Origin of the sequence: Shewanella mangrovisoli, from assembly GCF_019457635.1 — a bacterium.
Lineage (GTDB): Bacteria > Pseudomonadota > Gammaproteobacteria > Enterobacterales > Shewanellaceae > Shewanella > Shewanella mangrovisoli.
The window spans coordinates 3,053,326-3,110,996 of record NZ_CP080412.1 but is presented as its reverse complement, the minus strand read 5'-3'; the positions used below and the strand labels follow the sequence as shown (position 1 = coordinate 3,110,996).

49 protein-coding genes and 1 pseudogene (2 of these 50 only partly in view) are annotated in these 57,671 nt (G+C 49.1%); 26 read left to right on the top strand and 24 right to left on the bottom strand.

The genetic code is table 11. From position 1 onward, the window contains the following. On the bottom strand, positions 1 to 238 hold the beginning of the coding sequence (locus K0H60_RS13745) for a DMT family transporter (RefSeq protein WP_220056076.1). Its footprint begins 692 nt before the window's first position; only the first 238 of its 930 coding nucleotides appear in the window; the start codon lies at positions 236 to 238; the stop codon falls past the left edge of the window. 84 nt (positions 239 to 322) lie between these two features. Here K0H60_RS13745 and K0H60_RS13740 point away from each other — a divergent pair, with 84 nt between their 5' ends. Next, positions 323 to 1,219 (top strand): LysR family transcriptional regulator, encoded by an 897-nt coding sequence (locus K0H60_RS13740; protein ID WP_232015303.1) that lies wholly within the window; start codon positions 323 to 325, stop codon positions 1,217 to 1,219. A 52-nt stretch (positions 1,220 to 1,271) separates the two neighbouring features. Here the strand turns inward: K0H60_RS13740 and K0H60_RS13735 are convergent, their stop codons facing one another. Further along, positions 1,272 to 1,667, bottom strand: coding sequence for a VOC family protein (locus K0H60_RS13735; RefSeq protein ID WP_220056075.1), 396 nt, complete (start codon positions 1,665 to 1,667; stop codon positions 1,272 to 1,274). A 155-nt stretch (positions 1,668 to 1,822) separates the two neighbouring features. Here K0H60_RS13735 and K0H60_RS13730 point away from each other — a divergent pair, with 155 nt between their 5' ends. The 3 genes from K0H60_RS13730 (at position 1,823) to K0H60_RS13720 (ending at position 5,493) form a co-directional block, all read left to right on the top strand. Then, positions 1,823 to 2,428, top strand: a complete 606-nt coding sequence (locus K0H60_RS13730; RefSeq protein WP_220056074.1) for a DUF502 domain-containing protein — start codon at positions 1,823 to 1,825, stop codon at positions 2,426 to 2,428. Positions 2,429 to 3,066: 638 nt separating this feature from the next. Continuing rightward, the gene (locus K0H60_RS13725) at positions 3,067 to 5,043 is read left to right on the top strand and encodes a BCCT family transporter (RefSeq protein ID WP_220056073.1); all 1,977 of its coding nucleotides are present in this window, start codon (positions 3,067 to 3,069) and stop codon (positions 5,041 to 5,043) included. An 87-nt stretch (positions 5,044 to 5,130) separates the two neighbouring features. Continuing rightward, positions 5,131 to 5,493: a YajD family HNH nuclease gene (locus K0H60_RS13720; protein ID WP_011717601.1), complete on the top strand. Its 363-nt coding sequence runs from the start codon at positions 5,131 to 5,133 to the stop codon at positions 5,491 to 5,493. 25 nt (positions 5,494 to 5,518) lie between these two features. Here the strand turns inward: K0H60_RS13720 and K0H60_RS13715 are convergent, their stop codons facing one another. Next, positions 5,519 to 5,752: a DUF1289 domain-containing protein gene (locus tag K0H60_RS13715; RefSeq protein WP_011717600.1), complete on the bottom strand. Its 234-nt coding sequence runs from the start codon at positions 5,750 to 5,752 to the stop codon at positions 5,519 to 5,521. Positions 5,753 to 6,022: 270 nt separating this feature from the next. Between K0H60_RS13715 and K0H60_RS13710 the strand changes: the two genes are divergently transcribed. The 12 genes from K0H60_RS13710 (at position 6,023) to K0H60_RS13655 (ending at position 19,398) form a co-directional block, all read left to right on the top strand. Then, positions 6,023 to 7,366, top strand: a complete 1,344-nt coding sequence (locus K0H60_RS13710; protein ID WP_220056072.1) for a methyltransferase — start codon at positions 6,023 to 6,025, stop codon at positions 7,364 to 7,366. A 254-nt stretch (positions 7,367 to 7,620) separates the two neighbouring features. Then, positions 7,621 to 8,670, top strand: coding sequence for a 3-oxoacyl-ACP synthase III (locus tag K0H60_RS13705; protein WP_011717598.1), 1,050 nt, complete (start codon positions 7,621 to 7,623; stop codon positions 8,668 to 8,670). Between the two features lie 183 nt (positions 8,671 to 8,853). Further along, positions 8,854 to 9,816 carry an alpha/beta fold hydrolase gene (locus tag K0H60_RS13700; protein WP_220056071.1) on the top strand — a complete coding sequence of 321 codons (963 nt, stop codon included), beginning with the start codon at positions 8,854 to 8,856 and terminating at the stop codon, positions 9,814 to 9,816. Beyond that, complete coding sequence (oleC, locus tag K0H60_RS13695) at positions 9,816 to 11,657, top strand: olefin beta-lactone synthetase (protein ID WP_220056070.1); 1,842 nt, start codon at positions 9,816 to 9,818, stop codon at positions 11,655 to 11,657. The genes K0H60_RS13700 and oleC overlap by 1 nt, the downstream gene beginning before the upstream one ends. A gap of 142 nt (positions 11,658 to 11,799) precedes the next feature. Beyond that, entirely contained in the window at positions 11,800 to 12,927 is a 1,128-nt protein-coding gene (gene oleD / locus K0H60_RS13690; protein ID WP_220056069.1) for a 2-alkyl-3-oxoalkanoate reductase, read from the top strand. A 72-nt stretch (positions 12,928 to 12,999) separates the two neighbouring features. Beyond that, the gene (locus tag K0H60_RS13685; protein ID WP_109285294.1) at positions 13,000 to 13,239 is read left to right on the top strand and encodes a DUF3624 domain-containing protein; all 240 of its coding nucleotides are present in this window, start codon (positions 13,000 to 13,002) and stop codon (positions 13,237 to 13,239) included. 469 nt (positions 13,240 to 13,708) lie between these two features. Continuing rightward, the gene (locus K0H60_RS13680) at positions 13,709 to 14,686 is read left to right on the top strand and encodes a TerC family protein (RefSeq protein WP_011717593.1); all 978 of its coding nucleotides are present in this window, start codon (positions 13,709 to 13,711) and stop codon (positions 14,684 to 14,686) included. 446 nt (positions 14,687 to 15,132) lie between these two features. Beyond that, entirely contained in the window at positions 15,133 to 15,438 is a 306-nt protein-coding gene (locus tag K0H60_RS13675; RefSeq protein ID WP_055646780.1) for a hypothetical protein, read from the top strand. 272 nt (positions 15,439 to 15,710) lie between these two features. After that, complete coding sequence (locus K0H60_RS13670; protein WP_220056068.1) at positions 15,711 to 17,432, top strand: phospho-sugar mutase; 1,722 nt, start codon at positions 15,711 to 15,713, stop codon at positions 17,430 to 17,432. A 153-nt stretch (positions 17,433 to 17,585) separates the two neighbouring features. Further along, positions 17,586 to 17,969 (top strand): VOC family protein, encoded by a 384-nt coding sequence (locus K0H60_RS13665; RefSeq protein ID WP_109285291.1) that lies wholly within the window; start codon positions 17,586 to 17,588, stop codon positions 17,967 to 17,969. 171 nt (positions 17,970 to 18,140) lie between these two features. Next, complete coding sequence (locus K0H60_RS13660) at positions 18,141 to 18,590, top strand: GyrI-like domain-containing protein (protein WP_220056067.1); 450 nt, start codon at positions 18,141 to 18,143, stop codon at positions 18,588 to 18,590. A 109-nt stretch (positions 18,591 to 18,699) separates the two neighbouring features. After that, on the top strand, positions 18,700 to 19,398 hold the full coding sequence (locus K0H60_RS13655) for a helix-turn-helix transcriptional regulator (protein WP_011623290.1): 699 nt from the start codon (positions 18,700 to 18,702) through the stop codon (positions 19,396 to 19,398). A 46-nt stretch (positions 19,399 to 19,444) separates the two neighbouring features. Here the strand turns inward: K0H60_RS13655 and K0H60_RS13650 are convergent, their stop codons facing one another. After that, the gene (locus K0H60_RS13650) at positions 19,445 to 22,300 is read right to left on the bottom strand and encodes a TonB-dependent receptor (RefSeq protein WP_220056066.1); all 2,856 of its coding nucleotides are present in this window, start codon (positions 22,298 to 22,300) and stop codon (positions 19,445 to 19,447) included. 334 nt (positions 22,301 to 22,634) lie between these two features. Here K0H60_RS13650 and agaR point away from each other — a divergent pair, with 334 nt between their 5' ends. From agaR to K0H60_RS13615, 7 genes are all read left to right on the top strand, one after another. Then, positions 22,635 to 23,420 carry a transcriptional repressor AgaR gene (agaR, locus tag K0H60_RS13645; protein ID WP_011623288.1) on the top strand — a complete coding sequence of 262 codons (786 nt, stop codon included), beginning with the start codon at positions 22,635 to 22,637 and terminating at the stop codon, positions 23,418 to 23,420. A 12-nt stretch (positions 23,421 to 23,432) separates the two neighbouring features. Beyond that, the gene (locus tag K0H60_RS13640) at positions 23,433 to 24,803 is read left to right on the top strand and encodes a Gfo/Idh/MocA family protein (protein ID WP_011717585.1); all 1,371 of its coding nucleotides are present in this window, start codon (positions 23,433 to 23,435) and stop codon (positions 24,801 to 24,803) included. 5 nt (positions 24,804 to 24,808) lie between these two features. Further along, on the top strand, positions 24,809 to 26,095 hold the full coding sequence (locus K0H60_RS13635; protein ID WP_220056065.1) for a class II D-tagatose-bisphosphate aldolase, non-catalytic subunit: 1,287 nt from the start codon (positions 24,809 to 24,811) through the stop codon (positions 26,093 to 26,095). Between the two features lie 7 nt (positions 26,096 to 26,102). Next, entirely contained in the window at positions 26,103 to 27,263 is a 1,161-nt protein-coding gene (agaS, locus tag K0H60_RS13630) for a D-galactosamine-6-phosphate deaminase AgaS (RefSeq protein WP_220056064.1), read from the top strand. Between the two features lie 20 nt (positions 27,264 to 27,283). Beyond that, on the top strand, positions 27,284 to 28,210 hold the full coding sequence (agaK, locus tag K0H60_RS13625; RefSeq protein ID WP_220056063.1) for an N-acetylgalactosamine kinase AgaK: 927 nt from the start codon (positions 27,284 to 27,286) through the stop codon (positions 28,208 to 28,210). Further along, a complete protein-coding gene (gene agaAII, locus K0H60_RS13620; protein ID WP_220056062.1) occupies positions 28,200 to 29,384 on the top strand; it encodes an N-acetylgalactosamine-6-phosphate deacetylase AgaAII in 1,185 nt (394 codons plus the stop codon). The genes agaK and agaAII overlap by 11 nt, the downstream gene beginning before the upstream one ends. Positions 29,385 to 29,505: 121 nt before the next feature. Continuing rightward, on the top strand, positions 29,506 to 30,864 hold the full coding sequence (locus K0H60_RS13615) for a sugar MFS transporter (RefSeq protein ID WP_220056061.1): 1,359 nt from the start codon (positions 29,506 to 29,508) through the stop codon (positions 30,862 to 30,864). On the opposite strand, the gene K0H60_RS13610 is transcribed toward K0H60_RS13615, so the two are convergent. The 8 genes from K0H60_RS13610 to K0H60_RS13575 all read right to left on the bottom strand — a co-directional run bounded on the left by K0H60_RS13610 (position 30,854) and on the right by K0H60_RS13575 (position 36,536). Next, positions 30,854 to 31,156, bottom strand: a complete 303-nt coding sequence (locus K0H60_RS13610) for an AzlD domain-containing protein (RefSeq protein ID WP_011623281.1) — start codon at positions 31,154 to 31,156, stop codon at positions 30,854 to 30,856. The two genes, K0H60_RS13615 and K0H60_RS13610, sit on opposite strands and share 11 nt — an antisense overlap. Then, the gene (locus tag K0H60_RS13605; protein ID WP_258405827.1) at positions 31,153 to 31,848 is read right to left on the bottom strand and encodes an AzlC family ABC transporter permease; all 696 of its coding nucleotides are present in this window, start codon (positions 31,846 to 31,848) and stop codon (positions 31,153 to 31,155) included. The genes K0H60_RS13610 and K0H60_RS13605 overlap by 4 nt, the downstream gene beginning before the upstream one ends. 138 nt (positions 31,849 to 31,986) lie before the next feature. Beyond that, positions 31,987 to 32,823, bottom strand: a complete 837-nt coding sequence (locus K0H60_RS13600) for an AraC family transcriptional regulator (protein ID WP_220056059.1) — start codon at positions 32,821 to 32,823, stop codon at positions 31,987 to 31,989. Positions 32,824 to 32,992: 169 nt separating this feature from the next. After that, positions 32,993 to 33,667 (bottom strand): Vat family streptogramin A O-acetyltransferase, encoded by a 675-nt coding sequence (locus tag K0H60_RS13595; RefSeq protein WP_220056058.1) that lies wholly within the window; start codon positions 33,665 to 33,667, stop codon positions 32,993 to 32,995. A gap of 109 nt (positions 33,668 to 33,776) precedes the next feature. After that, complete coding sequence (locus tag K0H60_RS13590; protein ID WP_220056057.1) at positions 33,777 to 34,670, bottom strand: bifunctional transcriptional activator/DNA repair enzyme AdaA; 894 nt, start codon at positions 34,668 to 34,670, stop codon at positions 33,777 to 33,779. A gap of 13 nt (positions 34,671 to 34,683) precedes the next feature. Further along, complete coding sequence (locus tag K0H60_RS13585; protein ID WP_220056056.1) at positions 34,684 to 35,451, bottom strand: SDR family oxidoreductase; 768 nt, start codon at positions 35,449 to 35,451, stop codon at positions 34,684 to 34,686. A 142-nt stretch (positions 35,452 to 35,593) separates the two neighbouring features. Next, the gene (locus K0H60_RS13580; protein WP_220056055.1) at positions 35,594 to 35,968 is read right to left on the bottom strand and encodes a hypothetical protein; all 375 of its coding nucleotides are present in this window, start codon (positions 35,966 to 35,968) and stop codon (positions 35,594 to 35,596) included. 112 nt (positions 35,969 to 36,080) lie between these two features. Beyond that, positions 36,081 to 36,536 (bottom strand): nuclear transport factor 2 family protein, encoded by a 456-nt coding sequence (locus K0H60_RS13575; RefSeq protein WP_220056054.1) that lies wholly within the window; start codon positions 36,534 to 36,536, stop codon positions 36,081 to 36,083. Between the two features lie 693 nt (positions 36,537 to 37,229). Between K0H60_RS13575 and K0H60_RS13570 the strand changes: the two genes are divergently transcribed. Both K0H60_RS13570 and K0H60_RS13565 read left to right on the top strand, forming a co-directional pair. Further along, entirely contained in the window at positions 37,230 to 37,781 is a 552-nt protein-coding gene (locus tag K0H60_RS13570) for a hypothetical protein (RefSeq protein ID WP_220056053.1), read from the top strand. After that, on the top strand, positions 37,774 to 38,274 hold the full coding sequence (locus K0H60_RS13565; protein WP_220056052.1) for a hypothetical protein: 501 nt from the start codon (positions 37,774 to 37,776) through the stop codon (positions 38,272 to 38,274). Before K0H60_RS13570 ends, K0H60_RS13565 begins: the two co-directional genes overlap by 8 nt. A gap of 553 nt (positions 38,275 to 38,827) precedes the next feature. Here K0H60_RS13565 and panP read toward each other — a convergent pair. From panP to K0H60_RS13540, 5 genes are all read right to left on the bottom strand, one after another. Then, positions 38,828 to 40,477 carry a pyridoxal-dependent aspartate 1-decarboxylase PanP gene (gene panP, locus K0H60_RS13560; protein WP_220056051.1) on the bottom strand — a complete coding sequence of 550 codons (1,650 nt, stop codon included), beginning with the start codon at positions 40,475 to 40,477 and terminating at the stop codon, positions 38,828 to 38,830. Between the two features lie 242 nt (positions 40,478 to 40,719). After that, complete coding sequence (locus K0H60_RS13555; RefSeq protein WP_220056050.1) at positions 40,720 to 41,865, bottom strand: glycerate kinase; 1,146 nt, start codon at positions 41,863 to 41,865, stop codon at positions 40,720 to 40,722. A 58-nt stretch (positions 41,866 to 41,923) separates the two neighbouring features. Beyond that, positions 41,924 to 43,282 carry a GntP family permease gene (locus K0H60_RS13550; RefSeq protein ID WP_220056049.1) on the bottom strand — a complete coding sequence of 453 codons (1,359 nt, stop codon included), beginning with the start codon at positions 43,280 to 43,282 and terminating at the stop codon, positions 41,924 to 41,926. Positions 43,283 to 43,547: 265 nt separating this feature from the next. Beyond that, positions 43,548 to 44,546: a catalase family peroxidase gene (locus K0H60_RS13545; protein ID WP_220056048.1), complete on the bottom strand. Its 999-nt coding sequence runs from the start codon at positions 44,544 to 44,546 to the stop codon at positions 43,548 to 43,550. A 244-nt stretch (positions 44,547 to 44,790) separates the two neighbouring features. After that, positions 44,791 to 46,023, bottom strand: a complete 1,233-nt coding sequence (locus K0H60_RS13540; protein ID WP_220056047.1) for a sugar diacid recognition domain-containing protein — start codon at positions 46,021 to 46,023, stop codon at positions 44,791 to 44,793. Positions 46,024 to 46,255: 232 nt separating this feature from the next. On the opposite strand from K0H60_RS13540, the gene K0H60_RS13535 reads away from it, so the two are divergent. Further along, positions 46,256 to 47,758 (top strand): M4 family metallopeptidase, encoded by a 1,503-nt coding sequence (locus tag K0H60_RS13535; RefSeq protein WP_220056046.1) that lies wholly within the window; start codon positions 46,256 to 46,258, stop codon positions 47,756 to 47,758. Between the two features lie 127 nt (positions 47,759 to 47,885). On the opposite strand, the pseudogene K0H60_RS13530 reads toward K0H60_RS13535, so the two are convergent. From K0H60_RS13530 to K0H60_RS13500, 7 genes and pseudogenes are all read right to left on the bottom strand, one after another. Beyond that, positions 47,886 to 48,607 (bottom strand): annotated as a pseudogene (locus K0H60_RS13530) (uracil-DNA glycosylase family protein). After that, positions 48,607 to 49,221 (bottom strand): hypothetical protein, encoded by a 615-nt coding sequence (locus K0H60_RS13525; RefSeq protein WP_220056045.1) that lies wholly within the window; start codon positions 49,219 to 49,221, stop codon positions 48,607 to 48,609. Before K0H60_RS13525 ends, K0H60_RS13530 begins: the two are co-directional and overlap by 1 nt. 225 nt (positions 49,222 to 49,446) lie before the next feature. Further along, a complete protein-coding gene (locus K0H60_RS13520) occupies positions 49,447 to 51,534 on the bottom strand; it encodes an MtrB/PioB family decaheme-associated outer membrane protein (protein ID WP_220056044.1) in 2,088 nt (695 codons plus the stop codon). Positions 51,535 to 51,546: 12 nt separating this feature from the next. Next, a complete protein-coding gene (mtrA, locus tag K0H60_RS13515; protein WP_088210729.1) occupies positions 51,547 to 52,536 on the bottom strand; it encodes a decaheme c-type cytochrome MtrA in 990 nt (329 codons plus the stop codon). A 68-nt stretch (positions 52,537 to 52,604) separates the two neighbouring features. After that, the gene (locus tag K0H60_RS13510) at positions 52,605 to 54,557 is read right to left on the bottom strand and encodes an OmcA/MtrC family decaheme c-type cytochrome (protein WP_220056043.1); all 1,953 of its coding nucleotides are present in this window, start codon (positions 54,555 to 54,557) and stop codon (positions 52,605 to 52,607) included. A 332-nt stretch (positions 54,558 to 54,889) separates the two neighbouring features. After that, the gene (locus tag K0H60_RS13505) at positions 54,890 to 57,064 is read right to left on the bottom strand and encodes an OmcA/MtrC family decaheme c-type cytochrome (protein ID WP_220056042.1); all 2,175 of its coding nucleotides are present in this window, start codon (positions 57,062 to 57,064) and stop codon (positions 54,890 to 54,892) included. A gap of 245 nt (positions 57,065 to 57,309) precedes the next feature. Then, a protein-coding gene (locus K0H60_RS13500; RefSeq protein WP_220056041.1) for an OmcA/MtrC family decaheme c-type cytochrome crosses the window boundary here: on the bottom strand, positions 57,310 to 57,671 show its 3' portion. The gene runs 1,558 nt beyond the window's last position; 362 of the gene's 1,920 nt are visible here — the last part of the coding sequence; its start codon lies off the right edge, out of view; its stop codon occupies positions 57,310 to 57,312.

Sequence of the window (57,671 nt, the reverse complement as noted above, 5' to 3'; positions counted from 1 at the left end):
CTACCGCGCTGACGAGGATAATCCACAGCCATTGATTGATGCTTAAGTGCAATTTCGGCATACGGACGAGCTTGAGGTAGACAGCGAGACAGGCCGCGGCAATCACAAAGCGCCAGAACACTAAGGTCAAGGCATGCACTTCGCTTAACACTTGTTTACCAATGGGAAAGCAACTCCCCCAAAAGAAGGTACAGATAATCAGCAGGATCACTGCTTTCATCGTTGGATCAGATTTCATTGCCACTCCGGATGACTTGTCAAATTCTAAGTCTTAGTGTATTGATTTCAATAATTGGATAAACAAGCAAAAGTAAGACGGTAAATGCCAATAATGAAACCTAACTATTCGTTGGACGATCTGCGCTGTTTTTGCGCCGTGGCACGGTCTGGCAGCTTTAAGGAGGCCGCCCAATCCTTAGGTATGCCGCTCTCCACCTTGAGTCGCCGTATACGCCAGCTAGAGACTGATTTGCAATTAAGATTGCTTAATCGAGACGCCCACCGCGTCATCTTAACCAGCATTGGTGAGCAGTATTTTGAGCGCTCGGTAGCCCTGTTTGATGAACTCAATAATATTGACGAAGACTTGCATCGGGATAAGTACCAACCACAGGGGAAAATCCGCATTTCCGCGCCCATCAACTCTGGCACTCACTTCCTGCGGTCGATTTTTTATGATTTTCTGCTGCAATATCCCGATATTCAGTTGGATTTGAGCTTTTCAAACTCGCTTATCGATATTGAAGCGGAAGGCATGGATGTGGCGTTTAGAGTGGGCAATCCAGTGGTTGAAAATTGGATTGCCAGACCGTTAAAGCATATTCACTTTATTTTGTGCTCTCACCCTGACTACGACATTTCGAGTATTACTACGCCAGACAAGTTATGCGGTCATCCAACCATTATTTGTCGCCCTATGATACCTTGGCAATTGGTGCATAAAACGACTGGCGAAGAGTTTGATTATCACCCGAACAAGGGCGTCAGGCTGGAGGTGGATGAACTGATGCTACTGACCCACGCCATTAAAACTGGGATAGGTATCGGATACGTGCCGGATTATTTTGCGCTACCTATGATAGCGCAGGGGGAGGTGAATCATGTCCTACCTGACTGGAGTAGCAAAGCCCGAACCTTGTCCATGTTATATCGGGACCGCGACCATCTCCCCATGCGGGTACGGTTGTTTATCGAGTTTGTGAAATTGCACTTTAAATAGGGCTCGCGTTATTCCGCCAGCCAAGGAACACCGACATTTGAGCGCGTTGGGTTTATAGCGCGCAGGCCGGCAGATATTCGGATAATTCCAATAGATTCAAATCGGGATCGCGGATATAGACGGAGTTGATGCGGCCTGTGGCGCCGGTGCGCAGTACTGGGCCTTCAATAATCGCAACTTCAAGGCTGTTTAAGTGGTTAATCACTTCTTCGATATTGTGGCTGACCACAAAGCAGAGATCGGCGCTGCCGGGCGTAGCAAGGTTTGCTTTAGGCTCAAATTCAGCGCCCGCTTGGTGAAGATTGATTTTTTGATCGCCAAAACTTAAGGCGATTCGGCCCTGACCAAAGATGGACTTTTTCATCCCTAACACGCGTTGATAAAAGTCGATGCTGGCCTCGATATCTTTCACGGTTAACACTAAATGGTCTAGGCGGGTCACGCGCATATTCTTTCCCTCGATACCGTAGCGGTTTGGTGTTCTCTGCGCCTTACCTTACATCAAGTGCTGGTGCAAAAGTGACTCTGTGGTAGCATTTAACGCGCTTTTTAGCGTAAATAATTTATGCCTTTTTTTATCCCATTGGATTTGATGAGATTGTAATGAAGAAAACCTTAGCCCGTGGTTTGATGAACCTGCTGCCGATGGCTTTAAGCCTGTGGTTGTTTTGGTCATTGTTTGTATCGTTAGATGGTTTAGGGATTTTTATTTTAGAGTTGGTAGGGATTAACCAACATTTTGTCGGCGCGGGCTTTATCTTAGTCGTGGCCATAGTGTTTGCCGTGGGGCTGTTGTTTTCGGTGAGTCCTATTGTGTGGCTCTATGGCTGGATTGAACGTCAGTTGATGCGTTTTCCGCTGTTTAAATCTGTCTATGGCAGTATTCGTGATATCGCTTCTTTAATGAACCGTGAGGGAAAACCCAATACTCAGCAAACCGTGTTGGTTAAACAGGCCAATGGCGGGTTTGTGGTGGGCTTTATTATGACGGATACACCGCCGCAGCCCTTGCTCGATGCCTTACCCGAAGGGGATTGGGTGCCTGTGTTATTCCAACTCAGTTACCAAATGGCGGGGGTCACTAGCCTAGTTAAACGTGAAGATTTGATTTTAGTGGATTGGTCTTTTGAAGAGGCGATGCGCTTTAATTTAACGGCGGGGATCTCACAAACGCCGGGCGCGGCGACGGCAAAAACTAAAGCTGAATAAGTGGGTTTTGGTTTTTGCGTCAGTTTTTTGCGTCAAATAGAGGCATTTTTGTGATACAATTCGATGGCGACTTAATAGGTCGCCATTTTTTATGCTAATTCAGCGGCAGCTGTTTAGCATTATCTGTGTCTCTATTGAGTCAGTTTTCGACAGCATGTGGTCTCTGTTTGAAGGCAATCCAGTAGAGCTTAAGCAAGGCCGAGTCGATATTTGTTACTGGTTAACCGCTAATCGCGCTTTGCATTCCTCATCCTCGATATCATGAATATCGAACCGCTTATATGCATTATGTCGCCATTGAGGTTGAACCCAGCGATTCGCTCGCATGGTGTCGATGCTCGCTGTCGTTGAGAGTCTGATAGGTTCTTAAAGCGCATTGCACAGCAGCGGTGTAGTTGTTTATCGAGTCAATAGTTTACCGATTTTGCTATTAAGCAAAAGCGTCGAGCAAACGGGGAAGCGTTTTCAACATGAGTATGACATCACAAGGAATTGCCGACCGCGAGCCCTTGTCATGGATTATTTGTGCATATTTCATCCTGATCACATACTGCTGAGGCTAGAGTTATCTATTATTGAGCTATCTCTTCAATATCGAAGGGATTTTAATAGGGAACTGGCTAGAACAAGGGAGTTTTATGTCTATCAAGTCGAGTATTAATCCACCGGTTTTTTATTCGTCGGTCTTTTTTATCACCTTAATGGTGATGATCTGCGCCATTTGGCCTACCGAGGCCAATCACTTTTTCAAATCCATGCAGTCTTGGCTAGAAGCCAAAGCGGGCTGGTTATATATCCTTGGCGTGGCGATTTTTCTGATTTTTATCATCTTTGTCATGGTCAGTCGCTTTGGCGATATTAAGCTCGGTCCAGACCATGCCGTGCCCGACTATAGCTATAAGAGCTGGATTGCCATGCTGTTTTCGGCGGGGATGGGGATTGGATTGATGTTCTTCGGCGTTGCCGAACCTGTGATGCATTACTTAGCGCCGCCCGATGCAACGCCTGAGAGTTTGGCCGCCGCCAAAGAAGCGATGAAGATTACGTTCTTCCATTGGGGCATACATGCGTGGGCGATTTACGGGGTGGTTGCCCTGAGTTTGGCCTATTTTGCCTATCGGCATAAGCTGCCACTGTTACCCCGCAGCGCACTCTATCCCTTAATCGGTGAGCGCATTCATGGTCCGATTGGCCACTGCGTCGATACCTTTGCGGTATTGGGAACAATGTTTGGGGTCGCGACTTCCCTAGGTTTTGGGGTGTTGCAGGTTAACTCGGGGCTAAGCTATTTATTCGAGCAACTGCCTAATAACACCACGGTGCAAGTGTCGCTGATTATTGGCATTACCTTGCTCGCCACCCTGTCGGTATTTTCGGGGCTCGATAAAGGGGTGAAGCGCTTAAGTGAGCTTAACTTAGGCTTGGCCCTTATTCTGCTGCTGATTGTGTTAATCCTTGGCCCAACGGTGATGTTGCTGCAGGCCTTTGTGCAAAATACCGGCAGTTACCTGAGTGATATCGTTAATAAAACATTTAATTTGTATGCCTATCAGCATAAGGAAGATTGGCTAGGTGGTTGGACGCTACTCTACTGGGGTTGGTGGATCTCCTGGTCACCTTTTGTCGGCACCTTTATTGCGCGGGTGAGTCGCGGCCGTACCATACGTGAGTTCTTAGTCGGCATTTTATTTGTGCCTTCGGCGCTGACCTTTTTATGGATGACGGTATTTGGTAACTCGGCCATCGACGCGATTATGAACCAAGGCGCGACCTACCTGAGCGAAGAGGTGAATACTAATGTGCCCGTGGCTCTGTTTGTATTTTTTGAACATATGCCGTTCCCGCATCTGTTATCGGGCATTGGGATTTGTTTAGTGGTGACCTTTTTTGTGACCTCATCAGACTCGGGATCCTTAGTAATCGATAACCTGACCTCGGGGGGCGATAACAATGCGCCCGTTTGGCAACGGGTGTTTTGGGCATTGCTGCAGGGCGTTGTGGCCTCGGTACTGCTCATCGCGGGCGGTTTACAGGCACTCCAAACCGCCGCCATTGCCAGTGCGATGCCATTTTTATGCGTGATGCTGCTGATGTGTTTAGGGCTGTATAAGGCGCTGAAGGACGATTGGCTGAAAATCAACAGCGTGCAGCTCCATACCACCAGTGTGCAATATGCTAAGACCAATATCAGTTGGGAGGAGCGCATCGAAGTCTTAGTGTCGCATCCCACCGAAGATGAGGCGCGTATCTTTCTCAATAATGTTGCGACACCGGCGTTATCTAAGGTGTGTCAGCAATTTATGAGCAAGGGCTTAACGGCGGATCTTGAGTATCTCGACGGCAAAGTGCGATTGGTGATCAGCAACGAAGCCTATCAACCCTTCGTATACGGTGTGCGGATGCGCTGCTTTGAAATCGTCAATCCAGTCGGTGAAGAGTTAGAGCAGGGCAACAATTGGTATTATCGCGCCGAAGTGTACTTAGAGCAGGGCGGCCAGCACTATGATGTGATGGGCTATACCGAAGAGCAGCTATTGGCGGATGTGGTCACCCAATACGAGAAATACCTGCATTATTTGCACTTGTCCAATGCCGACCAAGGACATGTCGCCTAAACGCTTTGCGTGTCAGAAATATTGCCCCAAGGAATAACTCGGATTATCCTTGGTGCACTTTTTAGGGGTCATCAGTTAGGTGTGAGCATGTCAGCAAATCCAGGCCAGAGTAAGTTAGATCAAGTCTTAGCCCAAGAGCGCGAATACCGTGCCAAACGTGAGGGCGGTTACCGCGAGCAGGCGCTCAAATTGTATCCTTGGATCTGTGGCCGCTGTACCCGCGAATTTACCTCAAAAAACTTAAGCGAGTTGACGGTTCACCACAGAGATCACAACCACGATAACAACCCATCCGACGGCTCGAATTGGGAATTATTGTGCCTCTACTGCCACGATAATGAGCATTCACGCTTCGAAGAACTGATCCGCTACGGTAGCACTACCGAAACCAAGCAAGCGGCGGCGACCTATAATCCCTTTGCCGATTTAAAGGCGATGATGAAAAAGTAGTGATAAAAGTAAAAAGCCTGAACTTTCAGGCTTTTTTCGCAAGTCGAGCCTCGGCTTCCAGCCATTTAGCGCGGCTTAGCACTTGTTGATTTTCGTCGCCTTCGAAATGGGCTTTGCGGGCGGGAAGTTGCGCGATAATCGCGGCGTGTTCTGCATCGCTGGCATCGCGCCAAGCGACAATCTCATCGATATGGCGAAAACAGCCCATGCAATAATCTTCATCATTTAAGCCGCAGCGGGCGACGCAGGGGGAGAGCATAGTCATCCTCTAAAACCGTGTTTTTAATATGGTGTTCAATGGCTAAGGTGAGTTATCAGCTAAGTGCACATTAGGGTCATTGAGTGCCTTAAAGGCACAAATTGCGGCGAATAGTAGCAGCTTTAAGCGCCATTTGGGCAGTGGTATTAGATTGATATTAGCAAAGCCTTAATCGTTAAGGCTCAAGGCCATTGTGTGTTCAACTTGAGCAGTTCACAAAGTGAATCGATTCCTAGGGTGTGTTAGCAAAGGTGAGTGGTAAAAATCAGCGTGAATCAAATTAACGATCACAATAAAGGCCGGCTGGCAGCGCAATTTATCCAATTAGATAAATTACTTGAGCAGGGCCGTGCCCTGTGGCAAGTGCGCGCCTTTGAGGCGAAAACACTGCCTTGGCAGGCGCAATTTCCGACCTTAGCGACAACCCTTTGGGCGCTCGATGATGCTGTGCTCGATGCCTTGGATGCCGAGCAATCGGCGTTAGTCGATGCCTTATCTCCCGCACTTAAGCAGGATCTTGCCGCGTTAGGACTCGAGTGGGATCTGGCTTTACTCACATTGTCCATCGCTGAGCTCTCGCTTGGCTCCGATATTGCCTCAGATATAGGCCCTGATATTGGCTCTGACGATATTGAAACTGCTACTTCAACTCGTATTGATCTTACTGAGCTGGCTCACTTTAGCGCCCATATAAAAGGTCGTAAATGGGAGCAAATTACCGCTTTTGTGCAGCATTTGCCCGATGCGGGATTACCCGTGCTGGAGTGGTGTGCGGGCAAAGGCCATTTAGGCCGCTTAATAGCCAAAGCACGTGGTGTGGATGTGTTAAGCCTCGAATGGCAGGCGATGCTCTGTGAAGAGGGCCAAGCCTTTGCCGATAAATGGCAGTTATCACAGCGCTTTATCTGCGCCGATGCCTTCGCTATCGAAGATAAAGCCGACGAAAATACCGCTCATCAGACCAATCCTTTTTGCGCCCAGCAACAGGCGGTGGCGCTGCATGCCTGTGGCGATTTGCATGTGCGTTTACTGCAATTGGCCGCAGCGGCGGGCACACAGGCACTGGCGATTTCACCTTGCTGCTACCATTTAATTCAAGCTAATCAATATCAAGGCCTATCGACACTCGGTAAACACAGCGTCCTGCGTTTAAGTCGCCATGATTTGCAATTGCCTTTACAACAGAGCGTGATTGCAAATCCCAAACAACAGGCGCTGCGACATCAGGAAATTGCCTGGCGGCTGGGGTTTGATGCGCTGCAACGAAGTTGCCGTGGTATAGATGCTTATCTACCCTTGCCCGCAATAAAGCAAAGCCAGCTGAGCGGCGAGTTTGCCGAATTTTGCCACTGGGCGGCGACGCAAAAGGCGGTTACCTTAGCCGCAGATTGTGATTTTGACGCTTGGCTTGAGATAGGCAAACAGCGACAAAGGTTAACCCGGCGCATCGATTTGGCCGCGCATTTATTCCGCCGAGCGCTGGAGCTGTGGTTAATTCTCGATCGCTGCTGTTTTTTGCAGGAAAGTGGCTATCGGGTAAGCCTGAGGGAATTTTGTGCAACTAGCGTGACGCCTCGAAATGCGCTGATTTTGGCGCAAAAATTGAGCGATTGAAAAATAATCTGAATGATGAGGCCATACTTGCCTGTTTTTTATGAAGTATTTCTTTATTAGTTCATTTTGAATTAACGGATAGGCGGCATGATCAGCACAAGGGCTTATAAGCTCTGTGAGACAAGTCTAAGACGAAAGATGGTTTTTTATTGAATCATCGGGCTTTTCTTGTTCAAATGTCGCCTTAATGACAAATAACAACTAAAAACTGACCTAAAAGATCAGTGATCTTAGTGAGCGAATAAAACAGTTTCATGAAATATTCCCGCGTATTTATTAATAGCCTTGCCTATGAACTGGCACCTGTGGTGGTTTCCAGTAGCGAGCTAGAATCTCGCCTCGCGCCTCTATATCAAAAATTTCGCATTCCTATGGGGCAACTTGCGGCGTTGACGGGCATTACCGAACGCCGTTGGTGGCCTAAAGGGCATCAATTATCCGATGGAGCGATTAAAGCGGCGCACAAGGCAATTGCAGAAACGGGAATAGAAGTCGCCGAACTGGGCGCAGTGGTGTACACCGGCGTGTGCCGTGATCAGCACGAACCCGCCACCGCCTGCCGGATTGCGGCGGCCTTAGGTGTGTCGAAGGACACGGCGATTTACGATATCAGCAATGCCTGTCTTGGGGTGTTATCGGGTATTTTAGATATCGCCAACCGTATCGAGCTTGGGCAAATTAAGGCGGGGATGGTGGTGTCCTGCGAATCGGCGCGGGATATTGTCGATGTGACCATTGATAATATGCTGGCCGATCCGACCATGCAGAATTTTGCCCAGTCGCTGGCGACCTTAACCGGCGGCTCAGGCGCGGTGGCGGTGATCCTCACCGATGGCAGTTTACCGCTGACGAATGTGCGTAAGCATCAGCTGCTTGGCGCCTCCCATTTATCTGCGCCGCAGCACCACCAACTGTGTCAGTGGGGCTTGCAGGAAGTAGGGCACAATATTTACCGTGAGTTTATGCGTACCGATGCGGTGACCTTACTCAAAGAAGGGGTCGAGCTGGCTAAGCATACGTGGGAGCATTTCCTCGCTCAGCGAAATTGGTTGGTCGAGCAGGTCGATAAAGTGATCTGTCATCAGGTCGGCGCTTCAAACCGTAAGCAGGTCCTGAGTGCGTTAAATATTCCGCCTGAAAAAGAATTCCCAACATATCAACTGCTTGGCAATATGGGCACAGTCTCTTTACCCGTCACTGCGGCCATGGCACACGATCAAGGCTTTTTACGCCCAGGGGATCAGGTGAGCTTTTTAGGTATCGGCAGTGGTTTGAACTGCATGATGCTGGGTATTAAGTGGTAGTTTTCCAAGATTGTTATCTGCCTTAGCCGACGCTTGAGAGCAAGGTTTGCTAGGGCATTTTTATGCTTATTGGTTTAGCAATGGGCATGAGCTATAAGCATTAGCAATGAGCATAGGTGAAGGCGAATTTGCCAGCACAGGCTACCAATACAAAAACAATTAGAACAAAAGATAGGAAGCGTCATGTTAGACACTCTGTTGCCGTTTAAACGTCATTTTCTTAGCCGTAATGGCAACAAGCTGCATTACATCAATGAAGGCCAAGGTGAGCCTGTGGTCATGGTGCACGGTAATCCAAGTTGGAGTTTTTATTACCGTAATCTCGTGAGCGCCCTTAAGGATACGCACCAGTGTATCGTGCCCGACCATATTGGTTGTGGCCTGTCGGATAAGCCGGATGACAGCGGTTACGATTACACCCTTAAGAATCGCATTGATGATTTAGAGGCGCTGCTCGATAGCCTAAAGGTAAAAGAAAACATCACCTTAGTCGTCCACGACTGGGGCGGCATGATAGGCATGGGCTATGCGGCGCGTTACCCTGAGCGCATTAAACGTCTGGTGATTTTAAATACCGGCGCTTTCCATTTACCCGAGACTAAGCCTTTACCGCTGGCGCTGTGGATCTGCCGTAATACGCTGCTCGGCACCGTATTAGTGCGTGGTTTTAATGCCTTTTCATCGATTGCCTCCTACGTTGGGGTGAAGCGTCAGCCGATGTCCAAGTACATCCGTGAGGCCTATGTCGCGCCGTTTAACTCATGGGCAAATCGCATTTCGACCCTGCGTTTTGTGCAAGATATTCCGCTAAAACCGGGTGACAGAAACTATCAACTGGTGTCGGATATCGCCGCTAGTCTGCCAACGTTTGCCAAGGTGCCGACACTGATTTGTTGGGGATTACAGGACTTTGTGTTCGATAAGCACTTTTTAGCCAAATGGCGCGAACATATGCCCCATGCACAAGTGCATGAATTTGCCGATTGTGGTCACTATATCCTCGAAGATGCGAGCGATGAGGTGATTACCCATATCAAACACTTTATGGCTGAGGCGCAAACGCCTGAGCCAGAAGTGCAGCCCGTTGAAACGGTACAGATCACAGAGCCTGAGGCAGAGACTCAAGCGCCACAGGCCGCACATTAATGGCTAGGGTGGAGGATGCGCAGCTCGGCCATGGGACTCCTGCTGTTGAGCAAGCAAGCGATGCCAATATCTGTCGACATTTAAAGCAGGCCGCCCATCACATTCCCCATCATCTCGCGGTTGCGGTGCAACAGGGCAAGGGTAAATCCCTTGCCAATCTGACTTACCAAGAACTCGACTTTATCAGCCTCGATAAACAAAGCGATGCCATTGCCTTCGCGCTCAATGCCCACGGGCTGACGCGGGGGATGAAAGCGGTGTTGATGGTCACCCCGAGTCTGGATTTTTTTGCGTTAACTTTCGCCTTGTTCAAGGCGGGGATTATTCCCGTACTGGTTGACCCTGGCATGGGGATTAAAAATCTTAAGCAATGTTTTATTGAAGCTGCGCCCGATGCGTTTATCGGTATCCCTAAAGCCCATATCGCCAGACGCTTATTAGGCTGGGGCAAGGGCAGCGTGAAGCACCTTATCAATGTGGATGGCAATCCAAGCGGACTGGCAGGCACTTTATCGCGCGTACTCACGGGCGCGCCAAGTTTAGCGACGATACTCTTATCAACTGCTAAGTCGTTTACAGCTAAGTCATCTACAGCTAAGTCATCTGCGGCAAACTTGCCGGAACAGGGCGAGTACCCAATGGCACTGCTTAGGCATGACGAGATGGCGGCGATTCTGTTTACCAGTGGCAGCACGGGGACGCCAAAGGGCGTTGTCTATAGTCACGGCATGTTTGAGGCGCAAATTCAGGCGCTAAAGCAGGATTATGGCATTGCACATGGCGAGCGTGATTTGGCGACATTCCCGCTATTCTCCCTCTTTGGTCCGGCGCTCGGTATGGCATCGATTGTACCTGAGATGGATGCCAGCAAACCAATTACGGCCAATCCTGAATTTTTATTTGCCGCCATTGAGAAATATCAATGCAGCAATATCTTTGTTAATCCTGCCTTGCTTGAGCGTTTAGGCCGCGCCGGTGAGCAAACCGAGTCGAAAAAGCAGCACAAACTCAGCAGTGTGAAACGCGTGATTTCCGCAGGGGCGCCCGCGACCATTGCCTCGATTGCCCGTTTTAGCAAAATGCTCAGTGACGGCGTGCCTGTACTCAATTCCTACGGCGCCACCGAATCCTTACCTATCAGCATGATCGCCAGCGATGAGCTATTTACCACGACTCAAACCACGGACAATGGCGGTGGGATTTGTGTCGGCCGCGCCATCGATGGTGTCAGTATCGAGATTATCGGCATCACTGAAGCTGATATTCCTGAGTGGGATAATGGCCTGCGTCTTAACACGGGGGAAATTGGCGAAATAGTGGTAACAGGCCCTATGGTGAGTCAGTCCTATTATCGCCGCGAAACGGCAACGACGGCGGCCAAAATCTGGGACCGCGAGCAGCAAACCTTCAGGCATCGCATGGGCGACCTTGGCTATCTGGACGACAGCGGCCGGTTGTGGATGTGTGGCCGCAAAGCCCATAGAGTGGATGCCACCCAAGGTGGGCAGTGTATTAAACGTTACTATTCCATTCCGAGTGAGCGTATTTTTAATACCCATCCGAATGTGAAGCGTTCGGCGTTAGTGGGGATCAAGGTGAAGCGCCAAGGTGGCGCAAGTGAGATTGAACCTCTCATCTGCATTGAGCTTGACCAATCCTTGGTCTGCAATAAGAGCGCGCAGCTGTATCAAGAGTTGATGGCGATTGCCGAGCAGTATAGCCAAACTCAGGGGATTCGGCGTTTTCTCATTCATCCCGATTTTCCCGTGGATGTGCGCCACAATGCCAAAATATTTAGAGAAAAATTAGCCATTTGGGCGCAATCGCAAACCAAAGGCTGATTTCAATTTAGCTCATTTTTAACTTAAATAGGGTCGAACTTTCGACTGTTTGTTCGTGGCACGTTTTGCCGCGAGTGCTGCCTTGCTGCACTTAATCACTGAATTGAATACTAAGATGACACTCACTGTCACGGAATGCGATATGACTGACAATCCAGCTGTTCTCCAAGCCGATGCGACGCCAACTGTCCGCCCTGATAACCTCGCTCAAGCAGGCTTTGATCCGCGTGAGCAAGCCGCGCTTTATGCCTTGGCGGCTAAGGTCAGCCATGCCTTTGTGACCGGCGCGGGTGGATTTTTGGGTAAGGCCATTTGCCTACGTTTGGTCGCGGCTGGGATTAAGGTGACTGGGTTTGCCCGTGGCCATTACCCTGAGCTTGAAGCACTTGGCGTTGCTATGGTGCAAGGGGATTTAGCCAATCCTGAGCAAGTCAAACAGGCGATGCAGGGCTGCGATATCGTGTTCCATGTGGCCTCAAAAGCGGGTGTCTGGGGCGACAGAGACAGTTATTTTTGCCCCAATGTGAAGGGCGCCGCTAATGTGATTGCCGCTTGTAAAGCGTTTAAAATCAGTAAACTAGTTTATACCAGCACTCCTAGCGTGACCTTTGCGGGTGAGGATGAATCGGGTATCGATGAGTCGACGCCCTACGCCAGCCGCTTTTTAAATTATTATGCTCACTCCAAGGCGATTGCCGAGAAGATGATGCTCGATGCCAATCAAGCATCGATAACCGCGTCGGCATATGCGTTAAAGACGGTCGCCCTGCGGCCGCATTTGATTTGGGGGCCTAATGATCCGCATCTTGTACCTCGGGTGCTCGCCCGCGGTCGTTTAGGTAAGCTCAAGCTGGTGGGGCGTGAGGATAAACTGGTCGATACCATTTATATCGATAATGCCGCCTATGCCCATATTCTGGCTGCCGTGGAGCTTTGCCAAGTCTCGCCTAAGTGCCAAGGCAAAGCCTATTTTGTCAGTAACGACGAGCCTGTGACTATGGCCAAGATGCTGAACCTCATCCTAGCCTGTGATGGCCTCCCGCCTGTGACCGTGCGAGTGCCACAGACCCTGGCCTATGTGGTGGGCGCTGTGCTAGAAATGGTGTATCGACTGCTGAATAAGCAAGAAGAGCCGATAATGACGCGCTTTGTCGCCAAACAGCTTTCCTGTAGCCATTATTTCGATATCAGCGCGGCAAAACGGGACTTTGGCTATCACGCCTTAGTGTCGATAGAAGAGGGTATGAAGCGACTTAAAGCATCGCTCTAGTGCGTTATTTAGCACTGAGTTTACAGGGTGATATCCTATGCCGTTACGGTAACTTACTGGATTAAAAAGTTAATGGCCTGCGACGATTGTAATACTTCGATTTTTCGGCAAAAGATTGGCCGCTGCAAACGCTGCATGTGGCAGTTGACGCTGCTGTCGCTTATCGGTTGGCCTTTGTGGTGGTATCTCTACAGTGATGCTCCTCGAGAGGTCAACTCCATCGCCTTACTGTTTTTCTGCTTAGCCTTCAGTGGCCTGTTGTTACTGCATCTTGTGGTATTAGTCGCGCGCCGTCTGCTCGGTCGTGAGTAGTTTTTCACTTCCCATCGAATCTCCTTTTTATCCTTTGTGGTGAGTGGTCTCGCTTGCCATTTACGCTATTTCAAACGGCCATGCTTGCCCGCTAACTTTTTCATTTTCGCTTAATGCTCAAGTGTTACACAGTGCGCTGAAACAGCTCGCTTTTTATCGTCTTAGCGAAAAATACTGTCGATTGGTGCAGGCTAAGGCGTGATGAGTGATGAGCTCACGTGATTATTTTACTCCGTGATCCCGTGAGGGCTAGGGCTAGGCTTAAATCTGCAGAGTATGATAAATGCTCTGATGGTAAGAGTTGGTATGACGAGTTGTTTTGGCTGATGAGTATGGATTTAAACAAATTTTAATCTGACATTTTAAGGTTTTTACCCTGTTTCACTGTTTTTGGTATCGCCAAGTACTAAGATCGAATGTGGCGATGAAGCCGAGAAAACTCGGTATTTTTTAGGTTTTAGGGAGTGTTATGGAGTTTTTAACCACGCTATTTGTGGGTTACCCGATATGGGTTTGGTTAATGTTTTTTGGATTTGTGTTGGCATTGTTAGCCTTCGACTTAGGCGTGTTACACAAAGAGCAGCACGAAATAACCGTGGCAGAGAGCCTTAAATTATCGGCCTTTTATATCTGTATGGGTCTGTTGTTCGGCGCTTGGTTATGGTGGTACAAGGGCTCGACCGCGGGGATGGAATACCTCACGGGTTACCTTATCGAAAAGTCCTTATCTATGGATAACGTCTTCGTTATCGCGCTTATTTTCAGTAGCTTAGGCATTCCCCGTTTGTATCAACACCGAGTGTTATTCTGGGGGATCATGGGCGTTATCGTGCTACGTGCGATTATGATTGGTTTAGGCGCGGCGTTGGTAGCGCAATACCAAGGCGTGTTGGTGTTATTCGGCCTGTTCTTGATTTTCACGGGGATTAAGATGCTCTTTTCCGATGATGAGCATGGTGATATCCAAGATAATAAGTTTTACAAATGGTTACGCTCTAAAATGCGTTTTACGCCAAGCCTTCATCAAGAGAAGTTTTGGGTAAGGGGAGAGGAGCATCAACTCAGCAAAGGCTGGTGGGCAACGCCTCTGTTCTTGGCGTTGATCTTAGTCGAAACCGCGGATCTAGTGTTTGCGGTGGACAGTATCCCGGCGATTTTTGCGATTACCCAAGATCCCTTTATCGTCTATACCTCTAATATTTTTGCGATTTTAGGTCTGCGGGCATTGTATTTCGCCCTCGCGGCCATGGTGCATCGTTTCGAGTACCTCAAGTATGCGCTGTCGGTGGTGTTGGTATTTATCGGCGTAAAAGTCGGACTGGTATACTTTAATCATGAAGGCATTGTGGACTTTAAAATCCCAACGGCCTTATCCCTTGGCGTCACCTTCGGCCTCTTGCTGGCGGGGGTATTATTCTCCCTGTGGAAGACGCGCGAGCAGAAGTAAAATAATGTTTTTCTATCTAAAACTGGCGCCATAGTGCGCCAGTTTTTATTTGGTTATCCCAAAGATGGGTTGTGAATTGCCCTAGTTATCGGCCGATGAAATAATTTCTATTTGCGGTTTTCGGTTTGGTAAAAGTGCGCAAACTGTTCTATTTTTCGTATAGACAGACGTTTGGTTCGGGCTTCCTTTCTACCTGAGTAATCGTTCGCATAACAGCGCACTGAGCCAGATATATAGAGTCTGTTTTCATCAATTTTGTACTAATAACAATAAATTATTAGCACCATCAAATTTGTGGCTTAGCTCATTATCTAGCGGAATAGGGACACGGTTTGGCTCATTCTAAGATGTTGAGCATTACGTACGCCACGCCATCATTACAAATAATCGAACAAATGACAGCGAGCCAGGCCGTTAATGCCGAGGAGCGTACGAGGAGAAAGATCATGTCTATGGTGAGTGCGAAGGAATTTGCTCATTGGCTAAAGAAACGCTTCGAGGGTGTTGAAAAGGGCGTGAGTTTAACTCGAGAAGATATCAATCAGCTGACCGGGCGCCAAAATTTTTCATTGGTGTTTGTCCATGATATTCACTACGAGTTGATGCGTTTCGGCATCGCCTTTGTGACAGACACTGGGCGCGATACTTACTATCTTGTGCGGGTTTTCGATAAACCTTGGCGCAATCAATTGGAGCAGGACTCTGAAAAGGAGCTGTTTTCTAACGTAGTGTCGATTAATTTACTGCGTTAAGACGGCAATTCGTGGCATTTATCCGTGCAATTTTACCTGAAGTGGTGAGTGCTTTTGCAGCACCACAGCGCGCGGCTGCGCAAGCACAATAGTCCCTGTTACATAAGGATTAACAGGGTTAATAAATCGCGTCTTTGCATGACTTTACTTCTCCTAAGTTCGTTACACTCTCCCTCTTTACACTTAAATCCGTTGTGAAAAGTGCAAATTCGCTTGTTCTTCGGCATGGATTTTCCTAAGGTGATTGAAAATGATTTTCACTGAGGCCCCCTATGAATACCCATTTGCAATTACAGGTTAAGCATTGGCTCGAAAATGACCCCGATCCCCGCACTCAGGCACAACTGCAAGCCTTAATCGACGCCGGAAATGACGCCGAACTCGAGGCTCGTTTTGCGGGACGTTTAGAATTTGGTACCGCCGGATTACGCGGTGTGGTGGGCGCTGGTCCTATGGGCATGAATCGCCTAGTGATCCGTCAAACATCTGCTGGGCTTGGTGCCTATTTACTCGAACAAATTAAAGATGCCGCCGAGCGCGGAGTTGTGATTGGTTACGATGGCCGCCACGATTCACGCACTTTCGCCCATGATACCGCCAGTGTGCTTACCGCGATGGGCATTAAGGTTCGCCTCACCGCCAAAGTGGCGCCAACGCCGCTGGTGGCCTTTGGGGTTAAGCATTTTAATGCCGCTGCGGGCATTGTGGTGACCGCCAGCCATAACCCGCCACAATACAATGGCTACAAAGTGTATTGGGAAAACTGCGCGCAGATTATCCCGCCCCATGACTCTGGTATCGCCGCTAAGATTGAGCTGGCGGCAACCCAAGCTATTCCGTTTATGGATCAGGTTGAGGCGACCAAACAGGGCAAGCTTATTTGGTTGCAGGACGATTATTACGAAACCTATCGCCGCGGCGTGATGCACGCCAATGTGCTGCAAAATAACACTGCGCCCGAAAAAGTCAGCCTTGCCTATACTGCCATGCACGGTGTGGGCGCTGAAATGGCGGAAACTGTGCTCAAGGATGCGGGTTTTACCCAAGTGTATTCGGTGGCGGCGCAGCGCGATCCCGATGGGGATTTCCCAACGGTTAACTTCCCTAATCCGGAAGAAAAGGGCGCGATGGACTTAGTCATCGCCGAAGCGAAAAAGCATGGCGCCATGCTCGCCTGTGCCAATGACCCCGATGCAGACAGATTTGCGGTTGCAGTACGTAAGGATGATGGCGAGTATCAAATGCTAACGGGTGACCAAGTGGGCGTGCTCTTTGGCCATTATCTGTTAAGCCATGCGAGTAAGGAGCAACGTCTGGTGGGCACCACCATTGTGTCCTCCAGTTTGTTATCTAAAATCGCCAAAGGCTTTGGCGTTGAAAGTTATACCACACTCACCGGTTTTAAATGGCTGATGAATGTGGGGATTGCGCAGAGTCAGCCTGATAACCAATTCCTGTTTGCCTACGAAGAGGCTCTGGGTTACACGGTCGGTAACATGGTGTGGGATAAGGACGGCTTGTCGGCTCTTGTCGCCTTTGCCCAATTAACTGCCGAGCTTGCCGCTAAAGGGCAAACCATTTGGGATAGACTCGAGCAGATTTACCGCGAGCAGGGTTTCCATCTCAATGCCCAAGTCAGTATTGCCTTAAAACCCGATACGCCTAATATCGGCGCCTATCTGCGTGAACATCCGTCGTTGGCAATTGGTGAACATGCCGTAGTGTCGACCGATGATCTCAAGGCGTTAGAGCGTCGCTTTGTCGATGGCAGGGTCGAGAAAATCAATCTGCCCTCCAGTGATGTATTAACCTATCGCTTAGCCAATGGCGCGCGGGTGATAGTACGGCCGTCTGGCACTGAGCCTAAAATCAAGTGCTATTACGAGGTGGTCGAAGCTATGACGGCGCAAGACACCTTAGCCAGCGCCCAAGCACGGGCAACTCTGGCGATGGAGGCGTTTATTTCAGCCCATCAGGCGAGTTTGCCTAAATAAGCGCCTTGAGCGCACTCAATAAAATCAGCTTCACTCAAAGGCTACTGACATGATGTTGTCAGTAGCCTTGTTTTATTCTTGTTGTCGTCCGCTGGTGGTCCACATTTATAACATGATGAATCATCGGCATTTTTCAACAAGGAGAAAGTGAAAATGTTATCAATTGCACCGTTAGTCTGGGGTGAAATTCCTGTCAGTGATATGGATCGTGCCATCGCTTTTTATCAACAACATTTCGGGGTTGAATTTAAGCGTGATGATATGGAAGACATGCAATACGCGACGCTCGTAACAGAGGAAGAAGGCGCCGCCAGCATTGGTTTGGTTAAATGCAGCATGAGCAAACCGTCGATGGACGGTAGCACTGTATACCTGCATTTCAGCGCGCAATTGCAACCTTTAGTGGATAAACTCGTGGCCGCCAATGTGACTATGCTATTGCCTGTGACGCCTATCAAGGACGGCGGTTGTGGCTATATCGCCCTGTTCGTGGATAGCGAAGGCAATAAGGTCGGCCTCTGGTCGCAAAACCAGTAATGTAAACCCTACAGAGTCGTGCCTTGGCACGGCTCTTGGTTCTGATTTTTACGTCGTTCCTTAATTCAAGTGGATACAGTCAGTTCTGCGGATAATAGCGACGAGCAATAACGTTTTGCGATGGACCTAAAACAAGCAACAGCAAATTTCAGTGATGAAGGTGAAAGGATAATGGAACAGGTTTTTATGGCGGCTCAACCTATGCTTGGGCTGAGTACGCGCACCAATAATAGCGCCGAAATGGCGGCTGAGGGCGGCAAGATTGCAGCGCTTTGGCAGACATTCTTTGAATCATCACAACTCACGGCGATGCTCGACTCTCCCATGTATGGGGTCTACTACGACTATGAATCCGATATGACGGGAGACTATTCGGTTTTAGTGGGTAAAAGCGTTGAGTCTGTCAGCGAGACCGGCCCTTTTACGGCGTTGCAGCTGCGGGAAGGAAACTACCTTAAGTTCAGTGCACAAGGGGAAATGCCTCACTGTGTGGTTGACCTTTGGGGACAGATTTGGCGCTACTTTAGTGCGCCTGATTGTCCGCATCAGCGTGATTATCAAACGGACTTTGAAGTGTATCGAAGTGCCGATAAGGTCGAGATTTATATCGGGATCGTGTAGACCGAATTCATAACACTGTGCCAATACACTATCGCTTGGGCTAGCCCACTTTAGCGGGTAAGATCCCTTAACTTTCGCAGCAAGCCAATTTGAGGTGTGATTACTGTCCATGCGCCGTGCCGATCGCCTATTTCAAATAGTGCAAATTCTTAAACATCGACGACTGACGACCGCCCAAGAGTTGGCGGATCGTTTAGAAGTCTCGACCCGCACAGTGTACCGCGATGTGCAGGATTTGTGTTTGAGCGGCATTCCCATTGAAGGGGAGGCGGGCGTGGGCTATCTATTGCGCCACGAAGTGAATGTGCCGCCACTGATGTTTAACGAGGCCGAATTAGAAGCGATTCAAGTCGGCATGCGTATGGTGCAAACATGGGGCGGCAAAGAGCTTGGCAGTGCGGCGCGTCAGGCGATGATAAAAGTGGAAGCCGTGCTACCTAAGCGTTTGCAAGCCTATCAATCTTTGATGTTTTCGCCGGATTTTTATTTAGATTCCAACGAATTTCAGTTTCTCGATCCGCTGCGTAATGCGGCCCAGCGCCGTGAATACGTCAAACTCTTCTATCAAGATGTGAATAAGGCTCTGACCGAGCGCGAAGTGCGGCCGCTCGCCATCTATTTTTGGCGTGGCACTTGGACCTTGCTTACCTGGTGTGAGTTACGCCAAGATTTTCGTAACTTTCGGGTCGATCGTATCACTGGCTTATTAAGGCTTAACCGCCATTTTGAACCAACGCCCGGGCAGGAATTAGAGGATTATATTTGTCTGATGGACGCCCAGATGCGCGAGCGTGAAGCCGAAAAATAAAGCCACTCAATGAGTGGCTTTATGGTGATTAACTTTATGGACTTTTTTAGAAACTGCCGCGGATCCCGAGGGCGATTTGGGTGCCAAAACGCTCAAGGTAATTCACTTGGTCCTCATACTTCACATAACCTGAATAGCGGTTATTGGTCAGGTTAGAAGCCTCGGCGAAAATCGACACATTTTCGAAAATATCATAACTCGCGCTAGCATCGAGCTGGCCGTAGTCTTGGATCCAAGCTGGACCACCCCAAGCTTCGGGATCGACCAAAAACTTACTGCGCCAGTTATAGGCAACCCTAGCCTGCAGACCGTATTGCTCATAGTAAAGGACGGCGTTGTAAGAGTTTTTCGACATGCCCTTAAAGGGTAAGCCTTTCGCATCGATTTCGGGATCATCGTAGCTGCTGTCCACATAGGTGTAGTTTAGTTGGAAACCTAAACCATTAAAGGGCTCTGGCAGGTATTCGTCGAGGGATTGCTGCCATGCGGCTTCCACCCCTTGCACTTTGGCGCCGTACTTACCCGATACGGGTTGAGTGACATAATATTCAGTTCCTTCAACCATTTGAGGCCCTTTGTTGTCGGTGATAAAGGATTCAATGTCTTTGATAAAGATGGCACCGCTCAGAGAGCTACTCTCGTGAAAATACCATTCGAGGGAGATATCCCCTTGGCGCGCCTTTTCGGGGGCGACACTTGGATTACCGCGTGTCAGCGTAGGTAAACCATTCTCACGGGTCGTGAAACTCGGTGCAGCCCAGACTCGCAGCGCATACAGTGACGGACGGCTTAACACTTCGGCGGCGGAGACGCGTAGCAGCAAGTCATCCTGCAGATTGAGCTTAAAGTTCATGCTCGGCAACACATTGGTATAGCTATCGTCGTAACTGGCTTGGACGACGTTTTTCCAATCGTTGTTGGTGGGTTGGCCGGCACTGTCTAATTCAACCTTCGCTAAATCATAAGCATAACCGTCGGAGCTGACTTTGGTCTGGCTAGCTCTGAGGCCCAAGTTCAACATATAAGGCAGATCGAAAATTTCCTCTTCGATATTCACCTGCACATAGGCGGAGGTCACTGCCTCGGTAACTTCATAACTCCCCGCCTTATTGAGGCTAGCGACAATGCTCTTATCCGCCGCTTCTTGGTTAATGCTGCGGTAGTACTCAAGCAGTTTGTCGTAGTCGAAGCTTGGCCAAGGCTCTGGGGAGATGCTGTTTTCACCATCGAGGAAGTTATCGAAGTTGGCGGGCACAAATACACTCGAAGGAATTTGGAACAGTTCAAATTCGCCCTGGGTAAAGACAGTGCTGTTGTCGAAGGTATAACCGTCGCGGGTCAGGTAATAGCCACCACGGCTGAATTGACTGGAGTTAGCGGAAGCAAATTCGGTCTGCTTTTTCACTTGCTTGACATAATTGACGCCAAAATCGACCTTGCTGATGATGCCTTCATCGGGGATGTATTGGCTGGTAAGTTTAATGTCGGTAATTTTATCGTCCACATCGACGCCACTGTTACGGCTGTAGTGGGCGCCGTATTTTTGATCGGCGCTCAGACCTGGGCTTATCACTACATCGGGCAACATATTGCCACGGGTGTAATCGATATCGATGCCATCGACAAAGCCACGGGCAACCACGAAGCGGTTATCGCCATTATTGGCATTTTGCGCGGCGGAGTAGGCAACATCGGCGGTAATTGACCAATTGGGCATGACATACCAGTCGGCCTTAAGACCCATTTGGTAGGTATCGGTTTTTCTTGGGGTACTGAGGTTGAGCAATTCAACCATAGTGTTATCGCCCGTTTGGTTCATGCTCACCACACGGCCCTGATCGTCAAATATGGCGTCGGTAAATAGCGGAGTGCCCGGCGTCCATTCTTCGTCGTAGTTCACGAAGCCGATTTGGTATTTATGGCCATCGGTATTGTAGCGCGAATAGAGACCGTCGAAGTTGATGTCGAGATTATCCAGTGGGCGCCATTGCAGGGCGAGCGTGCCGCCTACGCGTTCACGCACGTCTTGGGCGTTTGCAAAATACATATAGCTTGGGATCTTAGAGGCATAAATCTCACCTGGATCGATCACGCCATTATTGTTGGTATCGACTGGCACCCCGGCACTGTCGACACCCCAGCCTTCATCTTCATCGAAGAAACCTTCAGCCGAATAGGTATCTGCCCGCAGGGTTTTACGGGAATATACCGCCGAGACCAGCGCGCCAAAACTATCGTCATCCGTCTTATCACCGATGATCAGTGAGGCGTGGGGATGAATGTCCTCGGTACGGGATTCGTAAATACCCTTTGCGGAGGCTTGAATGGTACGGCCTTCTAAATCCAGCGGTTTACGGGTTTGGATATCGACGATAGCGCCAATGCCGCCTTCGGTCAGTCTGGCTTCGGGTGACTTATACACTGCCAGCACATTCACCAGCTCCGAGGCGATGGTGTCGAAGTTAAAGTCTCGTCCCGCATTTTCTGAGGCCAATTTACGGCCATTGAGGGTGGTGACGTTATAACCATCGCCAAGGCCACGAACCAGAATATTTTGTCCTTCGCCGCCGTTACGGGTAATGGTCACTCCGGGAATGCGCTGTAGCGCCTCGGCCAAGTTTTCATCTGGAAATTTACCAATGTCATCGGCGACCACAAGGTCGACCACGCTCACGGCATTCTGCTTTAGGAACATCCCTTCCTTAATACTGTTTCTGATCCCTGTTACCTGAATGCGTTCGACCTCGTCATCCTGGGCTTGCGCAGTATCCTTCGCTTTAACTTGCTCTTTCGTTTCGGTTTGTTGCTCTGCTGGTATTTCATTGGCAGCGCTGTGAGTTGCTGTCAGAGCCGCTGCGATAGCTAGGGCAATCGCGGCAGGCTTGGTGGTTAAGAGTTTCATAGTATCCCCGCATGAGTGTGATGCACGGTCGTTGCCGTGTCTTTTAATACAATTTCGAAAGCGAAAGAAACTGCACAAACCTTTCGAAGTCTTATTTATAGCGTTAAATTCTGTAATCGATCAATAAAAAAATGTAAAAACACTTTCAAAAAGTTTCACATTCATGCATGATGAAAATCAACTTATGGCAAAAACTTGAGCTAAAGATGCGTAAGTTATTGTTAATTTAGTTATTTGTTTTTTAGATAGTGAAAAGTGATTTCGAAAGTGTTTGAAAGTTGTTCTTGGCGTGTTACCTTTCAATCGATAGTTAATCGAAAGAATGGAGAAGCTTGTGAGTACTTTGAACACGATAGAAAGGCAGCAGGAAATTGTGCGAATGACACAGTTACAGGGAAAGGTCTCTGTTGCCGAACTCGCAGAACACTTTGGGGTATCTGAAGTCACGATCCGTAGCGATTTAGCCATGTTGGATCAGAAGCAGTTACTGGTGCGCTCCCGCGGCGGCGCTATGGTCAACAGTGAGCTGATTCGGGAGTTATCACTCAAGGAGAAGGGCAGTTGCCATTCGGCCTTAAAGCAAGAGTTAGGTAAGGCTGCGGCGGCCTTGGTGCAAAACGGCGATCGCTTATTGCTCGACTCTGGGACGACCACCCAACAGGTGGCGGCGAACCTGATGGAGCATAAGGATCTGATCGTGATGACCAATGGCCTGAATATCGCCACTGAATTGGCTAAGGCCGATGAAGTCGAGGTGATGTTAACTGGCGGCCTGTTACGTAAAAAATCGTTGTCGTTCTACGGCAACATCGCCGAGAACAGCCTGCGGGATTACAACTTTAACAAGTTGATTTTAGGGGTAGATGGTTTCGATTTGCGGGTGGGATTAACCACTCACTTTGAAAAAGAGGCCAGCCTCAACCGAATGATGTGTGAGATAGCGAGTGAAATTATCGTTGTGACTGACTCATCAAAGTTTGATCAACAAGCATTCCACGTTATTTGCAGCAGTCGCCGTATTACGCGCCTAGTGACAGATACCGGGATCCCAGAGCGCTATGTTGATGAATTAACTAAACAAGGTGTGCAATTACACCTCATTGAGAAAGCTAATTTATAACGGGGAATTACTATGTCGGGTTTTGATCGTCGTTCGTTTTTAAAGGCTTCTATGGTAACCGCTGCGGCAACGGCCTTGGCGGCCTGTGCTAGCAGTGAACGTGCTACAGGCACAACACCTAAGGCTGCGGGTAAATCTGTGATGGGGCTGGTCGTGCCCAAAATGGATGAGGTTCGAGTGGGGTTAATCGGGGTGGGTGAGCGCGGTATCGGGTTTGTGCATCATTTCAGCCGTATCGAAGGTGCCCGCATTACCGCCATCTGTGATACCGATACCTTAGTGCTGGCCCGCGCTGAAAAAGCCATTAACGAATATGGACGTGACAAACCTGCTTATTTTAGCAAGGGCGACCATGCGTACCGCGATCTGTTAAACCGTGATGATGTGGATATCGTCGTGATTGCCACACCATGGGCCTGGCATCACCCCATGGCGAAAGAAGCCATGTTAGCGGGCAAGCATGCCTTCGTCGAAGTCCCGATGGCGGGCACGATTGAAGAGCTGTGGGATCTAGTGGATACCGCCGAGCTGACCCAACGTAACTGCATGATGATGGAAAACGTCTGTTACGGCCGTGATGAGCTGATGGTGCTCAACATGGTACGCCAAGGGCTGTTTGGTGAACTGCTCCACGGTGAAGCGGCCTATATTCACGAACTGCGCTGGCAGATGAAGGAAATCGACCGTAAAACAGGCTCTTGGCGCACGGCTTACCATGCAAAATACAATGGTAACCTCTATCCAACCCATGGTTTAGGTCCCGTCGCCCAGTATATGAATATCAACCGCGGCGACCGTTTAGACTATTTAACCTCTGTGAGTTCTCCTTCATTAGGTCGAGCTGCGTACGCGAAACGTGAGTTCCCTGCGGATCATCAACGTAACCAACTCAAGTACATTGGTGGCGACATGAACACCAGTCTGATTAAGACGGTAAAAGGTCGCAGCATCATGGTGCAGCATGATACGACCACGCCTCGTCCTTACAGCCGCCACAACCTGATCCAAGGGACAAACGGCGTGTTTGCGGGCTTCCCTAATCGTATCGCGCTGGAAAACGGTGGCTCTGGCAGTTATCACGAGTGGGATGAAAACATGGACTCATGGTACGCCAAATATGATCACCCTCTGTGGACTCGTATGGGCAAAGAGGCGGAGGAAAATGGCGGCCACGGTGGCATGGACTTCTTGATGTGCTGGCGGATGATTTACTGCCTGCGTAATGGCGAGGCACTGGATCAGGATGTGTACGACGGCGCGGCATGGTCGGCGGTATTCCCCTTGTCGGTGGCCTCAGTCGGTGACCGTGGTAACTCCAAGGACTTCCCAGACTTTACCCGTGGCGTGTGGCAAACCGCGAAACCCCTCGGCATTGTGGGGTAAGCGCTATGTCAGTGATTCAAACTATCATTGACGCCAATAAAGCAGGTCAGCAGGCGGGCATTTTTGCCGTCTGCTCGGCCCAGCCCTTGGTGTTACAGGCGGCGCTCTTGCAGGCAAAGGCGAATGGCACGCCCCTACTTATCGAGGCGACTGCCAACCAAGTGAATCAGTTTGGCGGTTATACCGGGATGAAACCACAGAATTTCATCGACTTCGTCACTCAAATGGCCGTTGAACTTGGCCTTGAACCTTCGCAGTTACTCTTTGGTGGCGACCACTTAGGCCCCGTCGTTTGGTGCCAGCAAGCCGCCGAAGAGGCGATGCAATTGGCCGAAGACCTTATCGCCGAATATGTTAAGGCGGGATTTACCAAAATCCATCTCGACACCAGTATGGCCTGCGGCGGTGATGTGCTTCCCTTAGCGGATGAACTTATCGCTGCACGTGCTGCGCGGCTCTGTGCGGTGGCCGAAGCCCACCGTGCGCCCGAGCAAGCACTCTGTTATGTGATAGGTACTGAAGTGCCCGCGCCCGGCGGCGTGAGTGAGATGGAGGCAGAACTTGCGGTCACGCCTGTCAGTGCCATTGAACATACCTTAAATTGCCACCGTGCCGCCTTTGCCGAGGCAGGGCTGGGTGAGGAGGTGTGGCAAAAGGTGATTGCGGTCGTCGTTCAGCCAGGGGTGGAGTTTGATAACAGCCAAGTGCATTTGTTTGAACCCGAGGCAACCCATGCCCAAAGCGAGTTCATTCGCGGTTATCCCAGATTAGTGTTTGAGGCGCATTCGACCGATTATCAGCTCAGCATGGGGTATCAAGCCTTAGTGCAGCAGCATTTCGCGATTTTAAAAGTGGGCCCACAGCTTACTTTCGCACTGCGGGAAGCTTTGTTTGCCCTGTCCCATATCGAAAATGTGCTGTGTCAGCCTGAACAATGCTCGGATTTGCGCCAAAGCTGTTTTGAATTAATGCGAGATAACCCTAAGTATTGGCAAGGGTTTTATGCCGACAGTGAGGCGTTAAAGTGGCAACTTGGCTTTAGCTTTAGTGACCGTGTGCGTTACTACTGGCCGAGTCTGCAGAGTAAGGTCGAGCAGCTATTGAGTAACTTAGCTCAGAGCATTCCTCTGCCGCTGATCAGCCAGTATTTACCGAACCAATATACGGCGGTGTTGGCGGGGGAACTTAAGCCCACGGCCCGTGAACTCGTACTGCATAAAATTACCGAAGTATTGGCCGATTACGCCAATGCCTGCCAGCTTCCTGTGATGCAATCACCTTTAAAGGGATGATATTTTGATGTTAACCAGTCCTCTTTCTCCATTCGAACATGAAGATAGCAACCTGTTATTGAGTGCAGAGCAATTAACCCAATATGGCGCCTTTTGGACGGCGAAGGAAATCAGCCAGCAGCCTAAAATGTGGCGCAAAGTGAGCGAGCAGCACAGTGATAATCGCACTATTGCTGCTTGGTTGACGCCGATTCTGGCAAAGCCGCAGTTAAGGATTATCCTCACTGGGGCGGGGACGTCGGCCTATATAGGAGATGTGCTCGCGGCCCATATTCAGCAGCATTTACCTTTGGCAACCCAACAAGTTGAAGCCATCAGCACCACGGATATTGTTAGTCATCCAGAGCTGTATCTGCGGGGCAATATTCCTACACTGTTGATTTCCTATGGCCGCTCGGGAAACAGCCCCGAGAGTATGGCGGCGGTCGAACTGGCAGAGCAATTGGTCGATGATTGTTACCATTTGGCGATCACCTGTAATGGTCAGGGAAAGCTCGCCAACTATTGCGCCGACAAATCCCACTGCTACTTGTATAAGTTGCCCGATGAAACCCACGATGTGAGTTTTGCCATGACCAGCAGCTTTACCTGTATGTACTTGGCGACATTACTGATTTTTGCGCCAAATTCTCAGGCATTGATGCAATGCATCGAGATGGCCGAGCACATTTTAACTGAGCGGTTAGCTGACATCCGTCTGCAATCGGAGCAGCCCAGCAAGCGGGTGGTGTTCCTCGGGGGCGGGCCACTTAAGGCCATCGCCCAAGAGGCGGCGCTTAAGTACCTTGAACTCACCGCTGGGCAAGTGGTGAGTGCCTTTGAGAGCCCGCTCGGGTTTCGCCATGGGCCAAAATCTTTAGTCGATAGTCATACGCAAGTGCTAGTGATGGTGTCGTCGGATCCCTATACTCGTCAATATGATAACGATTTAATTCAAGAGCTTAAGCGAGATAATCAAGCATTATCTGTATTGACGCTTTCCGAAGAATTGTTAACTGGCAGCAGTGGGCTTAACGAAGTCTGGTTGGGATTACCCTTTATTTTGTGGTGTCAAATCCTAGCCATCTATAAAGCGATTCAACTAAAAGTATCGCCAGATAATCCTTGTCCTACGGGGCAAGTTAATCGAGTTGTGCAGGGTGTCAATGTATATCCCTTTGTAAAATAAATATAAATAAGGGCAAGGGCATGTATTACGGTTTAGATATAGGTGGAACAAAGATTGAGTTAGCGATTTTTGATACTCAATTAGCGCTACAGGATAAGTGGCGTTTAAGTACTCCTAGGCAGGACTACAGTACCTTTATGGCAACGCTGGCCGAGCAAATCGAAAAGGCGGATCAGCAATGTGGTGAGCGCGGTACCATTGGGATTGCGCTCCCCGGGGTGGTGAAAGCCGATGGGACTGTGATTTCGAGTAATGTGCCTTGCCTTAATCAACGCCGTGTTGCCCATGATCTTGCTCAGTTGCTCAATCGAACCGTGGCAATCGGTAACGATTGCCGCTGTTTTGCCCTCTCCGAAGCGGTACTCGGGGTAGGCAGGGGCTACTCCCGCGTACTGGGGATGATTCTCGGCACGGGCACTGGCGGGGGGTTATGTATCGATGGCAAGTTGTATCTTGGTGCAAACCGACTCGCCGGAGAGTTTGGTCATCAAGGCGTGAGCGCCAATGTTGCCCGTCGACATCAACTGCCGCTCTATGTCTGTGGCTGCGGGCTTGAGGGCTGCGCCGAAACCTATGTGTCAGGCACTGGACTTGGCAGACTCTACCAAGATATCGCGGGGCAAACGGCCGATACCTTTGCTTGGCTGAATGCACTTCGGTGTAACGACCCGCTCGCCATCAAAACCTTTGAAACTTATATGGATATTCTCGGCAGCTTAATGGCTTCATTAGTGCTGGCGATGGACCCGGATATTATCGTGTTGGGCGGCGGGTTATCCGAGGTGGAGGAAATTCTCGCCGCCTTACCCCAAGCAACCAAGGCGCATCTTTTTGATGGCGTGACGTTGCCGCAATTTAAATTGGCCGACTTTGGTTCGGCCAGTGGCGTGCGCGGCGCAGCCTTGCTCGGCCACGGGCTCGATGCGGGGATAAGCTATGAAGCCTAATACGGATTTTATGCTGATAGCCGACGGCGCTAAGGTGCTAACTCAAGGCAAGCTTGCTGAGCACTGCGCAATTGAGGTGTCGGATGGCATTATTTGCGGCCTTAAATCCACAATATCGGCAGAGTGTACGTCGGATAAACCACACTACCGATTGACCTCTGGCACGCTGGTGGCGGGATTTATCGATACGCAAGTCAATGGCGGTGGGGGCCTGATGTTCAATCATGCTCCAACACTGGAAACCTTAAGGTTGATGATGCAGGCCCATCGCCAGTTTGGGACCTCGGCCATGCTACCGACGGTGATCACCGACGATATTAAGGTGATGCAGACGGCGGCAGATGCGGTGGCCGAGGCGATAGATTGCCAAGTTCCAGGGATTATCGGTATCCACTTTGAAGGCCCGCATTTGTCAGTCGCAAAACGCGGTTGTCACCCTCCCGCCCATTTACGCGGCATCACTGAGCACGAGTGGCAGCTGTACTTAAGGCAAGATCTCGGTGTCAGGCTTATCACCCTAGCGCCAGAATCTGTCACTCCAGAACAAATCAAACGCCTCGTGGCCTCCGGCGCCATTGTCAGTCTTGGGCATTCGAATGCCGATGGTGAGACAGTGCTTAAGGCCATTGAGGCCGGCGCATCGGGTTTTACCCACCTCTACAACGGCATGTCGGCATTGACGTCCCGTGAACCGGGCATGGTGGGCGCGGCATTGGCCAGTGAAAACACCTACTGCGGGATTATTCTCGATGGTCAACATGTGCATCCCATCTCGGCATTGGCGGCGTGGCGAGCAAAGGGTACTGAGCACCTGATGTTAGTCACCGATGCCATGTCGCCCTTAGGGAGTGAGCAAACGGAGTTTCATTTCTTCGATGGCAAAGTGGTTCGTGAAGGAATGACGCTGAGGGATCAACATGGCTCCTTAGCGGGCTCTGTGCTGGATATGGCAAGCGCGGTGCGTTATGCCGCTACCGAACTCAATCTTGGCCTTAGCAACGCAGTACAGATGGCGACACGCACGCCCGCCGACTTTATTCAGCGGCCGCAATTGGGGGACATTGCCGAAGGTAAACAGGCGGATTGGGTCTGGCTCGATGATGAGCAGAGAGTCTTAGCGGTTTGGATTGCTGGGGAATTGCAGTATCAAGTCGAGCAGGCTCAGTTTGCGTAAGTTATCGATATATCAATTAAAACAATAAGTAAAGCGGCATTAATTTGGGTGAGCTAAGTGCTCAACCCATGGCCCATTCAACAAGCAAAATAACAATAAACCAATAACAAAAGGTGAAACGATGAAATTCACGTCCGACAGTACCCAGCCTACGGCCTCGCCGCAGGGCAGTTTTATTCCTATGTTACTGATAGGCATTTTATTTTTTGTCTTTGGCTTTGTGACTTGGCTCAATGGTGCCTTGATCCCATTTTTAAAAATCGCCTGTCAGTTGAATGAGTTTGAAGCCTATTTAGTTACCTTTGTGTTTTACATTGCTTATTTTGTGATGGCACTGCCGACCTCATCCATCCTCACAAAGCTCGGCTATAAGATGGGTATGACCTTAGGTTTAGGGATTATGGCGGCAGGCGCGGGCTTGTTTATTGTGGCGGCTTTGGTCGGGCATTTTGCGACCTTCCTCTTGGCGTTATTTGTGTTGGGTACGGGCTTAACCTTGCTGCAAACGGCGGCCAATCCTTACATTGTCTGTATTGGCCCAAGGGAAAGCGCGGCAATGCGGATAAGTTTAATGGGGATAGTGAATAAGGGCGCGGGCTTTATTGTGCCAATAATCTTCACGGCTTGGATTTTAACGGGCATGGAACCCTACAGTGAAACGGCATTGGCCAGCCTGTCCGATGCGCAGCGCCAATTGGCGTTAACGGAATTAGCCAATCGTTTAGTACAGCCCTATTTAATGATGATGTTTGTACTTTTGGGGTTGATGGCCTTTGTGTGGTTTTCACCGCTGCCAGAGCCCGAATTAGGAGAGCGAGTCGAGCGTACCCAAGCCGATTGGAAGGCGATTCTGCAGTATCCGCAGGTGATATTAGGGGCACTGACACTCTTCAGTTATGTGGGCGCCGAGGTGATTGCTGGCGATAGCATAGGACTATTTAGTCAAGGACTCGGTGTCGCGCACTTTGGCATGATGACCTCCTACACCATGGGATTTATGGTACTTGGCTATGTGCTCGGAATCTTGTTGATCCCAAGATGGATCAGCCAGCAAACGGCATTAGTGGGTTCGGCTATCGCGGGCTTGTTATTTACCCTCGGGGTTTTGCTCAGCGACAGTCAAAGCCAAGCTTTATCTGAGCTGTTACTCGGTTGGTTAGGCGTGTTACCCGTGCCCGATCCCGTGCTTTACTTAGCCCTGCTTGGGTTAGCAAACGCCTTGGTATGGCCTGCGGTGTGGCCATTAGCCCTTGAAGGGCTCGGGCGCTTAACGGCCACCGCATCGGCGTTACTGATCATGGGGATTGCGGGCGGTGCGATTCTGCCACTGCTTTATGGCTACATCGCCCATAGTCAAGGTGACAGCCAAATGGCGTACTTCTTACTGTTACCATGTTACGGCCTAATATTTTACTACGCCATTTGGGGCCATAAGTTAACGGCCAAAGTGGCCTCAAGCACTGCGATGGTTAATGAATAGCAAAGAAAAGTCCCATGCTCAGCACTGTGGTCAATAGGGTATTACGCGTGACAAATGCTAATACCGTTGCGACCACAGCGCATATCAAGTAGCTGTTATCTAAGCTTAAATCGAGTTTTCCCTCCTGCACGAATACGATAGGTGCAAAGATGGCCGTGAGTACGGCGGGCGCAGAATAACTCAAAAAGGTCTGGGTATTTTTACTCAGCCTTAGCGGCAATTTGGGCTCGAGCAGTAAATGCCGACTGATAAACACCACCGCCGCCATTGAAAAAATCATTAACCAGATCATAGTGTTTCCTCAGCTTGGGTGGCAATCGTGTCGGTTTTGGGGGCTGGTTTATCTTCGCCCGTGACTTTGGCATAGAGCACGCCAGCGCTCATTCCCGATAGGGCGGCAATTAACAGTCCCGCCTGAATATCCAGTACGGCGCACACCACAGCTAAGGTGAGTGAAACTAGCACACAGACTAAGATGGACGGCTTTTTCACTGTGGGGACCACGAGGGCAATAAAGGTCGCGGCAATGGCAAAGTCGAGTCCTAATTCGCCTAAGTTATCGATAGCATTGCCGGCGATAATGCCGAGCAGGGTGGCGAGGTTCCAGCCGAGGTAAAAACTCAGGCCGCCGCCCAACGCGTACCAAGGATCGAATTTGTGCAGCTTGCCTTGGTTGGCGATGGCAAAGAGTTCATCGGTCAATAAAAAGCCCAGAGTGAGGCGCCATTTGAGTGGTAAGGGGCTGATTTGGCTGCGCATCGCCATGGCATACAGCAAGTGACGCGAAGTGATCAGCAAAGTCGTGATTAAAATGCTCCACAGACCAATCCCCGCCTTAACCATACCAAGCGCGACCAATTGCGCGGCGCCCGCGAAAATAATCGCCGACATGGCCTGACTTTCTATTGGTGTCAGTCCGACTTCTATCGCGAACGAGCCTGCGAGGATCCCCCAAGGCACCACGGCAATGGTGAGTGGCAACATGGCGAGTGTGCCTTTGAAAAAGGCCTTGGTTTTACTGGATGTTTGGGGGTGGACAATATACGGCTCTGACACTCTGACTCCTCACAACGGCTGGGATAAAAAGAATATAAGGGGTTAAGGCTAACGTAAAATCAGGGTTTAAGCTTGGATAATATTGCGGCCAATCCCCTTGGCAAATTGCCCTGGGGTGAGCCCGACAGTCTTTTTAAAATGGCGGTTTAAATGGCTTTGATCATGAAAGCCGCACTCCACGGCAACATCCAGCAGCTTAATACCTTGGCCTATTTTCTGTTTTGCCAGTCTGACTCTAGCTTGAGTTTGATAGGCGTGGGGCGGCAGACCATAACAACGTTGGAATTGTCTGAGCAAATAATAGGGGCTTAATCCCGCGAGTGCTGCCAACTCTTCGAGGGAGATATCGGCCGCGGGATGATCGTCAATAAAGGATTTCACCAAGGCTAATGCGGGCTTAGCGTTTGCTCCTAAGTGTTCACTGGGATAATTACGGCCATGGCGCGCCATAAGTTGCGTCAGGCTCGAATAGACCAGACTTTCGCGCAGTAGGCGATTGTCCGAGGTATCTAAGGTGCTAAAGGTGAGGCGCAGCAATTCGGCAAGCTCAGGGTCGTGCACTACGGGTTGTGGGAAATAGGGCGCGCCGCGACTTGAAGTGAACTTCTGAGTCATATTGGCAAATTGATCAGGGACGGGATACATAGCACGATAGGACCAGCCGTCTTCGGTGGCGCTACAGCCATTATGCACTTCGTCGGCATTGACAAGAATAATGCTGTGCTTTGGCGCCACATGGTTGCCACCGGTGCGATAAAAGCGCTGTGCGCCCGTTTCAATCACGCCAACCGTGTAACCTTCGTGGGTGTGGCGACTAAAATTTTGCTTATGGTAGTGGGCATTAAGTAGCTCAAGGCCACCCAGTTCATTGGCGATGTGGTAGGCCGCATGTTCAGTGTTCATTCGGCCTCCTTTATCGACTGGATGAATGGGCGAGTGCGTTTATCAAGACCAAGGTGTTTAACGCTTGTTTTGCCAGATAGTAACCCAGAACGCCTCGACACTTTTGTACAAAATTGCGCTTTGCCGTGTTTTTGGGGAAGTTTTGGGTACTGTCTTCTGACGCAAATGCTTAGGGCCGCGAGTGTATTTCATCGGCCAAGCGGGCTAACAGGCTAAGATCGGCGCCCACAATGGCAGGTAAATGCTCGCTGATTTTCTCAATTGGCCAGTCCCACCAGGCAATGGCGAGTAATTTGTCTATTACTTCGGGTTCGAATCGCAACTTAATCACAGTTGCGGGGTTGCCGCCGACGATGGCGTAGGGCGGCACATCCTTAGTGACCACGGCTTGGCTGGCAATAATGGCACCATGGCCGACGTTGACGCCGGGCATAATGGTGGCGTTATAACCTATCCACACATCATGGCCTATGCGGGTGTCGCCCTTAAAGGGTAAATCCTCGGGCTTAGGTGCCGCCTTTTCCCAACCATTGCCGAAGATATAAAAGGGATAAGTGGAAAAGCCCGACACCTGATGATTGGCGCCATTCATAATGAATTTAACATCCCGTGCAATGGCACAAAATTTACCAATAATCAGTTTATCGCCAATAAAGTCAAAGTGATAAAGCACATTTGACTCGAAACGCTCTGGCCCTGCTGGGTCGTCGTAATAGGTGTAATCGCCGACGATAATGTTGTCACGGCTAATAAAGTTCTTCAGAAACCCCACCTGAGGGAATCCTTTTAAGGGGGATTTGTCGTTCGGGTTAGGTCCATGTTGAGATGGGGAATGCGTCGGCATGTTTGCCTCCCTGATTATTCAATAGCTAAGAATTGGGTAATAGCGCGCAGTTAAGAGTCAAGCGCCGTTAAGCACTGGAAAGCCCAGTTAAACCCGCTGGTGGATCTTTTTACTCACAATAGGCCGCTTCCCTTGCCAATATGGCATGTTTACGGGTTTCACCCCAGCGATAGCCGCCAAGTTCACCACTTTGACGTAGCACTCGATGGCAGGGGATGAGTAATGCCACCGGATTAGCGCCAATCGCCGTACCGACGGCGCGTGAGGCCTTAGGCTTGCCAATGGCCTTGGCAATATCACCGTAGGAGGCGACCTCTCCCTTAGGTAAATTCAGCAGGGCGCGCCACACATTGAGCTGAAAATTAGTGCCTTTTACCCAGAGCGATAGCGGGGCTGGCTCGGCTTGGTGAATAGCCTGAGTATTAGGTGCAGTTAAATTCAGCGCTGCGGCACTCGAGCCCGTAAAGTACTGGCTAAAGAGGTGATCAATTAAGCTTGCCGTTTGCGCCGTGTCCTCATAAATGGTGGCCTGACTCCAGCTTTGCTTTAAACGTTCCAATGGCGATTGAATTTGCTGCATATCGACAAAATCAAACTGGCAAATGCCCCGCGCCGTTTGGGCGATAAAGGCCAAACCAAAGGGCGTGGAATGATAGCCATAGGCAATGTTGATCCCTAAACCTTGCTGGCGATATTCGAAGGGGGTGACCGCCTCGAGTTGCACAAAATGATCGTACAAACGCGAGCCACTGCTCAGGCCTAACTCATAACTGGCACTCAAGGTCGAGTGGGACGGCTGCTGCAATAACTGTTTTGCCCGCTCAAGGGTTAAAGCCTGCAAATAACGCTTGGGAGTGATCCCCGCCCAGCGACTAAAGAGACGCTGAAAATGGTATTCACTTAAATGGACGTGCGCCGCAATCTCGGCCAGTGAGGGTTGATGACCCACATGCTGACGAATAAAGTCAATGGCACGCGTAATTCGCTCGTAATCTTGGGTCATCGTTATCCATTCCTTAGGTTTTACAGATGGACACACCACCATCGACCAATAAGGCTATCCCTGTGGTAAAACTGGCCGCATCGGAGGCAAGATATAGCGCCGATTGGGCAATTTCCGCGGGATCTGCAAGGCGCTTGAGGGCATGAAGATTCTTCACAAAGGCCATGGCCTCCGGGGTATTGGCAAACTCCCGCCCCATGGGGGTATCTGTGCCGCCTGGTAATAGCGCATTGACCCTAATCCCGCGCGCGCCATACTCAACGGCCAAGGATTGGGTGAAGCCAATCATCCCCGCTTTACTCGCCGCATAGGCCGCCGTTTGCGGAAAGCCTATGGTATAGCCAACAAAGGAAGATGTAAAAATAATCGACCCTGCGCCACGTTTAAGCATTTGTGGTAATTGATATTTTGCCGCTAAAAATGCACTGGTAAGGTTAGTTGTTAGGGTGTTTTCCCATTCCGCTCGGCTAAGCGCATCCGAATCCACGCCTAACTCACCATTAATGCCGGCATTATTAAAGGCGATATCCAATCCACCATACTGCTCGACGGCAAGCGCCACTAAATCACTGGCATACACCTCGTCGGTCACATCGCCCGCCAGATAAACCGCTTCACCGCCTTGGGTGATGATCTCATCTACCAATGAGGCCAATATGGCGCCGCGGCGTGCGCCCAGCACCAGTTTTGCGCCTTCACGGGCGAAGCGTTTTGCGGTGGCATAGCCAATCCCCGAACTTGCCCCAGTAATGATTGCGACCTTTCCCTGTAACACTGCCATAGATATGTCTCCATTAATTGCCTCGGCCAATATGCGCCGATAGAGACATAGTGAAGGGTTAGGGCAGGTTACTCGACCCGAATCTTGCGCTTTTACACTCGGCGCTAAAGCCGTGGAATTCTGTATGGATTGTCACTGAGTTTTAGACAACGCCAGTAGCGTAAATCAGTAGCAAAGAGAGCGGGACGGAAACAACACCGATTAAGCGAAATTGATTCTTAAACGCTTGGGCTGACCATAGGGCAAATCTACGATGCTTACTCAGCGGCGTACATGCCAAGCCTATTCCCACACAGAGTAAGACAATGCCTATCGCAAAAAAGAGCGCTGGAAATCGGGTGTCGGCGCAATATTGGATAAAAATCACACCCGCAATAATTCGGCTAACCACCTCAACAATATGGAAGTAGGGCTGCTCGCTAAATGCAATAATGCCATCAGCGAAAGCCGCAGGCTTAACGACCATCACAAGACTGAATAACAGCATCAATAGGCCAAAAGCCGCAATAAAGTACATCGCCATTCCTTGTCTTGTGAGGTGTACTAAAGCCTATATCCAAAGGTTTAATCGATACTTTTCAACTCAATAGTTAAGCCTGTATCGGTTTACCCTCTTTATCGCACAAGCCTTACCACAGCTCTTTTACCAGGGAGATTTTGCCATCGGTAAAGCCAAATAAGACCAGCAGGGGCTGCCCTTGCTGCCATTGTCCATCGGGTTGAATGCTGCCGTGGGCATATTCGACGGCGACATGGTTTTTACCCACAATGTAATTTAATACCCGCTGCTCCTTCGGCTGTTGATAGGCGCCGCGAGCAATATTGCGGATAAAGGCACTGCGCCAACTGGCCCTATCAAAATTAGCGCCATATTCGAGGTGGATATAATTCACATTGGGATGCAGTAATCCCAGAAAATCATCGACATCTTGTTCGCTAGAACCCGACTGGCTGACCTTATCTAGAGCTTTAAAGTAGGCATGAATTTGCGGTAATTGGCACTCAGCACCACAGGTTTGGCTCGCGTTTGCTGATGGACTCAGCAGACAACAGAGGGTGAGCAACATCGATAAATAGTATTTCATCGCAACTCCTTTGCATTGGTTATAAAAATGTCTAAATGTTGATTTTGGCTAGATTACTCTGCAGTGGCATAAAAAACAAAACAAGGTTGTGGGCTTCACTCCCACACTCGAATTCCAATAAGCCTTTGGTATGGAAGATAGTCTGTTATTTGCAATTAAGGCATTTTAACAATGAGAGTCTTGTTAAACTGTTGTTGAACCTGTCTTCGTTAAATTATTTAAAAGCAAAGTCAAAGTCGTGGGGCTTCACCCCACACCCGACCAAGAGGGGATCAACAGCAATTCCCTCTTGGATCTCCCTTGCCGCCCCCTACGGAGTTGAAAGCCCCTTGTGCTCATTGCCAAATTTGCTATCGCTTCCGAAGGATGCGTCCCTGCACCTGCGAAAGCTAGCTTGCCATCCATGGCAAGACTCACGCAATTTGTCTATTCGCCCTGCGGCAACTCCGAGGGGAGGTGTATTCTGCTACTTCGGAGTTAACTGTTAATCCCAAAAGATTCAAGCATGTCCCGCCTTTTTACTAAGCCTTTGGTATACCTGATAGTCTGTTATTTGTAATTAGGATATTCCAAGGATTTAGCAATGGGTGTCTTATTAAATCTGATTTTTTACTCAACAAAACTAAGGATTAGGTGTACTATATGTTAAGTCAATAATTTTATTGGCTTATTAAGATGATTGAAGGTGTTAGAATGGATGATTTAGAACTAGATTTATACATCAGAAAATGCGCAAGCAAAAATATTAACTCACCAGTAAATATAAGTGAGAGCTCAGAGCTTTTTTTACTAGCATTAAACCTTCTTATCAATAAGAGTAAAAACAACATCAGAATGATAATCAATTTTCACAAAGGTCAAGCATCTCAAACTATTTTTGACAGCTTGAATGAAGATGTGGTTATCAACAATGTTGTTGATTTTTTGAAAATGAAAAATTCAAAAATTCATATACTTACTAATGAGCAAAAGAGAGTTAGAGATTCTGTTTTTTTTAAAAAAACATCTGAATTTAGTAGTCAGATAAAGTTAAGGGCAATCCCTCCTAAAATTTATGAGGAAATTTCAAACAAAGGTTTGGATTTATTAATTGCTGATGAGAATTCAGTAATAGTTGGAGCTTGTTATTATCAACCGAACTATTATGTTAACTTTGGAGACGAAAGTGCTTATGAAAAACTGAATAGTTATTTTAATCGGCTTAAAACTGCGGTTGATGCACTTGGTGGGGCTAAATATGACTGATTCAGTGATCGTATTGTATAAACTAGCCCAGTTTTCATCCTTAATTGAAGTCAGTGTTGGCATTAACTTAGTATTTTCTGTATGGGAGTCGATTAGGAATCTTGCAGTCATAAGACTTAAGGATATATCTGATGATATAGATAAAAAACTTGCAGCTTATTTGGGCCCAAAATATAAAAACTCTCGATGCTCCACAGATTTTCAAACAAAAGTGGATAATCATTTGGGACGTTTGAAAACATTATCTAGTGTGGCTAAATGGACTGGTCTAGCGTCAACGGTGATTATGGTGACTATTCTAATTTTGATAGGGTTTAACCCTGATTTTTCAGTAGACTTAGGTTCTTTGCTTGTAATAATTTTTATAGCTGTATTTGTTTCTCCACTATTTATGATTGTAGGAAATGCTTATGTTTACTTCGTAAAATCTTCTGTTGAGCGTTATGGCCAACAATGGATTACCTCTTTAGAAGACATGAAGGAATTTGCATAAGAATTCCCCGTTAACGGGGACGCTTTTCACCTGCCTAACATCCCCGTATACCTATAAGCGCACTTAGCCAACGCTGTGAAGCGTTGGCACGTTAGCCCGCCGTGAGGCAGCGTATCCCAAGGGGATAGCCATGCTTAAAAATACCTGCCTTTTGTGGTGATTGCTGTCGGCGTGCCTATGTCGCTAATCGCGTCATGTCTGTTCTCCATTTGATTGGTTAAGGGGGAGAACATGCGTACAACTGCTAAACTCTCATCTTTTTAAACGTTGCCGCTGATTCCACTGAGATTTGCTAAAGCGAATTCGATTGCGGACGTGACCTTCGATGATATGGATATCATCGCAGAGCCGCCATGGATGGCTTCACGGCGTGTCACGGAAGCAATGGAATTCGGCGTATCTACGACTGAACATAAACCTTTAATCTTTTGTAATTTCATCAAGTTTTCCGCCAATTTAGCCTGCAAACAAAAACAGCCGCAAAATATTTGCGGCTGTTTGTGACTAACACTCTGTAATTAAATTAGATTTAAAGCTTACGCTAAATCACTCGCTATTCATTGGCCATAGCTAATAGCGCAGGTAAGAACTCTTTATCCAATGCGGCAATTTCACCTTGCTCGATAAGCACTTGATTTAGGATCTCATGGCTAGTCAAAGGATTAGCTAATACGACGCGAAACACCACTGTGGGCTGTCTAAAGTAGCGGGCGGGTTGAATGCGGGTGCGGGAGACAAAGGATTTGCCCTGTTCGCGTTGGTGTTTTTGAATAAATTGGGTTAGGCCATCGAGCAGCTCATTAAAGCGAGCGAGTTTCACCTTATCGCCTTGGTCTATCACTACTTGCATCGCTGCCTGCACCTGAGCGGGCACATAACGATAGGTGAGCAGGCACAGCTCTGGCGCGGTAACTAGCTCAAAGTCGGGGTGTGCGTCGATTTGCTCGGCAAAATAACGGGCTTTTTCGAGGCTGTTGTTGATCAGGATTTCGTAACCATCGCGGCCGATAATTTGCAAACAGGCATGCACTAACATGGCCATGCCGGGGCGTGAGCCTTCGAGCGTTTGGCTGCCTAAATCCTTAGAGCCTCGGCGCAGGATATATTCGGCGTGGTGGGCAATGGCATGGGCAAACTCAGGATTTTTAAACAGCACCATACCCGCGCCCATGGGGACATACATTTGCTTATGAGCATCGATGGTGACTGAGTCAGCCAGTTCAATACCATCGAGTAAGTGACGGTATTTATTGGATAATAAGCTTGCGCCGCCCCAAGCCGCATCTACATGGAAGTGGCAGTTTAGCTCACTTGCTAATGCCGCAAGCTCGCGCAGTGGGTCGATATTGCCCGTCTCGGTTGTGCCAGCCACACCCACAATCGCCATGACTTTAATGCGTTTATTCGCTAGTTCCGCGGCGACTTCGCGCATTTTGGTAACGTCGACTTTATTATTGCCATCGGTTGGGATGCTGATGATATTGTCGCGACCGATACCGAGCAGATCCACGGCCTTACCCAGCGAATAATGGCCGCGTTCAGAAACCAAAATCGCTAAATCATCATAACCATAATGGCGCAGCGCCTTGAGTAAACCTTCGCGAGTCACGCCTTTAAACTCACCATCGGCTTTCAATAATTGATTACGGGCAATCCATAGTGCGGTGATATTGGCGACCGTGCCACCGGAGCAAAAAGCACCGAGGGAATGATTGGCACTGTGCATCCAATTTTGATAAAAATCATCGTTTTGAGCGTAAATCAAGTGGTGCATCATGCCGAGTACTTGGCGCTCAAGCGGGGTAAAAGCCTTGGAGGTTTCGATTTTTACCAAGTTTTGGTTAAGCCCCACCATCATCTTCGATAGCGGCAACACAAAGTAGGGCAGTGCCGAAGTCATATGCCCAATAAAGCTGGGGGCTGCAGTATGCACCGAATGCGCCACCAAGTTTTGCATGATCTCGTCAGTGTAGTCGGAGACAAAACGCGGCTGGCTTGGAATTTCAAAGGCTTGAAAGTCGGTCTCGATTTCGGAGAGCGGCTTTTCTAGCGCGGCAATGCTGTCACCCAAAAAGCCGGCTAAGTCCTCAGAAAGCTTCTGCTCGATAATGCTTAAAGTGGATTCCGCATCTTCGGGCACAGTGAAAATTCGCATCAAACTGTCTTCGGATGCGATGGCTTGGCGAGGGAGTTTTTGGGTCATGGGGCTTGCCGTCTATTAATTCTTATAGTGAAACCGCAAAGGTGATTAAGAGTATAACCAAATACATGGTGCTTAAACCCGTTTACGGATTACCAAAAAGGGAGCTCACTTTACTGCAAGGCCTTTTGGGCATCAAGCACTAAAACACCGCTAAAGTCAGTGCTTGGGTTACAGAATAAACAAAGGCGCTATGAATAGCGCCTTGGGTGTATGTCGTTAGCTATCACAACACTAAGGTAAAGTTAGCGCTGGCCCAGCATCAAGACGGCGCCAATATTACGGGCGGTATTGGTCAGATTCGCTTTGGCATTCGCCAGCACATCGTCCAGTGGACTTAAGTGTGGAATGATGGGGAAAATCGCCGCCATACCTTGCTCGAGCACGGCATTGGCATTGTCGCCAAGGCAACCCGCAATCCCGATAGTCGGAATATTTTGCAACTGCGCTTGCTTTAAGACGCCCATCGGGGTTTTGCCAAATATGGTCTGGCCATCGATTCGGCCTTCGCCCGTGATAACAAGATCCGCGCCGCGGATTTTGTCTGCTAGTCCCACCGTTTGCATCACAATCTCGACACCGGGTTTAAGCTCTGCGCCTAAAAACGCCATTACGCCGAGCCCCATACCGCCCGCCGCGCCCGCGCCAGCTTGGTTGCGGTGATCGGTGACACCACTTTGGGCGATCACATCGGCATAGTGACTCAGTGCGGCGTCTAAAATGCTGACCATCTCGGGCGTTGCGCCTTTTTGCGGTCCAAATATGGCCGAAGCGCCACGCTCGCCGCACAGCGGATTATCGACATCGCAGGCCACTTCAAAGGTGCATTCTTTCAGTAGTGGATGAGCATGGCTCATATCGATACTGGCAAGCTGAGACAGCGCCGCGCCGCCTGCACTTAAGGTTTTACCTTGTTTATCGAGCAGTAAAATATCCAGCGCTTGGGCCATACCTGCGCCGCCATCATTGGTCGCACTGCCGCCTAAGCCTAAAATAATGTGCTTTATCCCGCGATTGAGCGCATCACAAATCAGCTCGCCCGTACCATAACTGGTGGTGAGCTGCGGATTACGCAAATCCCTTGGTACATGGTGTAAACCCGAGGCGGAGGCCATTTCAATCACAGCAATCGTGCCTTGGGCTTGCTGGCCTAAAATACCGTAATGGGCTTTGACTTTATGGCCGAGTGGCCCCATGACCTCTAAATTGACAATGCTGCCGCCAGTGGCATCGACCATAGATTGCACCGTGCCTTCGCCGCCATCGGCGACGGGGATTTTGACAATCTCACAGTCTGGGATCACTTGTGTTAAGCCTTGTTCGATCGCATTAGCCACATCGAGTGCGCTTAAGCTTTCTTTAAAGGAATCGGGGGCGATAACTATCTTCATTCAAAATCCTACAGCTTTTTGGGCGCACGGATGCGCCCAAGGATGAGAAAAGTGCGGCTTAGAGCAGCACTAAGCTTAGTACATACACGGTCAGCATTGCGGTGACGCCTTGGATAAGGGTCGCCATGGTTTGTGCTTTATAGGCTTGTTTAACGCTCATGCGGCTAAATTGAGTGACCACCCAGAAGAAGCTGTCGTTGGCGTGGGAGACTGTCATGGCGCCAGCACCAATCGCCATTACGGTTAACACCCGGCCCATATCGCTACCAAGACCAATATCGCTCAGCATAGGTGCGACTAGAGCCGAGGTGGCCACTAGGGCAACGGTAGATGAACCCTGAGCCGATTTCAGCGCGGCGGCGACGATAAAGGGCATAAAGATACCCACCCCTAGCGCCGACAGTGAGCTGCCGAGGAAGTCACCGATAGGTGTGGCTTTTAACACGGCGCCGAAGGCACCACCGGCACCAGTGATCAAAATAATCGGTGCTGCGGCAACGAGGCCTTGGCTGATGCGCTCACTAAACTCGGCAATCTTGTTATCGCTTTTCAGTAACAGCAGTGACAGGAACAGACCGATAAGCAGGGCGTTAACGGGTTGACCAAGGAAGACTAACAGGCTGAATAGGCCTTCTTTGCCGAGTGGTGCAGAAGGGAAGTTGGCGATAGAACCTAAGCAAATTAATAGGATAGGCACAAAAATCGGTGCAAATGCCTTTAATGGGCTAGGGAGTGTGCCATAGCTTTGTTTTAAGGCTTCAAAATCAGCGGCTTGGGCTTTGAGTTCTTCAGCGCCTTCGCCATCGGGTTCAACACTGGCAAAACGGTTCGCCCAGAACATCCCCGCGAGCGCGGCAACGGCGGCAACCAATAAACCGACACCAATCACTAGGCCTAAGTTGGACTCTAACCCTAAGTTACCCGCCGCGGCGATAGGGCCTGGCGTGGGCGGTACGAAGGTGTGAGTGGCATATAGACCTGTAGCTAACGCTACGCTCATGGACACGCTCGAGACCTTCATGCGGTTGGCCATGGATTGTTTAAGCGAGTTTAAGATCACGAAACCCGAGTCACAAAACACCGGAATCGACACTAAGTAGCCGATGATAGACATAGTGAGTGTGGGGAAGCGTTTACCCAAGACTTTGATCACCACATCCGCCATGGTAATGGCTGCGCCGCTTTTCTCGAGGATGATACCGATAATGGTCCCTAATACGATCACCAGACCGATATAACCGAGGATATTACCAAAGCCTGTGGTGATGGTTTTGGCAATATCGCCACTCGGTAAACCGTAGGCGAAGGCGGCGATAAAGGCGGCCAGAATTAAGGTTAAAAACGGATGGAGCTTAAATTTTGAGGTCGCGATAACAATAAATGCAATCACGCCGATGAGGATGAGCACTAAGTTCATAGGTTGTCCCGTTCAGTCTTGGCTGAAGTTCTTAAGTGGTTTTGGCTGTTTTTGTAGGGCACAGTCTTTATTTAACCCCAAGTCAAATAAAGGTTGCTTTAAGGTCAGCCTATTATTGAACACTGTAAACTGAATAGCTTTGGGTAAAACGACGGAATTACGGGCGGAATTGGCCATTATTTTGTGCGTGCGCACAAAATAATGGCCGTGAATTCGAATGTAATGCTAAGAATCTTGTTTTGCTCTCGCGAGCAGCGAGCCGTGCTTATTGACGGCGGATAAAGGACTCCACATATGCCGCTGTGCGGGCATTGAGGATGGGGTCGTCCGACGCTGCTATGCCTTTGGGGAGGAGCAGAGGGTTAAAAATGCTTCTATCGCATTGTTGCACTTGAGGATCGCTGTCGCGCTTACCATCAATCACCACTTGGCCGACGAGAATGCGCTGGCGATTTTCGGGCCAGAGCACTGTCGGGTTATTGATATCATCGCCTTGTTCCGCTAACTGAATATACAGATCCCACTTGGCGGGTTGAGACTGAATTCGTTTAAGTAACTCAGGCTTGAGAAAGTCATCATCTAGCTGTGCCAATGCTTGCGGAGTGAGTGCTTGCGTGCCCGCTACGGGTTCAAAAATCCATTTACCCGCAATACTGTTATTTTGCTTATCGGTAAACAGAAAACTGTTCACCCCAAAGTACTGGCTATTTGCAAAACTCGGACTTGGCGGCAATTGTTTTAGATAGTCGAAAAAGGCTTTAGCGTCGGGCTTATTATCGATAAGCCATTGCTTACCTTCGGCGCCTTGTTTGGTTTTAGTTTGGAACAGGTAAAAATCCTCAAGGTTACTGGCAAAGAAGACTGGCACATTGGTGGTGACAAAGTTGAGGTTTTCCCGCTCTCCATCGATTTTCAATGACATAAAGCGCCCTGGAGTCTTATCGGACAGCTTAGGATTGGTGCCGCCGAGGGAAAAACGGGCGGTCACTTTAATGGGATTTTGATTAAAAAAGGGAATGTTGAGTGAATCGTGCAATTGGGGATTGGGGGCAAAGTAGCCCGAGGTACAAAACCCTTTTGTATGATTACGCAGTTTCACTTTTTTACCCGCCTCGCGACTCGCTGCATCTGGCGTACCGTTCACTGCATCCACTAATTCTGGAATGGTACGCTCCGACGCGCTGGCAAGTGGGGCGACAAACATTGAGCCGACCATTAGGCAAGCGGTGACGAGTGAACTGAGTTTGGCATGATATGGCTGCATGGGGTTTCCTTCCTTAAGCAATTTAACCGTATGGGTGTCTTGTGCATTGATAGGAAAGGACGAGGCGAAATTATCTTTCACTCATTGTGTGAATATCTGATCAGCGTACGGCAGGGTTCAGCCTAGACTGCTGGATTAAGCCTGAGTTTTAAGCCTGAGTTTGTGTGAAATATCTTCGCTCATTTCAATTCATTGAGTTAACGCTTGCTGATGTTGAGTTTTACTCTAGCGGTGATATGGGGCTCTACTCGAGTCGGTAATTTGAGGTATCTATCAACTGTCCAAGATAAAGACTTAACAGTCCGTGTAGGGAATGGATGTCACTCTTGGTGAGTTGCTGAATTTTATCTAACCGATATCTTAGGGTATTTCGATGAATAAACAATGCATTAGCACATTGCTGCGCATCACCAAAATGAGTGATATAGGCGGCTAAAGTCTTACGTAGCTGGCCATTTTTATCGGCCTTGGCTAGCTGTTGGTAGGGGCTGGCCAGCGCCTGACCACGCCAATCATGCTTGAGTCCCGATAACAGCACTTGCAAGGAGTAGTCCTCAAACAGGTATTTAGTGCCCTCGGGGTTAAGCTGTTTGCCTAAGCTTAAGGTTTCCTGCGCGGTTTGGTAGGAGCGGGCAATGCCGCCTTTTTCAGGGAAAAAATGCCCAAGGGCGATTTTAAAATGTAAATCCATCTGCGCCGGTAACCGCTGCAGCAGTTTATCGATACGCTGGTTTTCAAGCTCGGGATCCCATTGTTTACCATCCAGAAACGCCGGTTTTAAAATCACCAGTTGCGACATGGAGGTCATGGCAATCAAGTTGCCGCGATCGGGGTTTTGCAGCAAATGCAGCACTTGTTTGAGGATTTCGCTGACTCTGGGATTACGCTCGTCTGCGTTTTGCTCGCTCTGGACTAATGGAGAAAACACGGCGGATTTGTGTTGGGTAGGCGCGGATTGTTTTTCACTGACCTCAATAATGGCGGCCACTCGCGGCAAACTGATATCGATGTCGAGTTGCTTGGCCCAGCGATGCAATTGCTCATCGTCATCGGTTTGCGCCTTAATCAACTGCAGAATAAATTCCTCACGCTGGCGATTTTCCCACTGCAGTTGATCCTGCTGGTTGGCTTGTTCGACAATCATCTCGGCGGTCATTTTGAGCAGCTCACCGTAGTGAGTTAACTCAGCTGGATCGCCAGTAATACCAATCACACCAATAATTTGCCCTTGATAATGTAGGGGTAAATTAATGCCGGGTTTGACGCCATGTAAGCCTGAAGCCACTTCTTCACTCAGTTCCACATTGCGGTTTTGGGCGATGGCGAGCAGCGCGCCCTCGTGGGTCGAGCCAATACGTTTGGGATCGCCCGAACCTAAGATCACGCCCTGACCATTCATCACATTGATATTGTGCCCAATGATTTTCATGGTGCGACTCACAATTTGTTTGGCGATGTGTTGATCCAAAACGTACATAACTCACCTTAGTTTTCAAACGATTGAGAAAGGGACTGGCGCAAGCGGCAATCTGGTTAGGGTAATGGCAAATAAGAGAAAAGGGCAGGTGTTTTTTAATCTTCTATACTGAGAATTGAACCTAACTCTCGTTAACTTTGTTTTAACAAGTGAGAAGGGTGCAGATTGAAGCCAAATTTTGTTCCCTTAAGTGTCATTGGTTCCTCTGTGACCTATGGCAAAGGATATCGCGATGAAAGTTTATCTCTTATCTTCAGCAGTGGCGGTCTGTATTGCGGCGAGTCTTCAGGCGCAAGCAGTCGAAATCAAAGTGAATCACGGGCAATCCCTCTCGGCAGCGGCTAGGTTAAGCCAACAACACAGCTTTAAAGCGGTCAAAACGGTAACGCTTAATAAAGGTCAAACCAAAACAAAAGCGTTGCAATATTTTAATGGCGTACTCGTATATGGGCATCATCTGGTGGTGAGTAACGATGATAGCGAGCAGAGTGCGATTGGGGATGTGGCACAAATTGCGGATGATTTTTCGGTAGAGGTAGGGATTTCTCAAGGACAGGCGATTGCGGCTTTGAATCGGTTATATCCAGGTTCAGCGGCAACAGGGAAAAAGGATGTTGAGCTAGTGATCCTGATGCAGGACGATACCCCGAGGTTAGTGTATCGGGTGTCCTATTTAAGCGACCAAACCGATGCACTGTCTCGACCAACAGGCTTTGTCGATGCGCAAACCGGTGAGGTGCTTGAGCATTGGAATGAAATCATGACCGCCAAAAATAACGTCGGTAAACCCGGTAGTGGTGGAGGTGGTTCAGGTGGCAGTAGCACTCCCTTTGATGCAACGGGCCCTGGCGGCAATGTCAAAATCGGGGATTACTATTACGGCAGTGATTACGGTTTTCTTAAGGTGAGTGAGTCTAATGGTACATGCACTATGATCAACGCCAATGTAAAAACCGTGAACATGGCTAACTCGACCCGCCGTGGCTCGGTGTTCACCTTTACTTGTCCGGAGAACACCTATCAGACGGTCAATGGCGCTTATTCGCCTTTAAATGATGCCCACTATTTCGGTGGCGTTATTTTTAATATGTATAAGGATTGGTACAACACTGCGCCGTTAACCTTTCAGTTAGAGATGCGGGTACATTATGGCCGTAACTATGAAAATGCCTTCTGGGATGGCTCGGCCATGTCCTTCGGTGACGGTGCCAGTTACTTCTATCCCCTAGTCAGTTTGGATGTTTCCGCCCATGAAGTGAGCCACGGTTTTACCGAGCAAAACTCGGGCTTAAATTACAGTGGTCAGTCAGGCGGTATCAATGAGGCGTTTTCGGATATTGCCGGTGAAGCAGCAGAGTTCTACATGCGTGGCAGTAACGACTGGAAAGTGGGCTACGACATAGTTAAAGGTAATGGTGCACTGCGTTATATGGATAATCCGCCTAAGGATGGCCGCTCAATCGACAATGCCGCCAACTACACTAGCTCCATGGATGTGCATTACTCCTCAGGAGTGTTTAACAAAGCCTTTTACACGCTGGCGACCAAGAATGGTTGGGATACCCACAAGGCGTTCGATGTGTTTGTGTTAGCGAACCAGCTTTATTGGACACCGACCTCGACCTTTAACAAAGCGGCCTGTGGGGTGCAGCAGGCGGCGAGTGCCAAAGGTTCTGGTTATCCTGTGGCGGATGTGGCTGCGGCATTTTTAGCGGTAGGGGTTAGCTGCCAGTAATCTGGTTATGAGTGCAGCGATTTGATGACTATCAAGCCGCAAGCCTACAACCGTTTCTAAGCTCCAGTTTTCAAGCTCCAATTTCTAAGCCCCTTAATGGGGCTTTTTATTGGGAGTTTACTGGGTTTTATTTCGGTTCGGGAGTGCTCGCCAGCAGGTCTGCGATTCTTGCTTGAAGTGTGGGGAGCAGTTCGCGCTCAAACTCGGGATGCTGTTTTAGCCAAAGATTGTTGCGCGGACTTGGATGGGGCATGACCATCAGCCTTGGCCAATATAACGCCCATTGCTCAATGGCTTGGGTTACTGTGATCTTCTTGTTCGCTTGTGGGGTGGATACCGCTATCGCTTGAGAGTTTAACGCGCCGTCTGTCGCTATGGCCTGCGCGCGCGGCAGGTGGTAATCAATCGCGTATTGGCCAAGGACCAGCACTAACTCTATCTGTGGCATCAAGGCTAATAACTTCGCATGCCAAGTTGCGGCGCACTCGGGGCGGGGGGGCTTATCACCCTGCTTTTTACCATTGCGTTCAATGGTTCCTGAAAACAAAATCCCATCGGCACGATGGCAAACAGCGCGGGGTCATAAAATTGTTCCCGACTGACATTAAGCCAAGCGCGCAGTCGCTCGCCACTGGCATCGTCGAAGGGGATGCCCTTATGGTGGGTTTTTACGCCGGGGGCTTGGCCAGCAATTAAGATCCGTGCTTGGCTACTAGCTTGCAAGATGGGCTTCGCTGGCAGGGGCAATTCGGCCTGACATAGTTGGCAAGCGCGGATTTGTTTGAGTAATTCACTTAGCTCGGCTGAGCCATTTGGTTCGCTAGCTGGGCGTGACATGTCTGTCATCATCAAGCCCCAAATTTGCTCAATAGATGGTAGAGCCAATAGCCAAAGAGCGCATAGGACGCGGCTAATACACCATAACTCAATAATTTGCTGCCCAAGGCTTTAGTGGGAGCCTTGGCATGAGAGGCTAAAGCAATATGGCCCAAGATAATGGCAAACAGGGCGCAGGGTGGCAGTAGATAACTGATGCCTAAGACGAATAGGGCGCCAAGACTCAGCAGCCAGTTCGCATGTCGGGTGCTGGGCTGATTAAGTTGGCGTAATTGCAACGGTAATAAAATCAGTCCAACGCCGACAATGATCATGCCGAGATTGAGTGCAAAGTCGCTCCAGGCACGGTGATCATAAAGGGTTAAGGCAAAGGCGAGCAGTGGTGCTATCAGTGCGATCAGCACATGGCGTTTAGCAAAGAGGGGATTACGATACTGACCCGCAAAAAAGAACAGCCCTTGCATCAATGCGTTGATCAGGGTAAATCCACCCAGTCCGACGATGATAAATAAGCTCGCCGTGCCACCGCTAGAATCGAATGCCATGGCTGGGGGGGCGAACAAACTTAAGCCTATCGAGGCGGGCAGAGACGATAAACGCCAAAAAGAGCAAGTGAAGGACGACATCTAAGATCCACTGATAGTTAACTCACTGAATTAACATCCGCTAAAGTGCCAGTAAACTCAAGGAATACCTTATTTTCGGCGCAAGTTTTGCCCCAGAGTCTGATCTTATTCAAGATTTTGGCTTCTTGAATAGCCAGAGCTTGCATGTAAAGCGCGGTGAGTTTTTGTTTTCATCACTAATAAAAAAGCCCGCTGTGCGGGCTTTTGACTATCAATAAACGCTGTTTAGAGCTTGTAACTCATGCTCAGCATCAGCATTTGTGCGGTGTAGTCATGGCTGTTGCTGCCAAAGCCTACGACGTTCCAAATACCATCAACGGCGATATCGTTGGCGGCGTCATTGTCCTTATAGTTCTCAATTTTGTAATCGAAGCGTAGCGCGAGTTTCTCAGTCGCTTGATATTGAGCATATAAGTTAATGTTATGGACTTTGGCGAAATAGTCGCCATAGTCGCCGGTGATACCTTGTCTGACTTGAGTGTTACTGTCGGAGTCTGAGTAAGTGTAATCCAGACCTAGGCGTAACTTGTTCTCCAGCAGATTGTTGTAGCTAATACCTGCGCCAACCACATCCACTTTGTCTTCAATAAAGCCAGTCCAGGTTGGGGTGCTGTAATTGCTGCTACCCGCTTGTTCTGACTCAATGGTTTGGTGGTTGTAGAAGGCCGTTGCCAGTAAGTCAGCGGTGATCATATAGCTGATATTGGCGTCATAACTGGTGTCTTTTGACTCAGTTAAGCCAATCACAGTATCGGTATAATCATCCAGCGCATAACGGGCACCGAAGTCTATGGTCAGGCTGTCGAGCGGCGTATGGGTGATGCGCGCTTCGATTTGGGTTCTGTCACGGTCAGCCAGATTGTACTTACGTAACAGGCTGTTGGTTTCAGAAGAGGTCCATTCAGACGCTTGGTATTGTGAGCCGTCACGGTTGCCGTAACTGCCTTTTACCCACATGTCCCACATGTCGAAGCTATTGACGCGCAAACGGGCCCAAACGGTGTTCTCATCCGTGCTTTCACGGTCTTGATACTCACGTTCGTCACGTTTGAAGTCATAACCACCATCGAGCTTAATGCCATGGGTAATGCGATAATCCGCCGCCACTTTAAAGCGTTGTGTGCGGTTATCGTAAGGGGTGTTATAGGCCACCTTACCGCTGACATTGTTGATACTGATCTGCGTCCACTCTTCGATTGGGGTATTGTTGTCACGATCGTAATAATCGTAACTACCACTCAAGCGAAGCGAGTTGCTGACTTTGCTCACCACTTTGAGGTTCATGCCTAGCAGGTCGACTTTGGCGTCTACCGCATCCGTTGGCAGTTGATAACCGTAGCCCGAAGTCACCAGTGACTGATCTTGGCTCATTTGTCCGGTTAAAATACGGCCAGACAGTGAGTTACTGCCGTCGTTATACTGACCCATCAGCGACACTGTGTGTGACTGGTTATCGGGATCGAGTGCAATGGCACCAGTAGTTTGCGCACCAAAGGTGGGGTTGAAGGCACTGTCAAAGTTCAGCTGGTTGTATTCATTCTTGAAAATTGAACCATTGTAACTGAGCGCAGTGAACCAACGATCGCCTTTGAGTTTAACACCCGCTTCTATGGCGTCAGTGGTGTAATCCACGGGTTCTGCCAACATCATAGATTGGTTGAAGAAGCTACCAGAGGTTTGTTTTAACCCGGTTTTTTCTTCACGCATGTAGTTCACATAGGTGCTCCACAGCGATTCACCCTGATATTCGAACCCAAGGCCTGCACGTTCACGTTTCAGTGATAACTCAAGGCTGTTGAGGCTGTCCATCAACAGTGGCATTTGGCTGCTCGAACCTGCGGTGACCCAGTTATCGGGTAAGGTCAGGTTATTGCCGCCGATACCAGAATAGGGCGAGAGGGCGCTATTGCTATCGTAGGTAGCAATTTGACGGTAGTTCAGATTGATATTGTACTGGCCTTGTTTGCCCGCATTCACATCTAAACGTCCGCCATCCATGCCCAGTTGATAGGCTTCAACACTGGCGCGGTAACCTTTTTCACCACGGTAGGCAAGGTCAGCATCGAACTTGCCCGCGACTTCGTTTTTAGAACCAAAGGCATTGGCAGAGCGAATATCCTCTTCGCCATTGTAACCGACGCCGACACCGACAGTGCCAGATACGCCGGTTTCAACCACGCAGCCTTTACAGCTCCACGCTGAGAGTTTCACTTTGTCGGTATTGGCATTGGCGAGGCCATAACCATCGGCAGCTACGGCGAAACCTGTGTTGGCTAATAACGCTAGAGTGATCAAATTGAGTTTGAATTTCATCTTCTCGTCTCCTTAGCGCTGTAATAGCTTGCCAGATGGATGGTTAGAACCATGGACCTGACTATGGCAATTTAAGCAGCTTCTTCCACCCGTAAAGGCATTGTCACCGACATTTGAACCTAAACCAGTGTTACCTAAGTAGGCATTGCTGGCGTGGCCATCGCTGGCGTGACATTGCTGACATAACTGCGGTGCACGGGTTTTCAGCATGGCATCATTCACACTACCGTGAGGATTGTGGCAAGTAACACAACTCTCAGTGACGGGTGCATGCTCCCAGAGTTTTGGGCCGCGCTTCTCGGCGTGACAGGAATAACAAGTTTCGTTAATGCTTGGCTTGTTCAGATCAGAATCTGTCATGCTCCCATGGGGATTGTGACAGTCGCTACAGGTCATTTGTGCCCATTTGAGTGGGTGACTTGAGCGTTTGTTCATATCCGCTTTTTGCTTAGTGTGGCAGCTTGTACAGACGTCCATTTCAGTGTTTTTAGATAGCACAGGGTCTTTCGCGACGTGTACTTGGTGGCACGAGGCACAAGCAACATCGGCGTTGTCATGGTGACCGCCATTCCAAGACATACGCTTATCGTCTTGGTGACAGCTCATACATACGCTGTTTTGCTTGTCGGCACTTAAGGTCGATTGCTTACCAAAAGTGATCATCGGCTCGTTGCCGCCCTTGTTGTGTTGACCTAAAGGTCCGTGGCAAGCCTCACATTGTAGGCCAGCCATAGGGCTCTTAGTGGAGTCAATGGCGCCGTGGACACCTTTGAAAAGGTCCATGACTTTTTCGGATTTTTTATGGCACATCAAGCAAGAGTCGGCGCCTTTGGGTGAGTAGTTGCCTTCGGCAAACTTCTTATCTAAGGTCGCTTCGACTTGCTCAGGCGTCATTTTTTCATCCCACTTGGAGGCGTGAGCGCTCGGTGCGATGGCAAATGCCATGACCGCAGACATCATCAATGCCGGCAGTAGGTTTTTCATTTTGTGGCTGTTCTTCATAATAGGCTTCCCAATTTGTCCCAACAAAATTCAAGAAAGGGGGAGCGAACTCCCCCTGCTTGGGCAAATTACATTTTCACTTGAGTGTGATCTGCAACTGTTGGGGTATGGCAGTAGAAACAGGTTTCTGACTGTGCCGCTTGGTTGGCTTGAACATAATCACCGTTCACAATCGCGCCCATATTCTCTAAGCCGTGGCCAATTGATTCTGGCGCGTGGCATGAAGTACAAGTTGCTGTGATTGGCGTGGTGTATTTACCAGCAGAAGTGGCCAGTGCACCCTTCACTTTGAATGCGTCTAAGTTGAAGTCATTGTGGCACTGAGTACATTCTTTGATAACGCCTTGCTCACCGTGAACCACGTGCAGTTTCATTTCGAAACCACCTTTGTTTGCACCGCTTGCATAGGTACCATCTGGGGTATGACAGGCCACACAGGCATCCACACCGACAATTGGCTTACCGCTTGCGTCTTTAGCATGTGAAACTTGTTCAGTCATCACAAAGCCTGAGTGGTGACCTTTGTGTAGCTCAAAGGTATCACTGTGACAGTTTTGACAAGTGCTGAAGTTCACTGAGTTCACATGGCGCATGCTTGGTGCATTGCCTGATTTAGTACCGAAGGCTAAGTCGGCTTTCATGCTGGTGGTTGTGCTATCTGCAGTACAAGCCGTCAGCGTGGTGCCAGTGTTACACATTTCCAGGCCGATAAAGGTAAAGGCGGTATCAGTATCGCCAGCACCAAATGGCAGTGCTGGGGTGGTGAATACCAGTTTACCGTCAACTAAGGTCACACCATCTTGCAGTGCACCATCTTTAACGAGGTCTTTGGCTATCTTAGCAGCACCGCTACCTGGGCTCTTGTTGTAGCCCATGATTGGGAAGTTAGGACCGACGTTAGTGATTGTTTCTAAACGTTTGATCTTATCTTGTACGCTTGCTGCATCGATGGCATTACCGTCTTTATCTAAGATAGATACGGTTAATACCGCAGTATTGTCTTCTTGCCCCGCGAGTGTGGCAGACATACCTAACTGAGCCATAACCGCTTTCTTCTCAGCGGTTTTGCCTGTGTGTAACTCGGCAGTCCAATTGCTGTTGTGACAAGCGATACAGTTAGAGTTATCTAACTGCTGAGAGTGGCCTTTGCCTGCGGCAAAATCAACGGCTGTATGGCAGCTGCCACAGGTGGCGGCAGTTGGGATACGTGACCAGTTGCCCCAATCAGGTGCGGCTTCGGTTTCAACGTGACAGCTTTGGCAGCTTTCTAACGAACCTAAGGTGAGGTCTTTATGTTTAGCGTGGACTAACACGTTAAATTCTTTACCTACACCCACTTTGCCAGAAGTATGGCAAGTCGCGCAGTAGTTAACATCTGAGTAAGCGCCGCCGTGTTTCACATTGGCTAAGTCTTGGTGACAAGCATTACAGCTTTCAGTGGCGACGACTTTACGGCTGTAACCCGGTGTTGCACCAGTGTCAGCGGTAAAATCAACATAAGCGTTGCTGTTAGGGACTTGTGTGCCGTCTGGTAATGGCGTGTTGTAAGCGCGGATCAGAACACGTTGAGCCAGTTGGTCGTTATAGGTGATCTTAGCGTTGGCAGTGAGATTCATCTTGAAGGTGTAGCTGTAGTGGCCGTTCTTCATGTCCACGAAGGTACCTGGACAGGTTGATGCCACATCACAGGTCTCATCACCAAAGTATTGCCATTGAGAGGCATTACCTGCACCTGTTGCTCCTTGAGAAATCAGCTGAGCAGCAGCAAAGCGCATTTTTTGCAGGCCCACTACTGGCAAATCGTCTTCGTTAGTCACGGTGAATTCCACACTTGGGACACCGTTAGTCACAACAGATTTGTTAAAGGTAAAATTGAGTTTTTGAATAGCGGGAGCTGGCTCGCCACCTGGCTCACCGGGTTTACCATCATTACCATCGCTTCCACCACAGCCAGTTAAGGCCATAGTGACGGCACTTGCTGCGAGCAGCAGTGCGAATTTTGATTTTTGTACGTTCATCATTTTTTTCCCTGCATAGGTTTGGCATTACTTAACTGCTTATCTCCTGCGCCCGACAGATTCTTTGTCTGTGCTTTGGTCTCGAAGGCAACTTAAGTGGATGCTGGAAATAGAATTCCCCAAGGAAAGGCTAACCTAACATGCCCCTAAAATCTTCAAGGCCTTTGCTAATGTGTGACTTGGATCTTTCTATTTCTAAAGAGGTAGTTAAACCACAGGGGAAAAACAAATTTAGATCAAAAAAACGGCGGATTGTGAGGTGGAAAATAAAAAAGAGAGAGGGGTTACCTCTCTCTTTTTGTCCAGTCTCTTTAATCGCTAAAGAGGTGGTTTATTTAGTTACCGTGTGCTTCGCGTAACTGAGTTGGAGTATGGCAAGTTGCACAGCTTTCAGACGCACGGGTTTGAACATCCGCTGCACTGGTACCATTTAAGATACCGCCGTTAGCTTCAATGTGAGACTTAGTTGCATCAGACAGATACTTCTGGTGACAGCTTAAACATGCACCCGCATCTGAAGATACCCAAATATCAGCGCCACTATTGGTGATGTCGCCATAGCGCCATACACGCTCAGGAGCACGTCCTAGGGTGATACCTTTATCTGTGTGACAGGTTGAACAATCGGTCTTGAGTACAGTACCTGATTGAACGCCCGCATACTTGAGGTAATGGCCTTCACGTTCGTGCGCTTTCCAAGCAAAGCTGGTTGGGATCTTGCCGCCTGGATAGGCCGCATCTGTCTTCAGAGTTTTATCCGATGTATGACAAGTTTGGCAGTTTACGCCGTTGTCATAGTGGTGGATTTCCTGATTGTGACAGCCTTGACACTTAGTTGGGTCGATGATTTCACGACGTGTTTTAGCGGTTGCAGCGCTATCTACACCGGTGTCTTTCCAAACGAAGTGGTAAGGGGCTTCTTTCACGGGCACTTTACGCACGTTCGGCAAACTACAATCGGTTGGAACGATTTCGGCAACACCGTAACCACCGCTGTTGAAACACACTTCTAATGTAGACCAGAGTTCAAAGGTTTTACCGTTAGCATCCGCTGGTAGGTTGAACTTAGTACCAGTTAATGTATAGGTTTTGGTCGCTTCGTTGTAAGTGCCTTCGCTCAGTGCGATACGACGGTTGCTGTAAGAGGCGTCAGCATAGCTTGGGTAATCTTTATCAGAATCCCATGCCACAACAACGCGTGAGCTTTGGTTTACAAGTGCTTTATCGATAGCGTTGCCATCTTTATCAACGACTTGAACATCAAAGGTAATCTTACCAGTGTCATTTACACCCACATTGCTGAACTTGATGCCCATTGCTTGAGTATCAGAATAGGCTTTCAGTACATCACCATGGCGTTTGGCCGCGCTGCCAGTACCGCCGTAAGGCTCAGTAGCATTGTGGCAAGACGTACAATCTGTGCTGCTGTGGTGTGAAGATGGTTTTTCGGTGTGACAAGCAATACAAGCTTGATTGCTTAAATCGGCTTTGAAGAGGTCTGCATTCGCAGGCGCGCCCGCACCTTCAACGTGACATGCAGAACAGTCCGCGGCAGGTTTCAATGGGAAGCCTACTTTGCCGTAGTCGTGTAATGAACCACCGTAACCAACAATCTTGTAAGGTGCTGGAACTTCTGCGCCTGTCTCATCGAAGGTATGACGCTCACCACCTTTGTGGATAGCGTGGATCATGTAAGTGAATTCAATGCTATTGCCTGATTCTGGGTCACCAGAAGTTGCAGTATGGCAAGAGGCACAGTTTTCAAGATCGATACGACGACCACCATGCAGCTCTAAGCTTTCTGGTTGGTGACAGGTGTAACAGGCTTGAATAGAAACCACATTGCGGGTTTGAATGCCTTCAGTTTTGCCTGTAGAGGGTTGCCAATCGAAATGGGCGTTGGCCACAACCTGTGGTAAATCAAGCTCCATTGTGGCGCGTTGAGTCGCGTCGGCACTGTAAGTAACTGTGAGTGGCTCAGTTACATTGGCAATGTTGGCCTGATAGGTGTAGCTATAGCTACCGTCACCGTGGTCAACTAAGCAAGTGTCGCATTTATTTGCCGCTTCAACGTTGGCTTGGAACTGGGCCGATGGATTAAGGTTATCGACACCTGATGGGACAGTGCCAGGCTCTTTTTTGGCATTGATATAGGCTTGCCATTGATAGCCGCGATCAGCTGGTTTAGCTGGATCATCCGTTGCTTCAGTCACATGGGTGAGCTGAGCAATACCGAATCGTAAATCGTGATCTTTCGTTAAGCCGAGTACGGCCACACCATTGGCATTTTCCAATGTAAAATCAACGGTGACTTTGCCAGCATCAACGGTGGCATTTGTGAATTTCGCTTTTAACGTTGAGGTTGAGTCGATATTAACACCAACAACGCCTGGTTTACCGTCTTCACCATCTTTACCGTCACTGCCACCGCAACCAGTGAGAAGAAGTGAAAGTAAACCGGCACCCAACATCGCTTTTGTTGCGGTATTGAAATTGAACCGTTTCATCATGATATTTCCCTGCAATAGTTTTAATCATCATTAAACGCTTAGCGAATAAGAATAAATCTCATTAACCGCATTTAATGTGTGGAATTAGATCCCACCTGTAAGGCTAACTAAGTCATTGGTATTTATCAGTCACTTTAAGCGGGTAATGTGATTGAGATCTGACTATTTCTTTAGAGGTAGATGACTGCATAGTATGAGTTCCTTTTATATCTGCAGTAGCAGGCCTTTCGGCCTGCATCATAGGGTTATTTAATAGGGTGGACTTTCAATACGTCAGCGACAGCGCCTTGTCCGTGGCAGAAAGCACAGGTTTCTGTGCCTGCGGTGGCATCGGCTTTTGTTCCCGCAAATACCGCACCTTGCTGCATCATATGGTTGTGGGTGGTATCACTTGAGTGACAGTTACTGCACACTGCGGCAATGGGACTCGTGAAGGTGCCGTTGTTCAGCGCAAGTGGTTGAACCGCCGCGTTTAAGGGCAGGGCAACCGTTGAGACTCCCGACGCATCCTTGATATGGCATTGAGCACAATTACCGATTTTGCCTGGGTAGTTGAGGTCCTCAAAACCAGCAAATTGGCTGGTATGTATCCCATGGATTAACTGCT

Bases quoted from the DNA above. Each gene is read 5' to 3' on its own strand.
- K0H60_RS13740 (WP_232015303.1), top strand. From the start codon at position 323: ATGCCAATAATGAAACCTAACTATTCGTTGGACGATCTGCGCTGTTTT.
- K0H60_RS13735 (WP_220056075.1), bottom strand. From the start codon at position 1,667: ATGCGCGTGACCCGCCTAGACCATTTAGTGTTAACCGTGAAAGATATC.
- K0H60_RS13730 (WP_220056074.1), top strand. From the start codon at position 1,823: ATGAAGAAAACCTTAGCCCGTGGTTTGATGAACCTGCTGCCGATGGCT.
- K0H60_RS13725 (WP_220056073.1), top strand. From the start codon at position 3,067: ATGTCTATCAAGTCGAGTATTAATCCACCGGTTTTTTATTCGTCGGTC.
- K0H60_RS13720 (WP_011717601.1), top strand. From the start codon at position 5,131: ATGTCAGCAAATCCAGGCCAGAGTAAGTTAGATCAAGTCTTAGCCCAA.
- K0H60_RS13715 (WP_011717600.1), bottom strand. From the start codon at position 5,752: ATGCTCTCCCCCTGCGTCGCCCGCTGCGGCTTAAATGATGAAGATTAT.
- K0H60_RS13705 (WP_011717598.1), top strand. From the start codon at position 7,621: ATGAAATATTCCCGCGTATTTATTAATAGCCTTGCCTATGAACTGGCA.
- K0H60_RS13700 (WP_220056071.1), top strand. From the start codon at position 8,854: ATGTTAGACACTCTGTTGCCGTTTAAACGTCATTTTCTTAGCCGTAAT.
- oleC (WP_220056070.1), top strand. From the start codon at position 9,816: ATGGCTAGGGTGGAGGATGCGCAGCTCGGCCATGGGACTCCTGCTGTT.
- oleD (WP_220056069.1), top strand. From the start codon at position 11,800: ATGACTGACAATCCAGCTGTTCTCCAAGCCGATGCGACGCCAACTGTC.
- K0H60_RS13685 (WP_109285294.1), top strand. From the start codon at position 13,000: ATGGCCTGCGACGATTGTAATACTTCGATTTTTCGGCAAAAGATTGGC.
- K0H60_RS13680 (WP_011717593.1), top strand. From the start codon at position 13,709: ATGGAGTTTTTAACCACGCTATTTGTGGGTTACCCGATATGGGTTTGG.
- K0H60_RS13675 (WP_055646780.1), top strand. From the start codon at position 15,133: ATGTCTATGGTGAGTGCGAAGGAATTTGCTCATTGGCTAAAGAAACGC.
- K0H60_RS13670 (WP_220056068.1), top strand. From the start codon at position 15,711: ATGAATACCCATTTGCAATTACAGGTTAAGCATTGGCTCGAAAATGAC.
- K0H60_RS13665 (WP_109285291.1), top strand. From the start codon at position 17,586: ATGTTATCAATTGCACCGTTAGTCTGGGGTGAAATTCCTGTCAGTGAT.
- K0H60_RS13660 (WP_220056067.1), top strand. From the start codon at position 18,141: ATGGAACAGGTTTTTATGGCGGCTCAACCTATGCTTGGGCTGAGTACG.
- K0H60_RS13655 (WP_011623290.1), top strand. From the start codon at position 18,700: ATGCGCCGTGCCGATCGCCTATTTCAAATAGTGCAAATTCTTAAACAT.
- K0H60_RS13650 (WP_220056066.1), bottom strand. From the start codon at position 22,300: ATGAAACTCTTAACCACCAAGCCTGCCGCGATTGCCCTAGCTATCGCA.
- K0H60_RS13640 (WP_011717585.1), top strand. From the start codon at position 23,433: ATGTCGGGTTTTGATCGTCGTTCGTTTTTAAAGGCTTCTATGGTAACC.
- K0H60_RS13635 (WP_220056065.1), top strand. From the start codon at position 24,809: ATGTCAGTGATTCAAACTATCATTGACGCCAATAAAGCAGGTCAGCAG.
- agaS (WP_220056064.1), top strand. From the start codon at position 26,103: ATGTTAACCAGTCCTCTTTCTCCATTCGAACATGAAGATAGCAACCTG.
- agaK (WP_220056063.1), top strand. From the start codon at position 27,284: ATGTATTACGGTTTAGATATAGGTGGAACAAAGATTGAGTTAGCGATT.
- agaAII (WP_220056062.1), top strand. From the start codon at position 28,200: ATGAAGCCTAATACGGATTTTATGCTGATAGCCGACGGCGCTAAGGTG.
- K0H60_RS13615 (WP_220056061.1), top strand. From the start codon at position 29,506: ATGAAATTCACGTCCGACAGTACCCAGCCTACGGCCTCGCCGCAGGGC.
- K0H60_RS13610 (WP_011623281.1), bottom strand. From the start codon at position 31,156: ATGATCTGGTTAATGATTTTTTCAATGGCGGCGGTGGTGTTTATCAGT.
- K0H60_RS13605 (WP_258405827.1), bottom strand. From the start codon at position 31,848: ATGTTGCCACTCACCATTGCCGTGGTGCCTTGGGGGATCCTCGCAGGC.
- K0H60_RS13600 (WP_220056059.1), bottom strand. From the start codon at position 32,823: ATGAACACTGAACATGCGGCCTACCACATCGCCAATGAACTGGGTGGC.
- K0H60_RS13595 (WP_220056058.1), bottom strand. From the start codon at position 33,667: ATGCCGACGCATTCCCCATCTCAACATGGACCTAACCCGAACGACAAA.
- K0H60_RS13590 (WP_220056057.1), bottom strand. From the start codon at position 34,670: ATGACCCAAGATTACGAGCGAATTACGCGTGCCATTGACTTTATTCGT.
- K0H60_RS13585 (WP_220056056.1), bottom strand. From the start codon at position 35,451: ATGGCAGTGTTACAGGGAAAGGTCGCAATCATTACTGGGGCAAGTTCG.
- K0H60_RS13580 (WP_220056055.1), bottom strand. From the start codon at position 35,968: ATGTACTTTATTGCGGCTTTTGGCCTATTGATGCTGTTATTCAGTCTT.
- K0H60_RS13575 (WP_220056054.1), bottom strand. From the start codon at position 36,536: ATGAAATACTATTTATCGATGTTGCTCACCCTCTGTTGTCTGCTGAGT.
- K0H60_RS13570 (WP_220056053.1), top strand. From the start codon at position 37,230: ATGGATGATTTAGAACTAGATTTATACATCAGAAAATGCGCAAGCAAA.
- K0H60_RS13565 (WP_220056052.1), top strand. From the start codon at position 37,774: ATGACTGATTCAGTGATCGTATTGTATAAACTAGCCCAGTTTTCATCC.
- panP (WP_220056051.1), bottom strand. From the start codon at position 40,477: ATGACCCAAAAACTCCCTCGCCAAGCCATCGCATCCGAAGACAGTTTG.
- K0H60_RS13555 (WP_220056050.1), bottom strand. From the start codon at position 41,865: ATGAAGATAGTTATCGCCCCCGATTCCTTTAAAGAAAGCTTAAGCGCA.
- K0H60_RS13550 (WP_220056049.1), bottom strand. From the start codon at position 43,282: ATGAACTTAGTGCTCATCCTCATCGGCGTGATTGCATTTATTGTTATC.
- K0H60_RS13545 (WP_220056048.1), bottom strand. From the start codon at position 44,546: ATGCAGCCATATCATGCCAAACTCAGTTCACTCGTCACCGCTTGCCTA.
- K0H60_RS13540 (WP_220056047.1), bottom strand. From the start codon at position 46,023: ATGTACGTTTTGGATCAACACATCGCCAAACAAATTGTGAGTCGCACC.
- K0H60_RS13535 (WP_220056046.1), top strand. From the start codon at position 46,256: ATGAAAGTTTATCTCTTATCTTCAGCAGTGGCGGTCTGTATTGCGGCG.
- K0H60_RS13525 (WP_220056045.1), bottom strand. From the start codon at position 49,221: ATGTCGTCCTTCACTTGCTCTTTTTGGCGTTTATCGTCTCTGCCCGCC.
- K0H60_RS13520 (WP_220056044.1), bottom strand. From the start codon at position 51,534: ATGAAATTCAAACTCAATTTGATCACTCTAGCGTTATTAGCCAACACA.
- mtrA (WP_088210729.1), bottom strand. From the start codon at position 52,536: ATGAAGAACAGCCACAAAATGAAAAACCTACTGCCGGCATTGATGATG.
- K0H60_RS13510 (WP_220056043.1), bottom strand. From the start codon at position 54,557: ATGATGAACGTACAAAAATCAAAATTCGCACTGCTGCTCGCAGCAAGT.
- K0H60_RS13505 (WP_220056042.1), bottom strand. From the start codon at position 57,064: ATGATGAAACGGTTCAATTTCAATACCGCAACAAAAGCGATGTTGGGT.